Source organism: Tenacibaculum sp. L6 (assembly GCF_028823685.1).
Lineage (GTDB): Bacteria > Bacteroidota > Bacteroidia > Flavobacteriales > Flavobacteriaceae > Polaribacter.
On record NZ_JAPEHZ010000011.1, the window covers coordinates 1 to 52,442 of the forward strand.

The following is a 52,442-nucleotide window of genomic DNA, read 5'->3' on the forward strand; positions in this document are numbered from 1 at the left end:
TTCATATTTAAATTGTTTCTCCTAATTCTTTTAGTTTAGAAGTATTTTCTGCGAGCATTAACTCATCTATTATCTTTTGAATATCTCCATTTACAATATTAGATAAATCGTATAAAGTCAAACCAATTCTGTGATCGGTTACACGTCCTTGCGGGTAGTTATACGTTCTAATTTTAGCAGAACGGTCTCCTGAGGTTACCATCGAACCACGTTTTGCTGCATCTGCTTCTTGCTTCTTCGCCAACTCCATATCATATAAACGAGAACGTAATACCTTAAACGCTTTCTCTTTGTTTTTATGCTGCGATTTTTGATCTTGACATTGTGCCACTAATCCTGTTGGAATGTGCGTTAAACGCACCGCTGAATAGGTAGTGTTTACTGACTGACCTCCTGGTCCTGACGAACAGAAGAAATCGATACGTACGTCTTTTGGATTGATTTCTACATCAAATTCTTCAGCTTCTGGAAACACCATACAAGTTGCTGCCGATGTATGTACACGTCCTTGAGTTTCTGTTTGTGGTACACGTTGTACACGGTGTACACCCGCTTCAAACTTTAACGTTCCGTACACATCTTCTCCTGTAACTTCAAATTGAATTTCTTTAAATCCACCATTGGTACCTTCAGAAAAATCTACTGTAGAAACTTTCCAACCTTTGCTTTCGCAATATTTGGTGTACATTCTAAATAAATCACCTGCAAAAAGACTCGCTTCATCTCCACCAGTACCTGCACGTAATTCCACTACAGCATTTTTAGCATCTTCTGGATCTTTCGGAATTAGTAAAAACTTAATCTCTTCTTCCAATTCTGGAATTCGATTTTTTGCTTCATCCATTTCCATTTTAGCCATTTCTACCATTTCTGCATCCGATCCATCAGCAATAATTTCTTTGGCTTCTTCTATATTATTCAATAAAGTTTCGTACTCGTTTGCCTTTTTAACAACCTTTCCTAAATCTTTATATTCCTTATTTAATTGCACATAACGTTTTTGATCAGAGATAACATCTGGCTGGATGATTAAATCTGACACCTCATCATAACGTTGCTTAACTATCTGTAATTTATCTAGCATAGTATCTTTTCTTGGGCTGCGAATTTACGATTTTTTATCGAATTTTATTCATTATATTTATTCCTATAAGTATTTTATAATGCGTTTTTTACTCTTATTTATTAGCGGATTACTACTTTTTTCTTGTCAAAATACTGTAGAAATCAAAAAACCTACTTGGTTATTCGGAAAATGGAAACGTATAAATAATCAAGCTAACAAGCTTACCTATGAGTTTTGGAGTGAGGATTTTTCTGGAATTGGGTTCACCTTAAAAGAGAAAGACACCTTATTTAAAGAGATATTACATATTATTACCAAGAACGATTCTTTGTTTTTACAGGTAACAGGTGTAAATAAAAATCCAACATTATTTGCTTTTACACAACAAACCGACACTTCTTTTTACTGCGGAAAATAAACAAAATGAATTTCCTAAAACCATACGATATTTGAAGGAGAACAATCAACTAACTGAAGGCCAAAGTTTCTAGTGATGAATTTTCAATTGATTTTGTGTTTGAAAAAATGAAATAAAAAAAACCTCAGATTTCTCTGAGGATTTTAATTTTTATCTTATTATATTAATATTCAAAAGTTCCGTATTTACTTTTGATAGTTAATTGCTTTTTATCAGAAGCTTCTACTCTACCAACAATCTGTGCGTTTACGTTGAATGATTTTGAAATTGCAATAATATCTTCTGCAACTTCAGGAGATACATACAATTCCATTCTGTGTCCACAGTTAAATACTTGATACATTTCTTTCCAATCTGTTTTTGATTGTTCTTGTATCAATTTGAATAATGGTGGAATTGGGAACATATTATCTTTTACAATGTGTAAATTGTCTACAAAATGTAAAATCTTGGTTTGCGCTCCACCAGAACAGTGAATCATTCCATGTACTTCTTCCGAAGAAAATTTCGATAATATTTCTTTAATAATTGGCGCGTAAGTTCTTGTTGGAGACAATACTAATTTACCAGCATCAATTGGCGAATCTGCTACCTCATCTGTTAATTTTGTATTTCCTGAATACACTAAATCAGAAGGTACTGAAGCATCAAAACTTTCTGGATATTTTTCAGCTAAATAATTATGGAACACATCGTGACGTGCAGAAGTTAATCCGTTACTTCCCATACCTCCGTTGTATTCTTTCTCGTAAGTAGCTTGTCCGAAAGATTCTAAACCTACAATTACATCTCCTTCTTTGATGTTCGCATTATCAATCACATCAGCTCTTTTCATACGAGCGGTTACTGTAGAATCTACAATAATGGTACGTACTAAATCCCCAACATCCGCAGTTTCACCTCCTGTTGAATGAATCGTAACTCCAAATTCTTTCAACTCATTAATTAACTCTTCTGTTCCATTAATAATTGCCGATAAAACTTCTCCTGGAATATTATTTTTGTTACGTCCAATAGTAGAAGACAACATGATGTTATCGGTAGCACCCACACACAATAAATCATCAATATTCATGATTAAAGCATCTTGCGCTATACCTTTCCATACAGAAATATCTCCTGTTTCTTTCCAGTACATATATGCTAAAGAGGATTTTGTTCCTGCACCATCTGCATGCATGATTAAACAGTAGTCTTCATCATTCGTTAAGTAATCTGGAACAATTTTACAGAAAGCTTTTGGAAATAATCCTTTATCAATATTTTTGATAGCGTTGTGTACATCTTCTTTAGATGCCGATACTCCGCGTTGTGCGTAGCGTTTAGATACTTCGTTACTCATTTGTTGTGTTGTTGTTGCCTGCAAATTTAGGTTTTATTACGCTTTTATCAAGAAAAAAGCGAACGTTTTTTACACGCTCGCTTTATCAGTAATTGTTCGTTTTCTTTTACTCCCAATCTGGCATTGTCGCATTTTCAAACAATGCTGTTCTAGTTGTAGATCCTTCGCTAAAAGGTACTTTATAAATTGTTTTTGTTGAAATTCCGTCATTGGATGTATTCACAAAGATAATTTCAGCCTCATTAGGTGATAAGCGAGGGTCTAAATCATTTGTTCCATCAGATTTTCCTTCTGATAAATCAGTAACTTCTGCCGTTGCAAATTCATATAAAAACATATGATTGTTTAATTGCCTATAATTACTTGATTCATATCCAGAAATATCTCTAGTGTACAACAGCGAGCTTCCATCTATTGTAAAATTAATTCCCCCTGCAGCTCCTTGCATTCCTGTTAAAACAGTGTCAATAGTATTTCCTGCCATATCAATTGTGTAAATCTGAACATTATATCCACTAGTATTGTTCGTCTTTAAGACTATTGTAGATTCATCATTACTCCAATCACATTCTGTAATGTAATTACCATCGGTAGTTTGGTATATTTGTTGTAGCCCGCTTCCGTCTTTATTAATCAAAAATAATTTATCGTAATGTGGGTATATTATTCGATCACCATTAGACGACCAAGCGAAATCTACTTCATTTAAATCAAACGCAACAACTGGCACATTAGAGGTTACTTTTTTAACATCTGAACCATCTGTTTTCATTGTATAAATATGAGTTTCGTTATTATCTGTTCGTAAGAAGGCTACCAAATTTGCCGCTGAGTTTTTTCTTGGTCTCCAAGAGTTTGTGGTTGGGGAGGTTAACAGAAGTTCATTTATTGGCGCTTCATTAATGTAGTCTCCTGAGTAAATAACATTATTTCCTTCTTCCTGTCTTGTATAAAAGTATCTATTATCAGGTGTTGATGTTACTTTAAATGTACTTACAGTACTTAATACTTCTGCATTAATATTATCTGAAGCAGCTACTTGCCAAAAATATTTTACTCCAAATTTTAAATCAGTTACCGTATACAAAGTGTCTTTTACATTTTCAAAAGATATAACATCATTATTTAAGTCGTTTTTAATTTCTATTCTGTATGTTATTTCATCTTCATCTGGATCAGTTGATTTAAAACTTAATTCTACCGTGTTATTTACATCTTCTATGCCATTAGCTGGAGCTCTTAATTCTGGCGCAGTTGGTGGGTCGTTTAAAGCGGTTTCGATATCTAATTCAAAAACTACATTAATTTCTGTTTCTGCTCCTAAACCTACAGGTTCAAAAGCTGTTAAAAATCCTTCTTTAGTTGCGCTTACAGAGTAGTCTTGTGCTGGTACATCTTCCATTAAAAAGTAACCATCTTCATCTGTAAAAGTTGTATTATTGGTTGGAGACAATGTTATTTTAGCATTAGCTATTGGCTCAAAACTTCTCTTTTTAACTACACGTCCTTTAATAGTACCAAATTCAACAAAATCTACAGTGTCTTCACTACAGTTAAGTAAGGTTATACACATTAAAAGTATTGTTATTTTTATTATATTTTTCATTGCTTTCTTTCTTAAAAATAAACATTTATCCCCGCTCCTATTCTCCAAATAAAATCGTTTCTTTTCCCTCTAACCAACTTATCTAAATTATCTGAACCTAAAAGATAGTTTTCTCCATAAAGAGTTAAACCTATTTTATTTGTTATTAAATATTCTAATCCTAGACCGTACTGAAACTTAAACATTGGATTGTCTAGATTTTTTTCTAAAACCGACCCAACCCCTACATACACATAAGGTGTTAATCTATCATAAGGTAACATATTGTACTCTAAAAATAGGCTTGACGTTAAAAATGTGTTTTTAAAAGATCTTTCATTTTCTAACGAAAACCTCCCTACACTTCCCCCAAAACTAAATCTAGGATCCTTAAAAAAGTATCTATATTTTAAATCGAACCCAAATCTTGCTACTGGATTTGAGTAATCTCCAGAAACTATTGAAGCTCCTCCCATTACACTCATTGAATTGGTAGCTCTTCTTTTCTCTTGTTTTCTATTAAACAATAAAGTGTTATCTGCTTCATTTTTTTCTTTTAAATATTCATTTTTAAAGAGGTTAACAACTGTATCACCTCCTTGGGGTGTCCATAAACCATCAACCACTCCTTCTATAATTAACTGTTCTACTGCTTTATCTATAGCCTCTTTTACAGCTAATTGCATAGGCTCGTTTTTTGTTACTCCTGTTTCTGCCTCTAACAATCTTCTTAATGAAACATACCTGTATAAATTAGCTGAAATACCCTGAGAGAGTATTGTTTTAGATACGTAAATGTTTTTTAAAATTTGCCCGTTTGATGTAGATACCGCTCGTAAATACACTGTTATCCTGTCTTGTCGGTATTGGTTAGACGCTCCTGCACCAAAGTACCGAAGTCCTGAACCTCCTGTAATAATATTTGAATCGTATGAAACAACACCGCCTTCAAGTATAATTCCTGCAAAAAGCAATGGTGGCATTTTTTGAGAATCCCCCCCTTGATACTCCTGCCTAGTAGATCTTATTATTTGTCGTTCATTTAATAGGTTAGCAATATTTTCTCTTTCTATTGGGGTAAACCATTTTGACTCTTCTAAAGACTTTAATAAAATTGATGTTCCTCCTTGGGTAACTGCTGTACTAAATGTAGATCCATTTTCAGTAGGCTTGTACTGTCCTGTTTGATCTCTAAACTTATAAACTCCTACGATTATTTTCTCGACAGGTTGAATTTTTTTAATTAAGTCGTTTTGTAAAGAGGTATTCTCTCCTATTCTAGCATTTGTAGTATCAAATGGTTGGTTTAGATATGCTCCACAACTAGAGAACAAAATAAAACTTAAAGAGAATAATAGTTTAAATAATAGTTTTCTCATAAAACTTAAGTTATAGTTAGTCGTTTGGTTATTAATTATTTGGTATTATAATCTGTGTTTGTTCTCCTGTTTGAGTATTTAAAATATTTACAGACAACCCACCGCTTGTAGGTGTTACTTCTACCACTAAAGACCCAAACACATAGGTTCCTACAGTTAATCCTTGATCCCCAAACTGTTCTTGAAACAGATCTTGCGACAAGGAATTTAATAATTGTCTATTTAAGCTGTTTGTAAAGTTCTCTAAATCTGAAGGCTGCTGAAAAGGGTCTTGTCCTTCCTCTTGAAAGTCATTTTGTGCATTAGCTGATGCTAAAATTTGCTGATATCCGAATGGATTATTTCCTCCGAAAAAAGGATTTATAGGTTTATAAACCAATTCTTGTGAAAAAGAACAGTAGCTTGCTAAAAACAAAGCAATTACCATTATATTGACTTCTGTTTTCATAACTCATTTTGTTTAAATTTTATAACTTAGTAATTTATTTCGTTGTTTTGAGTAGGTACTTAACCTTGCCATAGTTGCTTTTACAGCTTGTTTTAGAAAATCTTCTCCTGGCATAGTCATAAACTCAAAAACTTTATTATCATCAGCCTCTATTATTAAAACTGTAGTCCTTCTTAATCCTGGTTTTTCTTTTATTTTTATAATGAAAGGATACTTTAATCCTGAGAGTAAATATTCTTGATAAAAAAAATCATAAAAATCCTTTCCTACCTTTGTTTTTGCTTCTTCAATAACTAAACCCTTTAATATAAACTCTGATTCATCAATTACTTCCTTTTTTGTTACTCCAACCTTTTGAGGTAAAATAACTAAAGTGTCTTTATCTATTAATTTCTCTCTGTGTTTTATAAATAAATACACTCTTAATTCTTCATATGGGTTTAAACTAAGTCGTATTAAAGATAGTTCTTTTTTTTCATAAGGCTTCAAAGAAAACTGCCCTGATTGTTTATTACTTGAATAACTTTCTTCTTTATTCTTTTTCAACACAACTAAATTGTAGTTAAGCTCATCTTTAAATAACACGCTTTCATTTTCTGCTTGAGCTTTTACATCTAAAAAATTATCTTTCTTAAGAACAACAACTTTAGCATTCACATCTGTTTTTTCTTGAGTAAAGCTTCCCACATAGAATAATAAAAAAACACATCTTATAATATTTTGAAAAAAATGAAAACTAGACATTTGCTTAATAATTTCTTATTGTTATTGCTTTGTAATTAGCCTTCTGAATAATTTTCACATGTTCCATTAAAGAGTTCGTCCCATAAATATGTAATGAATTTGCGTTACCTTCTTGAAGAATATTCATCTTTGTTGGTGAATTATTATAATAATCTATAAAATTATAATAGTTATCTCTACCCTTTTGCCCTATTAACTGTATATCACTAACTCCGTTTTTCACTTCTACAACATTATTAACTCCCAACTGATTTATTGATAAATTATAATTATCTATCGATCTATCAAAATCTTGTAAATTATTTAATGAGTTGATATTTTTTTCTAAAACTAGAAAAGAAGCATCACTTCCTATTTGAGGTACAGACACAAAGTAGGTAGATGTATTTTGTTGTGCCGTAGCTTTTAAACTAAATATTAAAAGTACCATACACAGTATTATTTTCATCCTTCTCATCATTATCTTAGTTCTTTATAAATAAGGAGAAAGAAGAAGAGAATGCAATCCCTTCTCACTCTCCCTTATTTTTGTTGCTTAATTTACTACTAATTAATAAACCCTACAGTCCTGTTTGCTCAACGCAAGCCTTGTTCATGTATCCTGCTTGACCAATAAAACTAGCATTTCCAGAACCTTGTGCATCTTGTATAACAGAAGCATGATTATCTACACCAAACTGACTAATTAAACTTAAGTTAATACCAGTATCAGCCTTTTGATCAACGCAAGCTTCATTACCCCAACCTGTTTGCGCAATACCTGAAATATTTAGACCTCCATTTGACGATTGGTTTGTAGAAGCTACATTTCCGTTACCAAATTGAGCAATACCATCTATATTAAAGCTACCTCTTTGAACTTGCTTAGCTTTATTATGATCACCAATTTGTAAAATACCCGCTACACTTCCTGGTGCACCATTAGTTCCCGTGCTTTGATCTTGATGAGCAAAGTTTCTTCTACCTGATTGTGCCACTATAGCCACGTTATTATCAAAACGTTGTTTTTGAATTGAAGTGTTCTGACGACCTGTTTGATAAGCATATGCTCTGTTATTTTCTGCCCAGCCTACACCCACATCTTGTTGCGCATAATTTTTATACCCAACTTGGTTAACAAACCCTGAGTTATAATCACCATGTTGCTTAATGTCAGTTTCATTCTTTCTTCCTCTTTGATATACTGTAGCCTCATTTCCTAAGCCTCCAGAAAATCCTTGATTTTGACCATCTTGATCAATATTAGATAAGTTCCCCACTCCAGTTTGAACCACACTTGCATCATTCATATGCCCTGTTTGATCTACATAACTCGTGTTAATTGCTGCTCCTCTATCCCAATAAGAAGGTCCTACTTGAGGAACTGAACATCCAATACAATTCGCTTTAGGTGTTGGTAATGGATTGGCAAATTGCGCAAATACTGTTCCTGAAGCTAAAAAAATTGCTGCTAATAAAAAATTTTTCATAATTGATAATTTTAAAATACGTTGGTTAATTTTTAGTATAATCTATCTACAACAAGCTTAGAAATATTAAAATACTTGTAATACAGAAGAGAATACTAAATAATAAGGGTAAAATAAAATTACGGGGTAAAATGTACTGTAGTTTTTATAACCACAACTACATCCATCAGTTTAAAATAAAAACTGTAAAAAAACTATATATAGTTTGCGTGTTTAAACATAGCTAATGTACGATTTTTTTAGTTTCAAAAAACACGTTTAAAATCTCCCCCTACCAAAAAAAAAAAAAAAAGCCGAAAAACACAGTATTAGTAATGTCTCGGCTTTAATAAGTCAAAAAAAAAAAAATACTATTAAAAGGGAAAAAAACCCTTTTTCTTAAACAGATTTCCTTTTACATAAATAAGGATTTACCTCGTAAATAACAATTCTCTATACTTTGTTAAAGGCCAAAGATTATCGTCAACCATTAATTCTAATTTATCGCAGTGGTAACGAATTTCATCAAAATACGGTTTTACCTTATTGCAATACGCATCTGCATTTTTTTGTCCTTCTAGCTTATTCGCTTTTTTACGCTCTTCAATCATTTGTTCTACTTTAGAATTGATTTCAGCTATGTGAAGCGATATTTTTTGAATTAAATCGATTTGCTCATTGGCATACTTTTCAAAGTTGTTTCCAAAAATCTCTTTTAATCCTCTTACATTTTCTATCAATGTATTTTGATATTGAATCGCAGTTGGTATAATGTGATTTCTTGCAATATCTCCCAATACTCTACTTTCAATTTGAATCTTTTTTGAATATTCTTCTAACTCAATTTCATGACGAGCTTCTACTTCAACCTTATTCATTACTCCCATTTCTTCAAAAAGTGAAATGGCTTTTTTAGAAATACGTGCTTTTAATGCTTCCGGAGTAGTTTTATTGTTTGATAAACCTCGTTTTTTCGCTTCTTTCTCCCAAGCATCTCCATATCCATCTCCTTCAAATCGAATGTTTTTCGAAGCTTTAATATACTCTCTTAATACATTAAATATTGCTTCATCTTTTTTAAGCTTCTTAGTATCAATTAATTTATCAACCTCTTCTTTAAACTCGTTTAACTGTCTTGCCATAATGGTATTTAACACCGTCATAGGACCCGCGCAGTTAGACCACGATCCTACAGCACGTAATTCAAATTTATTTCCTGTAAAAGCAAAAGGTGACGTTCTGTTTCTATCTGTATTATCTAATAAGATTTCAGGAATCTTACCTACGATATTTAATTTTAAATCCGTTTTCTCCTCTGGTGATAATTTTCCTTTAGTTACATTTTCTAACTCATCTAACACCTCAGATAATTGTGTTCCGATGAATACTGAAATAATCGCAGGCGGTGCTTCATTAGCTCCTAAACGATGATCATTACTTGCACTTGCGATAGATGCTCTAATCAATTCTTCGTAATCATGAACTGCCTTAATTGAGTTCACAAAAAAGGTTAGGAACTGTAAGTTTTTCATCGGAGTTTTACCCGGACTCAATAAATTAACTCCTGTATTGGTAGATAAACTCCAGTTGTTATGTTTTCCTGAACCATTGATTCCTGCAAATGGCTTTTCGTGAAATAGCACTTTGAATTTATGGCGTTGCGATACTTTTTCCATCACATCCATTAATAATGAATTGTGATCTACCGCTAAATTCGCTTCTTCAAAAATTGGTGCTAACTCAAACTGATTCGGTGCCACCTCATTATGACGTGTTTTTACTGGTATTCCTAACAACATACATTCATGCTCTAAATCGCGCATAAAATTCAACACACGTGTTGGTATTGACCCAAAATAATGATCATCTAATTGTTGTCCTTTTGCTGGAGCGTGCCCTAACAACGCTCTACCCGTCATCATAATATCAGGACGCGCTGCTGCCAAAGCCGTATCAATTAAAAAATATTCTTGCTCCCAACCTAAGGTTGCATTTACTTTTGTTACATTCTTATCAAAATACTTACAAACTGATGTTGCTGCAGTATCTACTGCTTGTAGCGCTCTTAATAGCGGTGCTTTGTTATCTAAAGCTTCCCCTGTATACGCAACAAAAACTGTAGGAATACACAAAGTCGTACCATAAATAAACGCTGGAGATGTTGGATCCCAAGCTGTGTATCCACGAGCTTCAAATGTATTTCGGATTCCTCCATTAGGAAAACTAGAAGCATCTGGTTCTTGTTGTACTAACTGACCACCATCAAACTTTTCCATTGCACCACCATCAATAGTTTCAAAAAAGGCATCGTGCTTTTCAGCAGTTGATCCTGTTAAAGGCTGAAACCAATGTGTGTAATGCGTTGCTCCTTTAGATAAAGCCCAATCTTTCATACTCACAGCAATTTGATCTGCAGTTGCTCTATCTATCTTCGTTCCAAATTCAATTGCATCCATCACACTTTGGTATGCTTCTTTTGTCATATGTTGACGCATCGCCTGCTCGTTAAAAACGTTTTTGCCAAACAATTCCGAACGGCGTTCTTTTTCTTCTACAACGATAGGTTTTCTGTGTAAAACCTCTTGTAATGCATTGAATCTTAAAACTGACATATATAATAAGGTATAAAAGTTAAACATTTCAAAAGTACATAATTTTCACTTCAAAAAGAAATACCCCTAAAAAAATAGGGGTTAAATTAACTTAAAGTTAATTTTTAAATAAAAATACCCCATAAAATTTTGACAAAAAACAAAAAAACCTCACTTTTGTACCGATTTTAATTCCATAACAACACAAAAACAAAAATCATGAGTAAATCAAAATTAGAATACATTTGGTTAGATGGTCATGAACCAACTCAAAACATGCGTAGTAAAACTAAAATTGAAGAAAATTTTAGTGGGAAATTAGAAGACTGTTCAATGTGGTCTTTTGACGGAAGCTCTACTGAGCAAGCATCTGGCGGTGCCTCTGATTGTTTATTAAAACCTGTTGCTATTTATCCAGATCCTGCTAGAGAAAATGGATACTTAGTAATGTCTGAAGTTTTAAATGCAGACGGTACTCCGCACGAATCAAATGCTCGTGCTGCTATTGACGATGACAATAATGATTTTTGGTTCGGATTTGAACAAGAGTATTTCTTAATGGATACTAAAACTGATTTACCTTTAGGTTTCCCTCGTGGTGGGTTTCCTGGACCTCAAGGAAAATATTACTGTTCTGTAGGTGGTCGTTACACTTGGGGAAGAGATTTTGTTGAAGAGCATGCTGATTTATGTATTAAAGCTGGATTAAACTTCGAAGGAATTAATCAAGAGGTTGCTCCAGGTCAATGGGAATTCCAATTATTCGCAAAAGGAGCTAAGAAAGCTGGTGACGAAATTTGGGTAGCTCGTTATTTATTAGATCGTCTAACTGAAAAATACGGTTACTACATCGAATACCACCCTAAACCAATTAAAGGAGACTGGAATGGTTCTGGTATGCACGCTAACTTCTCTAACACTACTTTAAGAACTTGTGGTTCTAAAGAAACTTTTGAAGCTATTTGTGAAGCATTCAGACCTGTTACCGAAAAACACATTGATGTTTATGGAGCTTATAATGATGAGCGTTTAACAGGATTGCACGAAACTGCTCACGTATCTGACTTTAGTTATGGTGTATCAGATAGAGGAGCTTCAATCCGTATTCCTATCATCGCTGTTGAAAAAGGATGGAAAGGTTGGTTAGAAGACCGTCGTCCTGCTTCAAACGCTGATCCATACAAAGTAGCTGGAAGAATTATCAAGACCGTAAAAGGCGCTAAGCTATAATTAACACACACCAACAACACAACTAACTAAAAAAAGCCGCTTTTAAGCGGCTCGGGCTTTTTTATACATTTCTTTATTTCTAAGAGATTGTTAAGTATACAAAAACAGCGTAAGACGCTAGCAATAAAACTCCATCTCTCCATCCTAAACGCAATCCTTTAGGAATAAACACTAAAGGTAATATTGCAAACGAAATACCTAACATCCAATAAATATCATTGTTAATTAAACTATAAGCATCTGGCTTTACTTCTACTGGAGTAATCATTGCGGTGATCCCTAATACAGCTAAAATATTAAACACATTAGATCCTACTAAGTTACCCAACGATATCGCTTTCTCCTTCTTTAATACTGCAATAATTGATGCTGCCAACTCAGGAACACTTGTTCCTACAGAAACAACTGTAACTCCAATAATCGCATCACTCACTCCAAAATGTTGTGCCATAGCTACCGAACCATTAATCAACAATTCTGAACCACCCCATAAACCTAAACCTCCAATAGCTAAAAACAATGCTATTTTATACAATGGTAACTCCTCATCATCCTCTGGCATTTCATCAACAACTGCTTGTTTTTGAAAACGTAAAAGGTAAATTAAAAAAGCAATAAGCGTTGTAAATAAAATTACTCCTTCATAAAATTGAATTGTTTTATCATTTACAATAAAAAAATACAACATAGCCGAAGCAATCATCATTACTGGCCAATCTGTTTTATAAAAACTCTTTTCTACATCAATAGATGATAATATTACCGTAATTGCCAATACCAAACCTAAGTTTGCAATATTTGATCCAATTACATTTCCTACGGCCAACCCAGTAGCACCATCTAAAGCTGATTTTACACTTACTATTAATTCAGGTGCTGAAGTAGCAAATGAAACTATCGTCATACCTATTACAATTTTTGGTATATGCAGTTTAAGTGACAATCCTACAGCTGCTTTTAACAGCCAATTCCCTCCTAAAACCAACAATGTTAAACCAATAATAATGTATAAAATGCTCATAAAATATTTTTTGGGCGAAGATAAGATTTTTAGCAAGCAAATATGAAAACAAATTCAGCGACTACCTCTAAGAAAAATGTTAATTAACAGTCTTTCTTAATCGTTTAGTTTTTGAACTATAAACCTTAAATCCTGTAATTAATAAAACTAAAGGGACTAAACCTGATATAAACACGAGAATTCTACCTAATACTCCTGCTATTTCCCCTATATGAATTGGATAAAATTGAGCTGCTATCCGATTATTATTTGGATCAAAATCAAAACTTGACAGTGTTCGTAATTCACCATGTTGATTTAGCTCCATTTCTTTTGTTCTTCTAAATCCTGCTTTGATAAATCGATCTTTTATATACCTAAGTTTATAAACTCCTAAACTATCTTTTGGATAATAAATAGCTCTTAAAGCATATTCTCCATCAGTTTGTAGCATTGCCTCTTCTAATAAAAAAATCTTTTCTTTCTTGTTTTGCTTTTTCATTCAAGGCTATTTTATCAGAAGTATTGAAAATAGACAAAGCTGACTTATAGGTTTTATGAAACGTGAAGTAACCTCCTGTAAATGCAATTATCATTAATGGCAACAAAAAATAAATTCCGAATACTTTATGTAAATTGAAATGAAAGCGTTTCTTTCTAGGCTTCCACTTCATCGTGAACCCTTTTGACAGGTTATTTTTATATGCTTTCCACCACATATAAAACCCTGTTGTTAACAAGAAGAAACAGAACAACAAAGCACTTGCACCTATAATATACTTACCTATTGTAGGTATTCCTAATGTACGATGTAACTTCAGAAGTGTTTCAAAAAACTGTATTGACACCGATTTTTCACCTAAAAAAACTCTAGTTTTAGGGTGATAATACAATGTTTTTCCGTTTTTATAATTTATTGAAATTGTTTGCTGCTCTCTATAAGGCAAAAAAACTTTACTTACTTCTCCCTCATTCTGAGTAGCTAAAAAATATGCAGAGTTTAAAATTGTTTTTTCTTTTATTTTAGAAAAATTTTCAACCTTTAATAATTTCGGATTCAGCATTGAAGTTATTTCAGGTTGCCAGACATACAATGTCCCTGTTAAACCTGAAAACGATGCAATAATCCCGCAGCTAAGACCTAGCCATAAGTGTATTTTCCAAATTATTTTATGTATTTGCTGCAATTGATATCTTTTATTTTTAAAACCCAGAGCCTAAAATAAAATAGACACTGGGTTTATAATTTTGCAAATGTAAGATGTTATTAACTCTCTTAGAAGTTGTACAACACACTTAATTTAGCGTTTGTTCCTTCACCAGTACCTGTAAAAGTTCTTAAGGGTGCTGCCCATTGTGATCTTGCTGGTAAATAATATTCGTTTAACAAGTTATTTACCGCTAATGAAACTGATATATTTTCCTGTAATTTATAGTTCATAGACCAATTAAGTAAAGTGTATCCTTCTACCGGAAATTGTGTATGTCTAAAAGTATAATTATCGTTTGCATCTAAATACGGATTAAAACGACTTCTATCTCCTAAATTAGTCATACGCAAAGAAGTACTAATTTTGTTTGTCGGTAACCATGTTACATAAGCCGTTAACTTAGGTGCTGAAATAACATCTCCTCCTAAATAAGTTAAGTTGTTTTCATCCCCCACATTATGAGTAACACCTTCAACGTAAGAATACGATGTTCCTACTTGTAATCTATTATCAAAAGCAGTATAATCTATGGCTATTTCTCCTCCATAAATATTTTGCGGTTTTTTAGAAGGTACAAAAGAATTAATATTTTCATCAAAAGTAACTCCTGTTCCTAAATTAGAAACACTGTAATATCCCACAGCTTCTAATCTGAAGTTATTGAACTTTGATAAAAATCCGAACTCATAGTTTTTAGTTACTGCTGGTTCTAATTGAATATCTTCAATATTATCTGCAGTTGCAGAACGTAAAACAGAACCTAAATCAGCAATTGAAAAACCTTGAGAATAGCTTACATAAGGAATAAACTCTTGATGCTTAATATACCTAACACCAGCATTGAAAGCTAAATTATCAAACCCTATTTCTCCTCCTGTTACTGCTACTGAAGGATTAAAATTACCATCTCCTAAAGGTGAATACGGTAAGGTGTTATAATCATCTATTGTAAGATTCATATTATCATACCTTAAGCCTGCTTTTAAAACCCATTCGTCATTAAGTTTTACTGTAGATTGTATGTATTGTGCCCAACTAAACATATCGATATTTGGCACCCATAACCTACCACCTAACAACCCTTGATTGGTTTTATCTTTTAATAAATCTAAACCATAGGTTAATGAAACTTCTGTTGATTCATTTGGAGTAAGTGTCGTATTAAAATTTGGTCTTAAACCATATTTTTCTGCATTAATAACAGACTGACCTCCATTTTCAAATTTATCTGAATAAAAGAAAATATTTTTTGTTTTTTGATAATACACATCAGCTGTAAAATCTGTTGTTCCATCAAAAATATTATTTAAATCATATTTCAAGTTACCATTATACAATTTAGATCCGGTAGGCTCTTCTCCTTCAATAGCCCCTTCAATACCATAACCAGGTGTTAAAGTATAATCTCCATTCTCATTGTATACTTCAAAAGATCCAGGAACAGGTATAAATGGCGTATCTTGTAATGAATTGTATAAATTTCCTCCAATACTTATTTTTTGTCTATCAGATATTTCATACTCAAATTTAGCTAAAGCAGTATAAATTCTAGTATTATCTAACCCGTAAGTTGGAAGTATAACTTTACCATCTGCATCGTACTTGTTGCCTGTTTCCTCATAACTACCACTCACATAATAATTGAACTTATCTATTTTTCCTCGTAGTGATTGATAAGCCCCAAACCCAAGAGCATTTTTCGTTTTTGCTAAGTTAGAAGTTCCCCAAATATTAGTTGTTCCTTCAATTTTCTCACTACTATTTGGCTTTTTGGTAATGTAATTTATAAAACCTCCATTTCCTCCATTTCCAAAAATAGATGTTGCTCCTTTTATAACCTCAACTCTGCTAATATCGTTAGGACTTACAGATTTTATCCCTAATTGACCATTACGCAACGGAGTAGATTGCGGAACACCATCAATCATCACCAACAAAGAACGACCACGTAATGTTTGACCCCAGTTAGAAAAAGTTCCTGTAGACACAGCTAAACCTGGAACTGTAAATTCTAATATTTCATTAATATTGGTTGTTGAGTTTGATAAATCTACTAACTGCTTTTGATTTACCACAGTTATTGATGCTGGTATCTCTGAAAGATATTCTGAAAACAACTACTTCTTTTAAACTTTCTTCATTCTCTTTTAATACTTGTACTATTTCAACTGTACTATTTTGAGCAAATGTTATTTCTTTTGTTACAGTTTGAAATCCCACCATACTAAATGTTACCTTCCAAACTCCTTCTTTAATATCTGTTAACAATAAATTACCGTTAGAATCGGAAGTTGTTCCTTTTTGAAGATCTGATATAAATACATTTGCTCCATAAATTGGCTGACCTTGCTCATCTTTTATCTGTCCTTTTAAACTAGATTGCGCAAACAGCCCAGAGGTTAATAATAACGTAGTTATCAATACGTAAATTCTCATTAGTTTTTATTTAGATTTAATTTAAATTGCAAATATATCTTCTCTAAATTTATTAGCAAACATTAATTAAAAAAACTTCCTTCTTAACTAAAACAAAAAAATCAAACCTCTAAAAATGAGGCAAAAAAAGACTTAATTCCCTTTGCTTTTTAAAAAGCCGCAAAAAACAGCCTTTAAAACATTGCAAATTAAAACAATAAGTGTAATTTTTAATTACAATTAAAAACAAAAATAAAGAATCAATAATTACATATTAAAACTATACTAACTTTTTCAACTTCAATTGTATATTCAAATTAATTAAATCTTATCTGAAAATTTGGTAAGCATCTTCTCCTTGCTATATATTCATAAAACAATTCCGGAATTGATAAAGAATTATCAACTAAAAAACATTAAAATTCAAATGATTACAATTGCATTAAAACTAATTCTCTTAACCATTAAAATTGCTGAATTACTATTAGACTTGATTTTTTAATCTTTCTTATTATTTACAAAACGATGTCATTTTGAGCGAAGTAAAGTGAGCTTCACTCATCATAACTCATTATTTTTCGTTATTTTTGATATAGAATCAACAACTAATGAAAAAAAGCATTTTTAAATTATTAGCTAAGCTAAACAAAGCGCTACTACCCTCTTTTACCAAAAAAGAGTTGGATGTTACTAAAGCTTCAAAATTTCAATTAGCAATTATTGGATGGCGAGCTTATGTTACTATAAATTCTTTGGACTAAAACTTATATATTATGAACAAGCATGTAAAAGTTTTTTCGGGAACTCAAATCTTTGTTGGCCGATTAAGTCAACTACTTGATGAAATTAATGTTCCATATTTAATTAAAGATAATAAAGAATCTGGGAGATTGGCTGGTTTCGGTACTTTAGGTAATTCTGTTGATGTATTTATCTATGAATCAGACGTTGAAAAATCTCAGAGCACTATTGATAGTTTTAAAGAAGAAATAGCAGAAGACAAATAAATTAAAAAAGGTGAAAAAAATTATTTTTTTGCTTTACAATTTAAAAAACATTCTTATATTTGCACCCGCAAAACGGCCTCGTAGCATAACTGAATAGTGCACTTGATTACGGCTCAAGAGGTTGCAGGTTTGAATCCTGCCGAGGTCACAAAAAACCAGTAATTCGATAATTGAATTACTGGTTTTTATCTTTTATAAACTTTATAAAACAAAAAAAGTGTAACGATTTTAAAATTTCGTTACACTTTTTTTTAGAATTAGTGATTAGACGTTTCGTCTGCTTTTACCTCACCTTTTAAGCTCATTTCCATACCGTGATCGTATTGACAACATCCTGGTAAGTTTCCATAAGCTTCTTCATTTCCTGCCACTTTATCAGTATCATATCCTGAAGCCGCAATAGCATTATGAATAGCATCTACATTTGTTTTTGAACCATCAAACGATACATTAACTTGCTTTCTTAACTTATCCCATTCTGCCGATGCTACTCCATCTACACCATTAACAGCTTTTTCGATAGTACTTTTGCACATTCCGCAGTTACCTCTTACTCCAAAAGTTGTAGTAGTCATCGCTACTTCTTGAGTTGTTGTTTGCTCTGTTTGTACTTCTTTTGTTTCTGTTTCTTTTTTAGCTTCGTTTTTACAACTTACTAAACCGATTGTAGCTAACATAGCCACTCCTAAGATTACTTTTCTCATTTTAATTGATATTTAATTATTATTTATTGTTTCTTTTACCTCACCACATTTCAGCATCATATCGCCAAAATACGGATTTAATACTTGTTTTTCTTTACTTAACCAATAGGCTCCTTTATCACTATCTGCCATAGGACAATATTGCTTATAGGTCACTTCATTAATTCCGAAAGACTGAACTGCCTTAATAAAATGTTCTGACACTGTTTTAAAAGACTTTCTCTGCGCATCTATGTCTGTTGTTTTAGCCATATCTGCACTTCCTTCTTTTAATAAAGGAACTAATTGCATCCATTGTTTATGTGCTGCTTCATTGGTTAACAACTTCATATCTATTAGCTCAATACTTTTATTCAACTCTGCAGCGCTTTCTTTTGCTTTATTCGTATCGGTTTTCACCAAAGCATCTTTTAATTTTATATAATCTTCATACGCTTTTTGCAATTGCTCTTTAAAGGCTTTAGGAGTGCTAAAAGACTCTATAATCTCTTTGGTATGATTCATCATTGATTTCTTTCCTTGTAATTGAGCAGAGGCATCTATTGTAAACACACCATTCGTTACAATTTCTTCTCCTGGATTCAATCCTTTTTCTACTTGATAATTCTCACCTACTCTTCCACCTAATACTACTTCGCGCATTTCAAAAACAGGCTTATCTGCTTCTGGCTTCACATATACAACTGAACGTTTTCCTGTCCATAAAACTGATGTAGCTGGAATACTTAATTGCTGCTCAGAATTTTTTTCTGTAGCTTGTACCTTCCCCGTAACAAACATTGCTGGTTTAAACTTTCCTTTATTGTTATTTAACACAGCTCGCATGGTTATAGTTCTAGTTTCTGGATTCATAACAGGATCTATAAATGAAACTTTAGCATTAAAAACTTCATTCGGATATGCATTCGTAGTAATCGATATATTTTGACCTACTTTAAAATTACTTATTTGATTTTCGTAGGCATCAAAATTTGCCCATACGGTACTCAAATTAGCAAGTTTTAACAACGCTTGTCCCTGACTTATATAATCACCTTGTTCAACTAGCTTCTCAGATACTGTACCTGTTACCGTTGCATACACAGGAAAGTTTTCCTTTACAACTCCTGTTTTCTCTATCTGATTGATTTGATTTTCTGACAGCTTCCATAATTTCAACTTATTTCTAACTGCCTTATACAATTCAGGTTGACTTTCTTTTAAAGAAGCTGCTGTTAGTAACTCTTGTTGTGCTTTTACTAATTCTGGAGAATAGATTGTTGCAAGTAATTGTCCTTTATTTATTTTCTCTCCAGTAAAATTCACATTCAAACGCTCAATTCTTCCTGCAAAATAACTCACTTGTACTGCATTCGACTTTTCGTTTTCTGCTATTTTTCCTGATAACGTAATTGTATTACCTACACTCATAGCATTACCTATTACAGTAGTTTGAACGTTTGCTAAGGCTAATGCATTTTTAGTCAACTTAAACTGATTTGCAGCTAATCCTTCTGCTCCAGCTTCCGCAGGAATTAAATCCATCCCACAAATAGGACAATCTCCTGGTTCAGGTTGCATAATTTGTGGATGCATAGAACAAGTCCACATTTTATTTCCTTCAGCAGTTTCACCTGCATGATCATGACTTCCTCCTTCAGAAGAACCTCCAAAGAGCAACCACCCTAAGGTTACCCCTACAATTAAAATTACTATATAAACTATATATTTTTTCATCTGTTTATTTTATTAAATAATTAATAATGGTACTTTGAGTATAATAATTTACTTCTGATGTAATCATGTTTGTTTGAAACTTTAATTGTAACTCCTGAATATCTAACACATCATTAAAGTCGATTGTACCTGTCTCGTAACTTTTTACCAAAATTTGTTCAGCATTTTTTGCTTGCTCTAAATTTTTGAGTTGTGTTTTATGACTTATCATCGCTGCATTTCTATCTGATACAGCTCTATACAATACAGTTTCTAACGTATTGTATCGTTGTTGTTTTTGGGAAAGAATTTCTTCTTGCTGCAACTTGTTTTGTTTAGTTACAGATGTATTCTTCTTATTGAAAATAGGTATTGATAATGATATCATTGGCATTACAATATCTTTTCCATTCTCAGCCATATCCATATCTGTACGTTTAGCCACATTTACATAATCAAGACCGAAACCAATCATTGGTTGTTTTTCTTTTTGATTCAATAATTCTGATTTTTCTACAGAAGTATACATTTTATCAAACTTCACCAACTCAGGGTGCAATTGTAAATTACTCGGCTGTATTTTAGCGGCTTCTGCTGGAATAGGTAAACTATCTACAACACTAATAGAAGTCATAATATCTTGGTTTAATAATTTATTAAATGCTTTTTCTATACCTGAAAAAGTCTCCACCAATACTTCTTTTTGCTGATTCAACTCATTCTGTCTTATCTGTAATCTTAACACATCTACCGCTGATGCCTTACCCACTCCTACCGAAGTTAACGCTAACTTTTCATACGTTTTAAGCAATTCTATATTTTCACCCAATACGTTTTGCTTTGCTTTAAGTTCGTAGAGTTTATAATACAATTGCGCTACGGACGTCATTAACTTACGTTTTACAACCATCATATCTTGATAGCTAGCATCAGCTAATGATGACACATAATTTTCTCTTGCTGATATAGTTCCAAAAAAAGGAATCATTTGTTTTACAGAAAGCTTAAACTTTTGCGGACCTGTACGTGTTTCTGGTTCACTCACAAAATACCCTGCTCCAAACTCTGTATTAGGCAAAGTATTTACTTCTTCCTTTTTTTCTGAAATACGTCTGTATTGCGCATCAAACTGTTGTACTTCTGGACTATTTTCTAAAGCTATATTTATGTATTCTTGTAAATCTTGCGCATTTGAAAAATGAAAAACTAAAAGTGAAAAACTAAAAGTCAACATTCTTTTTAAATGAAAAGTGAAAAACGAAAAATGAAAAACGAAAACTACCCAGTTTTTTATTTCACTAAATATGAAAGCTATAAATTGTTTCATGATATTGACTTTTTTGATGTTTTTATTGAACTTACCAACATTGCCACAAGCTCTTTACAAACCGAATGTAACGACTGATATTTATCTTCAACTAAATAGCTAGTATCCTTTAAAAGGTCTAGCCAATACAAAGTTTCATTGGCTTCTTTTAAAGCAATGCTCATTTTATGAATGAAATCTTTCTTGCTTTGCGCAAATTCTGCTTCTCTTATTAAAGCTCCCACAGCTGTACCACTTCTCAAAAGTTGCTTACTTAAAACATACTCCTTTTTATCAGCAACTAAATACTGTGAAAGCCTCACTACCTCAAGTGCAAACCCATAACTTTTATCTTTTAAAATACTCATAATTAAAAATTTTACACTTTACACTATTCATTTTTAACTTTCCTTTTTAATAAAAACTCTTCACGCCAGCTGTATAATACAGGCACTATAAAGTATGAAGTTACATCTATAATCATTCCTCCAAAAGCTGGTATTGCCATCGGAATCATAATATCACTACCTCTTCCTGTTGAAGTTAACACTGGCAACAAAGCTAAAATGGTTGTTGCTGTTGTCATTACACATGCTCTAATACGTTTATTTCCTCCGTGTAATGCCGATGCACGAATGGCTTCAATTGTTTGGGGTTTATCTTTATCAAATGTTTGTTTTAAGTACGTTGCCATTACCACACCATCATCGGTTGCAATTCCGAACAACGCAATAAACCCTACCCAGACAGCGACACTCAAGTTAATTGGATGCATTTGAAATAGCTCTCGCAAGTTTTCTCCAAAAACGCTAAAATTCAAGAACCAATCTTGTCCATATAACCACATCATAATAAACCCACCAGCAAAAGCTATTGTGATTGCCGTAAACACCATTAACGAAGTGACTAATGAACGGAACTGAAAATACAAGATTAAAAAGATAATCATCAAGGCTAAAGGAACCACTATTGATAACGTTTTTTCCGCTCTTAACTGATTTTCATAAGTCCCTGTAAATTGATAAGATATTCCTTTCGGAACAACTAATTCTCCTGAATCTATTTTTTGCTGAATGGCTTTTTGGGCATCCTCTACGACGTTTACTTCAGCAAAACCATCTAACTTATCAAACAACACATACCCAATTAAAAAAGTATCTTCACTTTTAATCATTTGTGGTCCTTGTTCATAACGAATCGTCGCCAATTCACTTAACGGAATTGGAGCACCTTTAGCAACCGGCACATAGATATTTTCTAAATCGGTTGGATTAGAACGTAACTCTCTAGGATAACGAACACGAATACCGTAACGTTCTCTTCCTTCTACTGTTTGTGATAGCTGCATACCTCCTACTGCTACTTTCAACACATCTTGTACGGTTTGAATAGCAATTCCGTAGCGTGCTAATTTTTCTCTATCAATATCAATTAACAAATAAGGTTTTCCTACAATTCTATCAGCAAAAACAGCTTCTTTTTTAACTCCCTCTACCTCCTTTAAAACGCCTTCAAGCTCTACTCCAAAAGCTTCAATTTGTTTTAAGTCTTGTCCTTTTACTTTAATTCCCATCGGTGCACGCATTCCTGTTTGCAACATCACTAATCGAGTTTCAATAGGTTGTAATTTAGGTGCGGAAGTCACCCCTGGAAGCTTGGTTACTTTTACGATTTCATTCCAAATATCATTCGGCGATTTGATATGCGGACGCCAATTACGATAGAACTCACCGTCTTCATCTTCTATTAATTCATTTGAAGAAACTTCTGAAAAGATAACTTCCGAGGTTTTATCTGTCTTATTTGGATTCGCTACCGTTTTACCGTTTTTCAACAAAAACAAACCTTCTTCATTCACTCGGTAACGTTGACGCTCTCCGTCAGAATTTAACGCATATTCCGGCTTGTAGTTAATCACATTTTCATACATCGATAAAGGTGCTGGATCTAAGGCTGAATCCGTTCTTCCTGCTTTACCTACTACTGTTGAAGTCTCTGGAATATTAGCAACTGCCATATCTAACTGTTGTAATACGCGTTTGTTTTCTTCCACTCCCGAATGCGGCATAGAAGTTGGCATTAATAAAAATGATCCTTCATTTAACGAAGGCATGAACTCTTTTCCTGTGTTTTTAAAAATAAGGAATCCACAGATTAATACCGTTAATGGAATGATTAAGAACAATAATTTATTGTTCAACGCCCATTGTAATATCTGGTTGTAATATTTCTGAAGTAAACTGAAAAAACCTAGTAACCCAAAACAAATAAGCGCTACAAATAAAAGGTTAGTAACGATACTTTTGTCTACTCCTAAAGGTCTCCAATATTCTGCCAATAAACCAACAATTACTAATGCTGATATGACAATATTAATCGTGTTTACTGAAAATGAAAAGTGAAAAGTGGAGAATGAAAAACTAATCTCTGATTTTCCAGAGTAATTACTCCAAAGTCCTACAGCTCCATAAGCCACTAAAGCGATACCTAACCAATACCCATAAAAAATAGCAGTGATACCTAACACTAATAAAACACCATTCAAAACATACTTAAAGTTTTTTGTTAGATCTCTTTTTCTGAATAGAACTGCTGCAAATGGAGGTATTAAAAACAATGCAACTATAATAGCAGCAATTAACGCAAAGGTTTTGGTAAACGCCAATGGACGGAATAATTTACCTTCTGCTCCAATCATAGTAAATACTGGTAAAAAACTGATGATAGTTGTCATTACCGCAGTTACAATTGCTCCTGAAACTTCAGCGGTTGCATTGTAAACTATTTGGTTAATAGATAGAGATTCCTCGTCGCTCGTACCTCGTTCTGTCGGAATGACACTGTTATCTCTTCTCTCGCTTCTCTTCTCTCGTTTCTCTAAATGACTGATAATATTTTCGGAGAGTATGACCCCAACATCTACCATGGTACCAATAGCAATCGCAATTCCTGAGAGTGCTACAATATTTGCATCTACTCCGAAAGCTTTCATTGCAATAAAAACCATTAATACTGCCACTGGTAATAATCCAGATATTAACACTGAAGCTCGTAAATTGAATACCATTATCACAATTACCAGAATTGTAATTAGTATTTCCAACGTAAGCGCTTCATTTAATGTATCTAACGTTTCATGAATCAACTCCGTACGATCGTAAAAAGGAACAATCGTTAATTGAGAGGTTCTACCATCTTTCAACTCTTTACTTGGCAATCCTGCGCTTAACTCTTTAATTTTAGCTTTAACATTAGTAATTACTTCTAAAGGATTCGCTCCGTAACGAGACACAACCACTCCTCCAACGACTTCTGCTCCTTCTTTATCTAAAATTCCTCTACGCGGTGCCGCTCCTAGTTTTACATTAGCAACATCTTTTACTCGAATAGATGTATAATCCTCTGCTTTTACAACTGCATTTTCAATATCAGCAATTGATTTTATATAGCCTAAACCACGAACTAAATATTCTGCTTGATTTATTTCTATCGTTTGTGCTCCAATATCTTGATTACTTTGTTTAACCGCAGCTACAATTTGCTGTAAACTGATGTTGTACTGACGCATCAACTCTGGATTTACATCTATTTGATATTCCTGTACATAACCTCCAATAGAACTTACTTCAGAAACACCATTTGCAGATGAAAGAGCATATTTTACATAGTAATCTTGTACACTACGCAATTCATTCAAATCCCAACCGCCAGTAACATTTCCTTCTTCATCACGTCCTTCAAGCGTATACCAAAAAATTTGACCTAACCCTGTTGCATCGGGTCCTAATGAAGGGCTTACGCCTTCTGGTAATAAATTACTTGGCAGTGAGTTTAGTTTTTCTAGAATTCTTGAGCGACTCCAATAAAATTCGACATCTTCGTCGAAAATAACATAAATACTAGATAAACCAAACATAGAAGAACTTCGGATGGTTTTTACTCCTGAAATACCCAACAACGAAGTAGTTAAAGGATAGGTTATTTGGTCTTCTATATCTTGCGGAGACTGTCCGTCCCACTTTGTAAAAACAATCTGTTGATTTTCTCCAATGTCAGGTATGGCATCAACAGCTACAGGATCATTTGGTAAAAAACCTGTATCTATATTAAATGGTGCATTTACAGTTCCCCATCCTACAAATAAAACGAGTAATATAACTGCTACCAGCTTGTTTTCTATTAAAAATTTGATGCTTTTATTCAGCATAAAAAATGATTTTAAACAATTAAACATTGATGTTTTAAAAAACATCGAATACGACAAATCATCCTAATGAATCTTTCAAAAGGACAACTAGTTATTGTTTAAAAATCAGATTAAATATACCTCATCAAGTACATGAATATCCTTGACGACGAGTGGAGGCGAGTAATTTTTAAAAGGAATTACTTTATCGTGAATTCCTTCAAACAAATTAATATAACTATAGTAAAATGAAGCTATAAATACTTGCTGATCGAAAGACAATTGATCAAAAGATGTAATTTTTAATGTATCTTGTCCTTCAACTACCGATGCCACATCTTGACAACAGTTTTTCTTTATAACTGAGCATTCATCAGGTTTTTTTTCTTGCTGCATATCCATACCACAAGATTCAGCCTTCACAAAATAACTTGTATCCACTAACATATCACCACAAAAGTGACTGTTAATAGTAAATGACATTGTAGATAACAACACTACAAAAGCCATTAAAATAGATGTTATTTTATGAAATACTTTTTTCATCTCACTAAGTGAGTTTATTAAAATTAGACTTAATGATTATTTATTTCTTTTTGCTTATTTTCCTGAAACTTGAAATTATAACCAAAATCATTTTATGACACAAAAGTACAAAAAATTAATTTTCAAAAACTTAAACAATCCTTAAAACCATTTCTTGTGCTTAAAATAACCCAACATTGTTAAAACGATTAACAGAATAACGCCTAACATGGTAAAATATCCATAGCGATATTTTAGCTCTGGAATGTATTCAAAATTAGTTCCGTAAATACCCGCTACAAATGTTATTGGTATAAAAATAACCGAAAAAATAGTGAGTATTTTCATTATATCATTTAAACGGTTATTCACATTGGTTGAATACACTGTAAGCTGTTCGCTTAGCATATTTTTGTAATTTTCAACCAAATCATAACTTCGTTGAATTAAATCTTGTAAATCATTAAAAAAAGGCTGTTCTTTTTTTGAGATTAGATCCGTTTTAAAGTCTTTGAAATTACTTATTGCTTCACGAGCTGGTCGTATTGCTTTTCTAAAATAGTTAAGTTCTATCTTGTTTTTGTTAATCTCTGCTAAGATATCTTTATTAGGTTCTAGTAAAATTTTATCTTCTAAATCTTCTACTTTTTCACCAAAAGTTTCCATTAAAAAATTGTAATTGTCTACTATCAAATCCAATAAACAATATTTTAAATAAGTAATATTATAATTACGAACTCTTCCTTTTTTATTACGTAACCTTTCTCTTATTGGTTCAAAAATATCTCCTTGCTTTTCCTGAAATGTAATTAATATATTTTTTGTTAAGTACATGGAAATTTGCTCTGCTTCTAGTCGATGTATTTTTTCATCTAAAAACATCATTTTAATACTCGTAAAAATGTAATCTTCACCAATATCTACCTTTGGTCTTTGGCCTGTATTTGCAATATCTTCAAGAACAAGGGTATGAATGGTAAAAAGCTTCCCTACTTCTCCAAGCAACTTAACATCATGCAACCCATCAATATTAATCCATATTTTTTCATACTTGTTTAAATAACCTGAAAGTTCGCTTACAGTTTGTAATTCCACTTCGACTATTGTATTTGTATCATAACCTATTAATCGTATCCGTGTATTTTCTTCCTTTTGATTTCCAACAAAAATTGGGTTTCCAGGAATTACGTGCTTTGTGTGTTTTTGTTTGGTTATAAATCGCGTCATCCTCTTTTTTTAAGCAAGTTTAAATAGCTTATATAATTTAGCAAGAATAATAAGCTCTGATTTATTTTTACCTGCTGTAGAGTTAGAAATTTCGTGTGCAGCCACCAATAAATTGTGAATTACATCTTTAGAAAACTCTTCTTGGTGTGATAAATAGTAGTTTTTGAAACTCTCATAGGCTTCCTCTGAACTTAACTTATCTTTTACAAGGCTTCTTAAAGTTTCATAAACCTGTTCGCTACCAGAGTTATCGGAATTAGACCAGTTCTTTTCAACTCGTTTAACAATACTCTTTTTTTCTTCTACGGTCATGTTTTTATCTGCCATTGAAACGGCATAAAAAAAATTGGCTAAACCTTCGTAAAATTCTTCTGTAAAATTCATAATTAAACTATTTCTGGTAATATTAGTATCGGTATTTTACTGTGAAATGCCGATTTTTTAATTACGTTTTCTTCTAATAAACGATTAAAAAAATTGTGTTTATGATTTAACAATACCAGCAATTCGCTTTGGGTTTCATCTATATGTTTTTCTATAGTTTGCGTTTCTGAACCTTCCCAATCTATCTTTTTATAGGTAACGTTTAAATCTTGCAATAACTCTCGTAGTTTTACTTTATTTTTTTGCTGATTTTCTGTTAAAAAAGTTTCCTCAGATAAATTCACAACTTCTAATCCACACTCTTTTATAAGACTTAAGTTAATTAAAAACTGTAATTCATTTTTTGCATATTGTCTTTTATAATTTGTTGAAAAAACTATCTGATGTACTGGTTTGTATTTATAGTTCATTGGAACTACAATTAAAGGACAATTAACAGCATTAATCATTTTCATTGTGTTGGTTCCAATAAAAGTTTCTGCTAAACTCTTCGCTCCTTTAGTTCCTGTTACAACTACATCAATATTCTTTTCCTCTATTGTTTTAGTTACCGCTTTAGTTAATGAATTTGATGTAACTAAACTTTTGTAAGTAAATGAACCCTCTTCTCTATTTAAAACTTCCAATAAATATTTTAACTCATCTTCAATTTCATCATCCATTTCATTAAACCATTTATCGTTTTTTTCATCACTTAACAGTTCTGAAGGTTGACTTATATACACATCTAACAAATAAATAGTTGCTTCAACTCCTTTAAACAACTGCTTTGTGTAATTCAGTGCATTGATAGCTGCTTCTGAAAAATTATATGGAATTAAGATGTTTTTCATAATGAAATAGAATTATGATTACCTATCAAATATAATTTTTTATTTCGACATTATATTTACGAAACCAGAAGTATATTTGTATTTAAAAAAACTTAATCATGAAAAATCGTTTTTTAGAATTGTCTTTCTACAACCCTTTTATACAATTCTTGCTTTTAGTAGCAACACTATTTTTTTTGATTTATATTACTAAAAAACTGACTAGGTCTTATATCGTAAAAAATGCTATTGAACCTCACAGAAGAAAGTTAATATTAAACCTAAGCTATTTTTTATATTACACCTTAGCACTCTTTATTTCATTAATTATTTTTGGAATTAACTTTAAAGAAGTAATTGTATTCGCCTCTTCTGTACTTGCGGTACTTGGCGTTGGTTTCTTTGCTCAGTGGTCTATTTTATCAAACCTAACAGCTAGTATTATCTTATTTTTTTACCACCCAATGCGTATTGGCGACACCATAAAAATTATTGATAAAGACTTCGATTTACAAGGTGTGGTAAAAAATATTACAGGCTTTTACGTTCTTTTATACATGCCAGAAGAAAAAAGAGAAATAACTGTACCTAATACTATTATTTTATACAAAGGAATTGAGCTAATAAAGAAACAAAATAACAGCTAATTCACTGTAAATTAATTTTTTAAAAAAAATAAAAAAAAGTTTGTTGTATTAAAAAATAGTTTACATTTACGACATCTTATTATATAAGTCGAATGTTACGTTTTACTTATTTCGGTAATAACTTTTACGGGAAGATTAAGAGTTATTTAGTGTTTTGGAAACACAACGAAAAAATTAAGGATTCTTCCACTCCTCAATATTCTCTACCACTGAATTTTTACAAACAGTGCGGTGATTGTTTAGCTTTAAGAGTCTAATTATTCATGTTATTTTAGTCTAACAATCTTGTTATAAAAACAATGATGCTTGTTATACAATTTATTTAAAAAAGTTTTAGCGCATGCTTTACATGCTTTAACTATTTTTGAATTATCTTTCTGTACTCAAAAAACAGATACAACTAAAAATAATAATGAATACTAAATATAAAGACTTAATAGAACAAACGTTTGATTTTCCTCAAGAGGAGTTTCACACAGAAAACAACAATTTATTTTTTCACGACATTGATTTAATGCAATTAGTGAAGCAATACGGTGCACCTTTAAAGTTCACGTATTTGCCAAAAATATCTGAAAATATAAATAAAGCTAAGAACTGGTTTCATAATGCTATTGAAAAGCACAATTACAAAGGAAACTACAATTACAGCTACTGTACTAAAAGCTCTCACTTTAAATATGTGTTAGATGAAGCTTTAAAAAACGATATTCACATCGAAACATCATCAGCTTTTGATATTGACATTGTAAAGTCATTAAAAAAAGAAGGAAAATTAAGTGATGATGCTTTTGTATTGTGTAATGGTTTTAAACGCGATCAATACATTGCTAATATTGTTAGTTTAATTGACGGAGGACACACAAACTGTATTCCGATTATAGATAATTATGAGGAACTTGATTTAATTTTAGAAGAAACTAAAAGTAAATTTAAGGTAGGAATTCGTATAGCTTCGGAAGAAGAGCCTAAGTTTGAATTTTACACTAGTCGCTTAGGAATTGGATACAAAAACATCGTATCTTTTTACGAGCGTGAAATCGCTAACAACCCTCAAGTTGAATTAAAGATGTTACACTTCTTTATCAATACAGGAATTAGAGACAATGCTTACTATTGGAACGAATTAATGAAATGTTTAAGTGTATATATCAAACTTAAAAAAGTTTGTCCAACCTTAGATAGTTTAAATATCGGCGGAGGTTTCCCTATTAAAAACTCATTAGCTTTTGATTTTGACTATGAGTACATGGTAGATGAAATTATCAACCAAATTAATGAAGCATGTAAACAAGCAGATGTAGACGTTCCAAACATTTTTACAGAATTTGGAAGCTTTACTGTAGGAGAAGCTGGAGGTGCTATTTACGAAGTTTTATATCAAAAAAGACAAAACGATCGTGAAAAATGGAACATGATTAACTCATCTTTCATTACCACTTTACCAGACTCTTGGGCTATTAACAAGCGTTTCATCATGCTTCCTGTTAACAAATGGAACCATAGATACGAACGTGTATTATTAGGTGGATTAACTTGTGATAGCGATGATTATTACAACTCAGAGCAACACGTAAATGCAATATATTTACCTGTGTACGAAAAAGAATTTCCACTATATGTAGGGTTTTTTAACACAGGTGCTTATCAAGAAACCATTGGTGGTTTTGGCGGATTACAACACTGTTTAATACCAACACCAAAACACGTGTTAATTGATAAAAACGAAAACGGTGATCTCACCACTAAACTATTTAAAGAACAACAAAAAAGCGAAGAACTATTATCAATCCTAGGGTACTAGTTTAATATTAATAAAAATGGAAAAAAGAAATTACGCAGGTATTCCTGATCAATACGCAAAGTTAGAAACTGCTAAAGTAGTATTAATCCCTGTTCCTTATGATGGAACTAGCACTTGGCAAAAAGGAGCTGATAAAGGTCCAGAGGCGTTTTTAAATGCTTCTGAGAACATGGAATTATATGATATAGAAACTGATAGCGAAGTGTACAAAGAAGGTGTTTATTTAGCTCCTGCTGTTACTGAAAACACTTCTCCAGAAGCTATGGTTGATGCAGTACATGAAACAACTAAAAAGTACATCAATAAAAATAAGTTTGTTACTCTTTTTGGTGGTGAGCATTCAATTTCTATCGGAACAATTCGTGCATTTAACGAGTGTTTTAACAACTTAACCGTATTACACATCGATGCGCATGCTGATTTACGTAAAGAATACGAAGGCACAAAGTGTAACCATGCTTGTGCTGTATACGAAGCAAGCCAAACTACCAACTTAGTACAAGTAGGAATTCGTAGTATGGATGTTACAGAAAAGTCATCAATGAATATGGAAAAAGTTTTCTTTGCTCATGACATGGCTGTAAACGAATATTGGATGGATGATGTAATCGATCAATTAACAGGAAATGTTTTTATTACGTTCGATTTAGATGCGATTGATCCTTCTTTATTACCAAGTACAGGAACACCAGAACCAGGAGGATTATTCTATTACGAAACACTAGAGTTCTTAAAGAAAGTATTTACTGAAAGAAACGTAGTCGGTTTTGATATCGTAGAATTATGCCCTAACGAAAGTGAAAAGTCTTCAGACTTTTTAGCAGCAAAATTATATTATAAAATGTTGAGTTATAAATTCACTTCTAATATGGAAGATGAAGAAGATTATAGCGATGATGATAGCTCACCATTTAATAAATTATCAAAGTTTAAAAGTAACGACGACGATTATTAAAATGCGCTTAGAAACAATTGCGTATCATTTAGAAAAGCGGATTTTACTCAGTACAGTCCGTAAACAATTTAAATCGTTCAACTTAGTAAAAAGAGAGCATTCCTTTTTGCTATATAAAACTGAAAACAACTCGTATATTTATGTAAAAGACTACGGAAGTGTTGTTTTCATTAATTGTGAAGACGTTATAATAAATGAAGTTGTTAATTTTTTAGCAGGAAAAGAAATAGTAACGCTCAATCAATTACCATCAGAAAAATATAGCATTTCTTTTTCTGATACGATTGAAGTTGATTTTGGAAGTATCCAAATTAAAGAATTAAACGACGATGTTGCACATACTATCATGCTCAATTTAGCACAATCGGTAGCATTGATGAATTATGTAAACAAAACATCTGATTTGCACGATAAAACATTAGTGTACTCGAAGCAATTAGAAAGAACAGGAAATTTTAAACTTTCTAAAGTTCAAATGAGAAAATTTATTGGTAAAACCTTAAATTTAAAAAATAACATTGCCGAGAACCTGTTTGTTTTTGACTCGCCAGATGTAGCGTGGAACAACAAAGATTTATCTGATTTAGATTACAAATTAAAAGACGAATTAGATATTATAAAACGTCATCAAGGAATAGAAAATAGTTTAAACGTAATTAAAGAAAATTTAGATTTATTCAACGATATACTACAACACAGATATAGCAGTATGCTAGAATGGATTATCATTATTTTAATCCTTTTTGAAGTGGTGCAAGTAATTATTGAAAAACTAATTTAAAAACACAAGAGTTTATGAAGTCATACCTTCTAACATAACAGAAGCAATTTCATAAACTCACAAAAAATAATAAAATGGACAAACCTATAACCAATTTTATAGAAAAATACTTCTTACACTTTAACGCTGCTGCATTAGTAGATGCCGCTAAAGGGTACGAAGCACAATTAGAGCAAGGATCTAAAATGTTAGTATCTCTAGCAGGAGCTATGAGTACTGCAGAATTAGGAAAGATTTTTGCAGAAATGATTCGTCAAGGGAAAGTTGATATCATTTCTTGTACAGGTGCAAACCTTGAAGAAGATATCATGAATTTAGTAGCTCACTCTCACTACAAAAGAGTACCTAACTATCGTGATTTAACTCCGCAAGACGAATGGGATTTATTATTAAAAGGATTAAACCGTGTTACGGATACTTGTATTCCTGAAGAAGAAGCTTTCCGTCGCTTACAAAAGCATATTTTCAAAATTTGGAAAGATGCAGAAGAAGCTGGTGAGCGTTATTTTCCTCATGAATACATGTACAAGTTATTATTATCTGGAGTTTTAGAAGAGTATTACGAAATCGATTTAAAAGACTCTTGGATGTACGCTGCTGCAGAAAAAAACTTACCTATCGTAGTTCCAGGATGGGAAGATAGTACAATGGGTAACATCTTTGCTTCGTATGTAGTAAAAGGAGAGTTAAAAGCATCAACTATGAAGTCTGGAATTGAATACATGACTTTCTTAGCTGATTGGTACACTGACAACTCAGAAAAAGGAATCGGATTCTTCCAAATTGGTGGTGGAATTGCAGGAGATTTCCCTATTTGTGTAGTGCCGATGTTATACCAAGATTTAGAAAGAGAAGACACTCCTTTCTGGAGCTATTTCTGTCAAATCTCTGATTCGACAACTAGTTATGGTTCATATTCCGGTGCAGTACCTAACGAGAAGATTACTTGGGGTAAATTAGACATTGATACTCCAAAATATATTATAGAAAGTGATGCAACTATTGTTGCTCCGTTAATTTTTGCGTACCTTTTAAATATGTAAAGCATGAAGCGAGTTATTGTAGACTATTCAAAGTTAACTACCGATATCTTGGATTTATTGGTAGAAAAGTATCCTGACGGATACGATCATTCAGACATTATCTCTTTTAAAAACAGTAAAGGAGAAACCGTAAAAGCTGTAGAAGTTCGTACTGATGATACCTTGTTTTTGGTAAAAATCAGTTCTCAATTACAGCAAACTATGGAAGATTATGATTCGGATGATGATGATGACGATGATAGAGATGATGAGTTTGATGAAATTGAAGTGTCTGATAATTTCGACAATGATTAATTAACCAGTTATGAACCCAACATTTCACATGTCACTTCCTTGTTTAAGTATTGAGGAAACGGTAAAATTTTACACTGACGAATTAGGTTTTAGTGTTGGGAGAGCAACAAATGAATGGGTAGATATTAATCTTTTTAATAATCAACTAACTTTTGTATTAGTTGATCAATTTAAATTTGATTATCCTGACTACCAGTTTGAAAACCATGCGCTACCTACTTTTCATTTTGGTGTAATTGTAAATAGTGATGTATGGGAAGAAATGTACGACAGAGTTAATTATTGGTTATCAGATCACAGCGTAAAAAAAACGTTTTTAAAAGATAAACACGGAGAACATGTATCCTTCTTTATAAAAGACCCTAACGGATATACTTTAGAACTTAAAACCTTTATAGAAGACGACGAAATGTTTATGATGTAAACGCTAATAGTAATGGCATATTACAACTCACAACAAACAGTTACCTTAGTCGGCGTGTATCAAGGATATACAAACGGCTATTACGTTTTTGAATTGGAAAATGGTGATATTATCGATTTTGAACAAATTAATAAAAAGAATCTTGAGCATTTTGATTTAAAATCATCAGCCTTTAAAAACAAAAAGTTTGAAATAACTTATAAAGAAATTTTTGATGATGTAGATGATGAAGATTTAGTTATTTTTAAATTACACGATCTACAATTACTTTAAAAACAAATCCCATTCTTTTTAGAATGGGATTTTTAGTTTCTTATAAAATTTTTAGTATCGATTTATACTGATCAAGATCTATTTTACCACTAAATATCTTAGTAGTTTTGAAAATGATTTCTTCAGCAGTTTCTTGTGAAAAACCTAACTGAATAGCGTACTTTAACACTAATTTTAACTCAGGCTCATCTATTTCGTGATCTGAATAAATTATTTTAAACAAATCTAGTAATCGCTCAAGCCTATCGTCTGTTTTTGCTTGTGGTTGTACTGGATATTTCTTAGAGTTTTCTACTATATCCTTATATTCTGTTTCTGTAATATCTAATTTCCTTGCAAAACGATTCACTAACTTTTCTTCGTCTTCATTTAAATCACCATCTACCATAGCTAAATTAACTATCGCGCTAAAATGTGCTACATTGTTTCTGTGCTTGCTTGATTCGTATAAATCTACTATACTCATAAATTATTCTATTAATTTTATTGTTTGTAATACAGGAACTTCAATTTCATCATCACTATCTGTAATTTGATAATCGTAGGTAATCTCAAACTCCTGATCTATAAATTTGTTATCGTTTAAATTACAAGCACTTAATATCTTTTCTGATACGGTTTCAAAAGTAATTGCTTCCTCATAATCATCTTCATTCAAAAAAGAAAAGGTATACCCATTTTCATCGTACCCGTTAAAAGTAGCCACTACCTTTTTTGGCTCTGTTAAGTGCTTTTTGTTTATTGTTAATGCTAAGTTTACACCTATGAATAATATAAAAACTGCTTTTAATATTCCTTGTTTCATTTTCTTTATAAATTATAATTGATACTTTTTAAATTAACTTGGTTATTAACCACAACAAGCCCAAGTTGCTTTTAGCATAAAACCTCTATGGTTATGCTCGTGGATATAAAGAAAATGATGTTACATAGGCTTTTATTTTAGCTTACTAAAGATACGTTATTTTTCATTGATTTAATAGATCTCTTTAACCTTTTTAGAAAAAATAACGTTTAATTAAAAAAGACCAAGAACTAGTGTTCAAGGCCTTTTTCGTCTAACCAAACTTAGTATAAAAACTAACTACTACTATTTTTAAAGTCTTTTACTTTTTCTATTCATGTGCTTACATTATATATGACACTCTTTTTCTTATCTCGTCACATAAAGCGCATAAAAAAACTCAAAAAAAGTTTTTTGAGTTTTTCTACTATACATTTAATACAAATATTTTCTTAACACTATTCTATGTTCGGGAATAGATTTGTCGTAATTGTCAACCAACAACTCAAGTATTTCTGGTGGCTTTTGCCCTATTTCTTTTTTTGAATTGAATTTAGACACGTATAAATTATAAGTTAACTCAGTATCTTTAGTTTGTTTTTCAAAAATTAAAAAATGCTGCTCATTTAATTCTGAAAAACAAATATCATTTTCTTGAAATGTTCCAGAATTATCTATAAAAAAATCTGAAAATTCGTAATACCTAAAAACGTTCTCCATTCTTACACTATCTCTGCTGATAAGCCTAATTCTAATAATTTAGAACATCTTGGTTCTAAATCTTTGTATTCTCCTGTTTTAACAGCACATTTACCTTTGTAATGCACTAAAATAGTACACTGCTCTGCTTGTTCTAATGTATGATCACACACGGTGACCAAACTATCAATTACAAAATCAAAAGTATTTACATCATCATTGTACAAAACAATTTCATGCTCTGTTGTTCCTTGCAATAAGACATCAAGCTCTTCTTGAATTTTTTCTATCGTACTCATTGGTTTTATTTTTGATACTGCAAAGCTACCCAATTATTTCTTTTTATGGTATTTTTTAATGTTAAACCATACTTAGAAACCTCATTATCAATCACTGGGATATCTTCACTGTAAAATCCGCTTAATAATAAAACTCCTTCTTCATTTAAACAATCAGTATAGGTTTTCATGTCATTTAATAAAATATTACGATTAATATTTGCAATAATTACATCGTAATTTCTACCTTCTAACAACGAAGCTTCTCCTTCATATACTGAAATATGTTTACAATTATTTCTTTCTACATTCTCTAACGAATTTTCGTAGCACCAAGGATCTATATCAATAGCATCAATAGGTTGTGCTCCTTTCATTTCGGCAAAAATTGCTAAAATCCCCGTTCCACAGCCCATGTCTAACACTTTTTTACCTTCAACATCTAAATTAATCAAATGTTGTACCATCATGTGTGTAGTTTCATGATGCCCTGTACCAAAACTCATTTTTGGCTCGATAACAATATCGTATGGCAAATTCGGGTTTTCATGAAATGGCGCTCTAATACTTACCAAATCATCTACCTGAATAGGATTGAAATTCTTTTCCCATTCTTCATTCCAATTGGTTTGTTCTATTTCTTTGAAATCATATTGAATAGAAAACTCTTCAGAATTTAAAACAAATACGTTATCTAAAACCTCTGAATTCCATTCTTCTTTTTGAATATACGCTATAACTCCATTATCATTTTCAACAAAACTCTCAAATCCAAGTTCTCCTAACTCAGCTATTAAAATTTCAGTAGCTGGTTCTTTTGGCGTTACTTCAAAAGTATATTCTATATAAATATTATCCATTAAATTGATTTAATTATTGAAACAAAATCTTCAGCTTTCAAAGCAGCTCCGCCAATTAGACCACCGTCTACATCTGGTTTAGAGAAGATCTCTTCTGCATTTGATGGTTTTACACTACCACCATATAAAATTGAAATAGCATCAGCTGTTTTATTTCCGTATTCTTTTACAAAAAGCTCTCTTACAAAAGCATGTATTTCCTGCGCTTGCTCTGGGGTAGCAGTTTCTCCTGTACCAATAGCCCAAACTGGTTCATACGCTAAGACGATATTTTTAAAAGCCTCTTCTTTTAAGTGAAACAAAGCCTTTTTTACTTGGCTTTCAACCACAGTAAAATGATTTCCTGATTTTCTATCTTCTAACAATTCACCAAAACAAAAAATCACTTCTAATCCGTTTGCTAAAGCTGCATCTACTTTTTCTGCTAATAATTCGTCGGTTTCACCAAAATATTCTCTACGTTCAGAATGTCCAAGAATTACAATATTTACACCAATATTCGTTAACATATCAACAGATACCTCACCTGTAAAAGCACCGCTTGTTGCTTGGTGCATATTTTGAGCAGCAACTTCGATAGACGATTTTTTTGTCTTTTTAGCTGCATAGTGCAGGTTTACAAAACTAGGAGCTATTACAACTCTCTTGTTTTCTCTCAAACCATCTTTCAATTCTTTCTTAAGCTCCTTGATTAATACTTTAGCTTCATCAAGGTTTTTATTCATCTTCCAGTTACCTGCAACTATTTTTTGTCTCACGTTTATTCTTTTTTTCTGGTTATTGATTTTCTGTTTGCAAAATTACATTATTTCTAGGCTTTAACGAATTAATTTATCCGACACCTTCGATGACTTAAATACCTTGATATTTCTATCTTCATCAATTACTAAAAATCTCGGAATCGTTTTTAATTTTAAAAATTTCCCAAGCTCTCCTTTTCCTTTCTCTTGAATATAGTAATGCTGCCCTTTAACAGGAATGCTTTCTAAACCTCTCTTCCAATCATGGTATGAATGGTCTACTGATAAAAAAACATACTCAAATTCTGGATTTTGCTTCTGAAATAAAAGCACATCTTTAAAGCTACGTTGACTGTAAGGACAATAAGTAGCAAAGATTTGTACAAAGAGTTTCTTTCCTTGATTTTGGTCTAAAATCTCTTGAAAAGAAATTGACTCACGTTCTAAGGTCAATAATTCTTCTTTTAAGGCTTCGGTTGTAAAATGTTTTGGTTGAAAAGCAGCACAACTTGATAAAAAAATTATGCTAATTAATAAATAGAATATTCTCATTTTATTGCAATCTTATTCTTGGATCTAACCAGCTATATAAAATATCTACTAAAACATTTATGATAATAAATAACGTAGCTACTACTAAAACAGCTCCCATAATTACAGGTAAGTCTAGTGTGTTTAGCGAGTTTACTATCTCTTTTCCTAATCCATTCCAGTTAAAAATATACTCTACAAAAACCGCTCCAGCCAACATAGAAGCAAACCAACCTGAAATCGCTGTAATTACCGGATTTAACGAATTTTTCAACGCATGCTTTTTAATTACTTGATACATGGTTAAGCCTTTTGCTTTTGCGGTTCGTATGTAATCTTGACTTAAGGTTTCTAACAATGAATTTCGCATCAACTGAATTACTACTGCTAACGGACGAATACCTAATACTATTGCGGGCAATATTAAATTCTTCCACTGAATATGCATTCCTTCACCAAAATCATCAACTTCATACAAACTTCCTGTCATTTCTAAACTTGTGTACTTATGTAATACAAAACCAAAAAACCAAGCAAATAAAATTGCCGAAAAAAATGAGGGAACACTCATTCCTAAAGTACTTATGATTGCTATGAATCTATCAAAAAAAGTATCTTTAAATAAAGCGGAAAAAACTCCTAAAATAATTCCTAAAAACAGTGCGATAGTTATGGCTACCACCGCTAAAATTGCTGTATTCGGTAAGGTTTCTTTAATCACTTCGGAAACATTTTTTCCATTTTTTTGAAATGATTGACGTAAATAGGGTGTTTTTATAACCACCTCTGTATTTCCAACAGAAAACAACGATGTAGCATTGTATTTACCCTCTGATAAGAAAGTATAATTATCAGCATTTTTACTGTGAAACGACAACGGAGACACATCATTCAAATAATACAAATACTGCGTAAATACAGGTTTATCGAATCCGTATTTTTTTCGAATATTTTGTAATTGTTCTGTATCTTCTCTCTGATCTAACATCATACGAGCTGGATCTCCAGGTAAGATGTTAAACAGTAAAAAAATTACCGTAACCACCCCGAACAGTGTTAGTAATCCGTAAAAAATTTTGTTAACTATATATTGAAACATATATAACAAAGATAACAGAAACTGCTAAATTTATGTACTTTTGCCTAACTTTTACTACAACACATGACAACACAACAACTTGTATCTGAAATTAAAAAAAAGAAATCGTTTTTATGTATTGGACTGGATGTTGATTTAGACAAAATTCCAGCTCATTTGCTTCAAGAAGAAGATCCTATTTTTGCCTTTAACAAAGCTATTATTGATACTACTCACCATCTTTGTGTAGCTTACAAACCGAATACTGCTTTTTACGAAGCTTATGGAATTAAAGGGTGGAAATCTCTTGAAAGAACGATTAATTACTTAAACGAAAAATATCCTGAAATTTTTACCATTGCTGATGCTAAGCGTGGTGATATTGGTAATACTTCAACTATGTATGCCAAAGCTTTTTTTGAAGATTTAGCTTTTGACTCAGTAACAGTTGCGCCATATATGGGAAAAGATTCTGTTGAGCCTTTTTTAGCTTTTAAAGATAAACACACCATTATGTTGGCTTTAACTTCTAACCAAGGTGCATTTGATTTTCAGACTCTAAACGTCAATAATAAAGAACTTTACAAAGAAGTTCTTGAAGTCTCAAAATCTTGGAAAAACTCACAAAACTTGATGTATGTGGTTGGCGCTACCAAAGCTGAATATTTAGCGGATATCAGAAAAATTATTCCTGAGAGCTTTTTATTAGTTCCTGGAGTTGGTGCACAAGGCGGAAGCTTAGAAGAGGTTTGTAAATACGGAATGACTGACACTGTAGGCCTGCTAATTAATTCCTCTCGTGGAATTATTTATGCTTCTAATAAAAGTGATTTTGCTGAAGCTGCTGCTGCTAAAGCTAAAGAGCTACAACAACAAATGGAAAATATTCTAAAATAAAAACAAAGCCAAGGTTAATGACTCCTTGGCTTTATAACTAATTCAAATAATTACATCAATGAAAACAAAGTTTGATGTAAAGTGGTGCAAAAGTATTAAGCTTAATACTCCATACTTACAACTTTGATTTGAATGACTTGATTTTTGATTTAAGAAAGCTATATTTTAAAAATAAAGAAGGCTGAGAATTAATTCTCAGCCTTCTTTTCTGTTTAAGGGAAGATCTATTTTACTTATTATTGAAGTAATGGGTTAGAATCAACCGCTCTAGTTGGGTAAGGTAAAACATAAGAAGCCTTTCCTTCTAATTTCAAATCTTGCCACCTTGTCCACTCAAAAGACATTTCTAAACGTCTTTCTTCAGCTAATGTTAACGAAGACTTTCTTACTGTTTGTAATTCTGTTAATCTTGCAGTATTACCTGCTTCTGCAGAAATTAAATACATTTCAGCAATTCTTGATACTAATAAATCTGAGTCATCTGCTCTTTTATATTTATTTGAGTAAATATAACCTCCATTATCATCTTTACCAGCAAAGTCAAATAAGATTTCACGAGTATCTTCTCCTTTTACTAATGCTGTTAAATCATCAGCTGCTGCAAAACAGTTCCAATCTTTTGCCATAGGACTCATAATCCAACCCCAAGAACCAACTTCTTCTGCTTTATTACCTTTAAACATAAAGATAACTTCTGAATCTCTCTCTAAAGGGTTTGCTGCTAAAGAGAACTTACCTGATGTAATTAACTCTTCTGCTTCTGCTCCTGCAGCTGAAATATTACCTTGCACTCTGTAAACTCTTGCTAAAAGAGCTGATGCTGCTTCTTTTGTAGGAGTTTTTTGACTTTCTAACAAACTAAGTCCATTAAAACTTACACAGTTTTCTTTTGCGTATTTTAAATCTTCAACAATAAAGTTTAACACATCCTCTTTTGAAGAAGGTGCAATAGGTGTTCTATCATAACTTTCATCTACTAAAGGAACTCTTTCAAACATATCATAAAGTCTTAAGTAACTTAAAGCTCTGTTATAACGTGCTGCTCCTTTTTGAGCTTCATTTGCAGAAGGTACTTTTAATATAGTATTAGCTCTATCGATACCTGCATAATAATCTGCATAAAAATAACTTAATAAAATATCACTTGCAGGAACTTTATTTTCGTAAAAGTTCTGTACTTGAAACCATTGAAATTTAACTGGCTTATAGTTATCTCCCATAATTTCAGTATTCATTATCGCGAAATAACCATACTGATTAGGGTGTCTCATCTTTTTATATAACCCTGTTAATAATTTATCTACATCTTCTGTTGCTAAGCTTGAATTTGCGTCTAGAGATGCTTCAGAAGGTATATCTAACTGATCGCTACAAGATGTTGTTAACGCCGCAAATAACCCTATGAAAAGTATTTTTGAAATTTTTTTAATCATCGTATTTTATTATTAAAATTTAACGTTTAATCCTACCAAGAATGATTTCACGTTTGGAATACCTCCTAAATCAACTCCAGCTCCAATTTTACTTCCGTCTGTTCTATCTTGGCTACCTTGTGCTGCTTGATCTACATAACTTACTTCTGGATCTGCTCCTGAATATTTAGTAAATGTAAATGGGTTTCTTACTTGAGCATAAAGTCTTAAACTTTTAATGAATTTAACATCTGAATCTTTTAAGAAGTCAAAATTATATCCTAAAGTAATATCTGAAATTCTTAAATAATCAGCATCTTCTAAGTATCTTGTAGATCTTTGAGTGTTCCATGCAGAAATTTCAGAAGATAAATGTGGTCTTGGGTTAGAAGCATTCGTATTTGTTGGCGTCCAATAATCTAACATTTCCGTTAACATGTTTTCAGAATAAGATGGTGCTCCAACTGCTCCTCCGTTCAATCCGTCTTCCTTGAAAAGTGCATATACTTTTTTACCTAAAGAGTATTGACCACTAATTGATAAATCAAAACCTTTGTATTCAACAGAAGTGTTAAAACCTCCGTAGATTGGAGCAATACCTCCTTCAAATACTTTTTTATCAGCATCAGTAATTTGTCCATCACCATTGTGATCTACATAAATCATATCTCCAGCTGCCACTGTTTGACCATCTGTACCATCAGCTTTCTTATAAGTATAAGCTTCTGAAGCTACGCCTGCTGATTCTAAGATAAAGAATGAACCTAAAGAGCTTCCTTCTTTAACAATAGAGGCAAATCCTGTTGTGTATTGTCCTGATTCAGCTCCTACCTTTAATACTTTATTATCATTGTATGAAAAGTTAGCACCGAAGTTCCATTTAAAATCTTCTTTTTCAATAATTCTAGCATTAACATTAGCTTCAAAACCTTTATTTGAAATATTACCAACGTTAGCTAACATAGTTCTAAATCCACTTTCTTGCGGTACATTAACTCTACTTAAAAGATCTTGAGTTTCTTTTTCATAGTAATCTAAGTTAACATCAATTCTATTAAATAAGGTAATGTCTAAACCTAAGTTTAAAGCTTCTCCTTTTTCCCATTTTAAGTCAGGGTTAAAAATATTGGTTGCCGCTAAACCTGGAGCTTGATCATAATTTTCACCAGAACCAATTAAACTTTGTCCAGAAGCATAAGAAATACCTGTTTGGTTACCAGTATATCCAAAAGAAGCTCTTGCTTTTAACTCAGTAATTGCAGGTACATTAAAGAATTTCTCATTAGAAATAGTCCATCCTAAAGATGCCGCTGGGAAACTACCCCATCTGTTTTCTTTTGTAAACTTTGAAGACCCATCATATCTTGTAGACACCATAAAGTGGTACTTAGAATCCCAAGACATTTGTAATCTTGTAAAATACGACTCTAACGCCATAGATCTAAAAAAACTTTCTCCTTGATTAATTTCCCCTGCAGAAACTAACCAATTTAAATCACTTGACGGGAAATTTTCACCTGCCACAAAAGCACTTTCGTAATCCCATTGTTGGAACGAATGACCTGCTAATAAAGTTAACTTTAACTTGTCATTTGCATACTTGTCAGTATAAGTTACAGTGTTTTCAATTAAGTAATCTCTATTGTTTTCTGTACTATACAAACCATATCCTGTAGGTACTCCATCTCCATTCAACCCTCTTCTTGTGTTAGGAGCATCATATCTGTTATATCTATTACTTCTAATATTACCACTAAAAGCAGAGTGCCATACAACACTTTCTATTGGTGTTACATCAAAGAATAATGTTCCTCCTAAGTTTTGCCACTTATCCGTTACTTGTCTTTCAAAAGCAAACAATGGGTTAACAAAGTTGTGAACAGCAATTTTTCCATCTGCATCATAAGGAGAAACATCTGGTCTTGCTCCTAGTGCTCTTGAATATGGTTGATATGTACTATTATCATCAGCAAATGGAGTTGCTTCAGAATAAGAGAAGAAAGAATTAACTCCATACTTTATGTAGTCATTCATTTTTTGCTCTACATTTAATTTTACACGTCCGATTTTGTAAGTATCTTCTTTTATGATACCTTCTTGGTCGTATAAAGAAGCTGATAAATATGCTCTAGTGTTTTCTCCTCCTCCTGAAATACTAAATTGGTGTCTTTTAACAGCTGCGTTTTCTCTTAACACTAACTTTAACCAATCTGTGTTATAAGGACTATTAGGTAATGGAGTTAAAATTGTAGGATCTTTTGGTGCGTCTAAAGCTCCAGAAGCAATATCATCCATATAATTTACTCTTGCAGCATCTAATACTTGCTTATACCCTTGAGCATCTAACAAACTTGGTCTTTTTATAATATTTTGGAAACCATAAGAAGTGTTAAAAGAAACTGAAACATCTTGTTGATACCCTCCTCTGTTTGTTTGAATTAAAACAACACCATTTGAAGCTCTAGAACCATAAATAGCAGTAGAAGCAGCATCCTTTAAAATACTTATACTTTTAATATCTTCAGGAGAAATTCCAGACATGTCTTCTTGCGGAACACCATCAATAATATATAATGCATTGTTTGATGCACTTAAAGAACCGTTACCTCTAATACTAATTTGAGTAGCATCACCTGCTCTACCTCCTGTACTTACAATTTGTAACCCTGAAGTTTTACCTTGTAAAGCCTGAGTCACATTAGCTACTGGCTTATCTTGTAATTGTTCTACTCCAATTGTTGCTACAGATCCTGTTAAATCTTTTTTAGAGCTAGTTCCATACCCAACAATAACAATCTCTTCTAATAAATTAGAATCTTCTTGCATTAAAACATTAAGTTCAGAACCTGATCCAACAGTTTTTTCTGCGGCTTTCATTCCAACAAAAGTAAACACTAAAACATCTCCTTGTTTAGCGTTTATAGAATACATACCATCAAAATCTGTCTCAGTACCTATGGTTGTACCCTTTAAAATTACATTTACACCTGGTAAAGGACCTGAACTATCAGATACTACACCGGTGATTTTCTTTTCCTGTGCACTCACATTCAGTATAAAACTGAAAAAGAATAATGCACAGATCACATTTCTTAAATGTAGATTCATAAATTATTAAATTTTTATTAATTAACATTTGTAAAACTAAAGGCTATAAGTTTCTGTCTGCACCTATTTGAAGTAGACATCTTTTTATTTGATGTGAAAAAACATTTTTAAGAAGTAAGCAGTAAAAACCACTTAAACACCACTTGTTAATTATTGTTAATTTTTTCAAAATCTCTTTATTTATCAACCTCTGAAGAGGTTCTCTACATTGTTTTATTGAATAAATTCTCCTAAATAATCAATAAATAAGGTACCCCCTCAAGCATTTTTAACAATTAACATCTTGACTTTTAACAAACAACTCTGGCTTTAATAAAATTTTAACTATAATCAACGGTATTTAAGTTAGGGAACTCCTTGATTTGATTGTTATAGTATCTCAGAAAACAGAATGTAATGAAGATATCGATTTTAATCGTTGATGATGAAAAGACCGCTAGAGCTAGATTTAAAAAATTAGTAAGTGAGTATAGTTTTATAAAAATTATTGGGGAATGTTCTAATGGTGTAGATGCTATAGAAAAAATCAACACCTTATCACCTGATGTAATTTATCTTGACACAAAAATCAATGATATGACTGGTTTTGATATTATTGAAAAAATCACTTTGCCTCAAAAGCCTATATTTATTTTTACAGCTTCATCAAACGAATATGCTGTAAAAGCTTTCGATTATTTTGCTTTCGACTATCTTTTAAAACCATTAGAAGAAGATCGTTTCTATGCTTCTATTAAAAAGGTAATTAATTATAAAAAAATAGTTGAATTATCTAACTTTAATAATAACCTCGACAATATAATAGGACTTGTAAAAGAAAGTACTCCTATTGAAACACCTGTAAAAGGAACCAAGATTAATATTAAATCTGGTAATAAAATAATCTTTTTAGAACGTAATTCAATCAAGTACATATCTGCTTCAGGTTATTATGTAGAAATTTTTACTACCGACAATAAAAAATACCTACTAAGAGAATCTTTATCAAGTATTATTAAAAGACTAAACTCTAATCTTTTTGTTAGAATTCATAGATCTACCATAATCAACTCTAATTTTATTGACGAAATTATCACTTCAAACTACGGTGAAACCGACGTAAAAATCAACGATAACAAAACCTTTAGAGTTAGCAAAAGCTACAAAAAAGATTTTCAAGAGTTAATGGGAGTTAAATAGTAGCTTCGAATCATTACTTTTGTGTAATGAACAATCCAAAAAAATATACTCGAATTATTTCTTTAGTCCCTAGTCAAACAGAACTTTTGGTTGATTTAGGACTGGAGGAACATATCGTTGGTATTACAAAGTTTTGTATCCACCCTAATCACTTAACGAAAACAAAAACCATTGTTGGCGGTACAAAAAACATCAAGATTGAAAAAATAAAAGAACTTCAGCCTGATATTATTTTATGTAATAAGGAAGAAAATACCAAAGAAATAGTTGAGGCTTGCCAACAAATAGCATACACTCACGTTTCTGATATCTTTACACTTGCTGACGCTATTGATATTATTTCTTTATATGGAAGCTTTTTTGACAAACAAAAAGAAGCTGATAAAATGGTTCATGAATTAGAATCAAAAGTAATCGATTTTAAAAATTTTATTCACGATAGGAAAAGCAGAAAAGTAGCTTATTTTATTTGGAAAAATCCTTGGATGGTTGCCGCAAATAACACGTTTATAAATCACTTATTAGAACTCAACAAGTTTGAAAATATTTACAGTGATTTAGAACGCTATCCTGAAGTTACTCTCGAAACCACAAAACAAAGAAAAGCAGAACTCGTTTTACTTTCTTCAGAACCTTTTCCTTTTAAAGAAAAACATACTGCTGAAATAAAAGAGCACGCAAGCAACAGCACACCTATTTTGGTCGATGGCGAGTACTTTTCTTGGTACGGTAGTAGGTTATTAAAGGCTTTTGATTATTTTAAACAATTACACGACAGTATTTGACGGCATATCTTCATCTAAATATTTAATTCTATTTAGTTTTTCCAATATTTTCATTGCTTTAAATGCTGATCGATCGCTTTTACACTCATCAACATATTTATAATCATTAGCCGTCTCAACCAACCTGCTATATCTTTCTTCCAAGTGCTTTCGATATCTTCGTAATTGATTAATTCTTGACATTATATTAAAATTTAAGCGGATTATAAATATACACAAATATTTGATTTACAGAAATATAAAAACTAATCAAGATTTAAAATGGGGAAAATTCCTATTTTAATTATTACCAACAACAAAAAAGCTCTTGATTTCTCAAGAGCTTTCTAATTTTATTTTTTATCCTGCAACGCAAATACCTGACGTAGCAAAGGAGTATCACGTAATCCTACTTTTTCACGAATTCCTTTTTCTTCAACAGCAATCATGGTAAAAACACCTTCTAAAGCTTCCGTAGTTACATAATCTGTTAAGTCTGGATTCACTTTTTTAACAAACGGAATACTATTGTATTTCGTTATTAAGTTTGACCAAATTTTATCAGCACCTACTTTAGAAAATGAGTTTTTAATCACTGGATTAAACTCAGCATATAATGCAGACGTTGTTTTTCCTTCTAAATAAGAAGTTGCAGCATTATCTGCTCCTAATAATATATTCTTTGCGTCATTAAATGTAATTTCCTTCACCGCATTTACAAAAATTGGAGTCGCTGTTTTTACAGCATCTTCAGCAGTTCTATTAATTGCTTTTAAACCTTCATCAGCTAAATTACCCAAACCAATACTGCGTAATCCCTTATCAACCGCTTGTAATTCTTCTGGCAACAAGATTTTTACCAAGTCATTCTTATAAAAACCATCAGTAGCTGTTAATTTACTTACCTGATGTTGAATACCATTATCTAAAGCTTGACGTAAACCGTTACCTATCTGCTCTTGTGTTAACACTCCTCCTTGTGGTAATTGATTTACTACTTTTTGTAACTCTGCACATCCCATAAAAGTTAGTGCAATAAAGAATACTGTAATTTTTTTCATGTTTACTTGTTTGATTTTTTCTATTAGAAACAATAAACTAATTATTGTCACATTTATTTGAAGCTGTCGGTATTTTTATCATATCCATACGGACAGTGCTTACATCCACTTTTACAACAATATCCGCGTCGTAAATGGTACGCTTCTTTAAAAACTCTATACCCCTGTTCGTTTGTATAATACTCATCAGGAGTAGGTTTTAATATCTCTTTTCTCATACTACAAATATCATAAAAAAAATACGTTAAACAGGTTTTACATTCCTGCTTAACGTATTTATATATACCTTAAAATAAAATTTTACTTCTTAACATTTGGAGGATATTCCGCCATTATCTCTGCTACAAATTCTTTAATACGAGCTTCTTTACGTTCAACACTACTTGTACTTAAAGCTCCCGTTCCTATTCCTTGCCATACTAACTCTTTTTTGTTAGCGTCTAACAAATCAATAAACAACGTTCCTTCTGTATATTGAGAAACTGTTACAGGACTTGGTCCATAATACCAAGGATAATAAAATCCTCCATAATAATTATCGTTTACATTGATACGCTCACGAGATTTTGTAAACAAACTCACTAAAACATCTGGTGACGCAGATTTGGTCATTCCTTTTGCCATCAATTCTGCTTCAATAGCACGCATAATACGTTTCTTATCTAAATCAGAAATTGAAGCTTTGTCTATTCCTGTTTTATAAAACGCAAATGTTTTGTACTGATTAAAATCAGTTTGTGTATCATAATCAGTTGTTACTCTTACTGAGCTACATGAAGTTACCAATAATGCGATAATTGGTAATACTAGTAATTTTATTTTTTTCATTTTCTTCGGATTTACATATTCTCTAACAATGCATCATCCACTATGTTAGGAAGCGTAACTTTTAGTTTTTTTTCAACTTCCATTGCTCGTTTAATAGCAAAAACAGCTTCTTCATTTCTTGCCCAACTACGTCTTGCAATTCCGTTATTCACATCCCAGAAAAGCATTGATTTTAAGCGTCTTGATGCATCTTTAGAACCATCAAGAAGCATGCCAAATCCACCGTTAATTACTTCTCCCCAGCCTACTCCACCTCCATTGTGGATAGAAACCCAAGTAGCTCCTCTAAAACTATCTCCAATTACATTATGAATTGCCATATCTGCAGTAAAACGAGATCCGTCGTAAATATTTGAAGTTTCACGGTAAGGTGAATCTGTTCCTGAAACATCATGGTGGTCACGACCTAAGACTACTGGACCTATTTTTCCTTTCTTAATTGCTTTATTGAAAGCTTCCGCTATTTTCATACGTCCTTCAGCATCTGCATATAAAATACGTGCCTGTGAACCTACAACTAACTTATTTTCTTGCGCTCCTTTAATCCATTGAATGTTATCTGCCATTTGCTGTTGGATTTCTTCAGGAGATTTTTTCATAATCTTTTCCAATACCTTACAAGCAATCGCATCTGTTTTTGCTAAATCTTCTGGATTTCCTGAAGTACATACCCAACGGAAAGGACCAAAACCATAATCAAAACACATAGGTCCCATAATATCTTGTACATAACTAGGATACTTAAACTCTCTCCCTAATGTCGGATTCGGATTCATTACATCCGCACCTGCTCTACTTGCTTCTAACAAAAAGGCATTTCCGTAATCAAAGAAATACGTTCCTTTTTCTGTGTGCTTATTAATCGCTTTTGCGTGACGACGTAAGGTTTCTTGTACTTTTTCTTTGAATAACTCCGGATTATTCGCCATCATTTCGTTTGATTCTTCAAACGACACATCCACAGGATAATAACCTCCTGCCCAAGGATTGTGTAACGATGTTTGATCTGAACCTAAATCGATATACACATCTTCTTCAGCAAACTTCTCCCAAACATCCACCACATTTCCTAAGTAAGCCAACGAAACTACTTCTTTGTTTTCTTTTGCTTTACGAACACGTGCTACTAATTCATCTAAATCGGTGATTTTTTCATCAATCCAACCTTGATCTAAACGAACCTGCGTTATTTTCGGATTCACCTCAGCACAAACTGTGATACAACCTGCAATGTTTCCTGCTTTTGGTTGCGCACCACTCATTCCTCCTAAACCAGCAGTAACAAATAAGTTTCCTTTTGGCGATTTTCCTATTTTTCTAAACCCGTTTAACACAGTAATAGTGGTACCATGTACAATTCCTTGTGGACCTATATACATGTAACTTCCCGCCGTCATTTGACCATATTGTGTTACTCCTAAGGCGTTGAATTTTTCCCAATCATCTGGCTTTGAATAATTCGGGATCATCATACCATTTGTAACTACCACTCTTGGAGCATCTTTATGTGATGGAAATAATCCCATTGGGTGTCCTGAATACATTACCAAGGTTTGTTTATCTGTCATTTCTGATAAGTACTTCATGGTTAATAAGTATTGCGCCCAGTTAGAAAACACCGCGCCGTTACCCCCGTAGGTAATTAATTCATGTGGATGTTGCGCTACTGCATAATCCAAATTATTTTGAATCATTACCATAATAGCTTTTGCCTGCTCTGATTTCCCTGGATATTCATCAATAGGACGCGCGTACATTTTATAATCTGGACGGAAACGATACATATAAATTCGTCCGTACTTTTCTAATTCTTCAGCAAACTCAGGTAATAATGCTGAGTGATGTTCTTTATCGAAATAACGCAATGCATTACGTAAAGCCAATTTCTTCTCTTCGTCAGTTAAAATTTCTTTACGTTTTGGCGCGTGATTAATGGTAGTATCATACTCCTGCTTTGGAGGTAATGTTGTTGGAATCCCTTGTTTTATTTGTTCTTTAAAAGTCATTTTATACGTTTTTGAGTTTTCAATAAAAACTGAAAACTTGTTAATTATAAGTTGTTGATAAGCGTAAAAAAATGAAAAAACTATGGATAACGAATATCTGCTCTGTGGTACTGAGCTTCAATCCTCTTCTTATATTTTAGTGTTAAAATATCCATCTTCTTTGAAGTTTGCACAAATATAAGTTTATACAGTTAAAAAAATGAGTTTTAAAAAGCATAAATTTTTCAGTCCTCATTTTATTTACTCTTGTATCCTAACAATAAATTGTACCTTTGACTAGTTATTGCATAAACAGATTTATGATTTTTATATCAAAACATATAATACCAAAAGGATTTTCTGGAATGACATTATATCCTTTTATCTTTTTAAAACGAGAAGATTTAAAAGGGAATCCTGTTTTGATAAATCATGAGAAAATTCACTTAAAACAACAGCGAGAACTCTTAATTGTATTTTTTTATATTCTTTATTTTTTAGAGTGGTTTATTCGATTATTGATGTATCGAAAAACATCTTTAGCATATAAAAACCTAAGTTTTGAGCGAGAAGCTTATCAAAACGAACATAATTTAGATTATATATCTACTCGAAAAAGATGGGCTTTTCTTAATTATTTATAGTTTTCAAAACATCCTGCTATTTTTTTATAATTCCGTAAATTGCGTACCCGAAAATTAAGACAATTTACGAATGGAACAAATAACTCCCTATAAACCTAAACACAAAGTACGAATTGTAACCGCAGCTTCTCTATTTGATGGGCACGATGCCGCTATTAATATTATGCGTCGAATTATTCAATCTACAGGGGTTGAAGTAATTCACTTAGGGCATGATAGAAGCGTTGAAGAAGTAGTAAACTGTGCTATTCAAGAAGACGCAAATGCAATTGCTATGACTTCGTACCAAGGTGGACACAACGAGTACTTTAAGTACATGTACGATTTATTGCAAGAAAAAGGAGCTGGACATATTAAAATATTTGGTGGTGGTGGTGGAGTAATTCTACCAGAGGAAATCAAGGAATTGATGGACTACGGAATTACTCGTATTTACTCTCCTGATGATGGTCGTGAATTGGGATTACAAGGAATGATTAACGATTTAGTTCAACAATCAGACACAAGCCCATCCCTAACCCTTCCCGAAGGGAAGGAAATTAATGATGAACTCAAAGAAAAAAACATTAATACAATTGCACGGTTAATTACCATTGCCGAAAACGAACCTCAAAAGTTCACTAAACTTCAACAAAATAATACTAAAAGCT

At 32.2% G+C, this 52,442-nt stretch carries 54 protein-coding genes and 1 tRNA gene; 18 read left to right on the forward strand and 37 right to left on the reverse strand.

Translation table 11 applies throughout. From position 1 onward, the window contains the following. Positions 1–7: 7 nt before the first annotated feature. Positions 8–1,084, reverse strand: coding sequence for a peptide chain release factor 1 (prfA, locus tag OU788_RS03645; protein WP_274633898.1), 1,077 nt, complete (start codon positions 1,082–1,084; stop codon positions 8–10). A 79-nt stretch (positions 1,085–1,163) separates the two neighbouring features. Here prfA and OU788_RS03650 point away from each other — a divergent pair, with 79 nt between their 5' ends. Beyond that, positions 1,164–1,484, forward strand: a complete 321-nt coding sequence (locus tag OU788_RS03650) for a hypothetical protein (protein WP_274633899.1) — start codon at positions 1,164–1,166, stop codon at positions 1,482–1,484. A gap of 163 nt (positions 1,485–1,647) precedes the next feature. Here OU788_RS03650 and OU788_RS03655 read toward each other — a convergent pair whose 3' ends face one another. The 8 genes from OU788_RS03655 to OU788_RS03690 form a co-directional block, all read right to left on the reverse strand. Beyond that, positions 1,648–2,826, reverse strand: a complete 1,179-nt coding sequence (locus tag OU788_RS03655; RefSeq protein ID WP_274633900.1) for an AIR synthase related protein — start codon at positions 2,824–2,826, stop codon at positions 1,648–1,650. A gap of 106 nt (positions 2,827–2,932) precedes the next feature. Next, the gene (locus OU788_RS03660; RefSeq protein ID WP_274633901.1) at positions 2,933–4,432 is read right to left on the reverse strand and encodes a carboxypeptidase regulatory-like domain-containing protein; all 1,500 of its coding nucleotides are present in this window, start codon (positions 4,430–4,432) and stop codon (positions 2,933–2,935) included. A gap of 11 nt (positions 4,433–4,443) precedes the next feature. Then, on the reverse strand, positions 4,444–5,790 hold the full coding sequence (locus tag OU788_RS03665) for a CsgG/HfaB family protein (protein WP_274633902.1): 1,347 nt from the start codon (positions 5,788–5,790) through the stop codon (positions 4,444–4,446). 31 nt (positions 5,791–5,821) lie between these two features. Then, positions 5,822–6,238 (reverse strand): curli assembly protein CsgF, encoded by a 417-nt coding sequence (locus OU788_RS03670; protein ID WP_274633903.1) that lies wholly within the window; start codon positions 6,236–6,238, stop codon positions 5,822–5,824. Positions 6,239–6,250: 12 nt separating this feature from the next. After that, on the reverse strand, positions 6,251–6,895 hold the full coding sequence (locus OU788_RS03675; protein WP_274633904.1) for a CsgE family curli-type amyloid fiber assembly protein: 645 nt from the start codon (positions 6,893–6,895) through the stop codon (positions 6,251–6,253). A gap of 91 nt (positions 6,896–6,986) precedes the next feature. After that, entirely contained in the window at positions 6,987–7,412 is a 426-nt protein-coding gene (locus OU788_RS03680; protein ID WP_274633905.1) for a hypothetical protein, read from the reverse strand. 130 nt (positions 7,413–7,542) lie between these two features. Continuing rightward, positions 7,543–8,451 carry a hypothetical protein gene (locus tag OU788_RS03685; RefSeq protein WP_274633906.1) on the reverse strand — a complete coding sequence of 303 codons (909 nt, stop codon included), beginning with the start codon at positions 8,449–8,451 and terminating at the stop codon, positions 7,543–7,545. A 410-nt stretch (positions 8,452–8,861) separates the two neighbouring features. Next, positions 8,862–11,042 carry a glutamine synthetase III family protein gene (locus tag OU788_RS03690; protein ID WP_274633907.1) on the reverse strand — a complete coding sequence of 727 codons (2,181 nt, stop codon included), beginning with the start codon at positions 11,040–11,042 and terminating at the stop codon, positions 8,862–8,864. 198 nt (positions 11,043–11,240) lie between these two features. Here OU788_RS03690 and OU788_RS03695 point away from each other — a divergent pair, with 198 nt between their 5' ends. Continuing rightward, the gene (locus tag OU788_RS03695; RefSeq protein WP_274633908.1) at positions 11,241–12,251 is read left to right on the forward strand and encodes a glutamine synthetase beta-grasp domain-containing protein; all 1,011 of its coding nucleotides are present in this window, start codon (positions 11,241–11,243) and stop codon (positions 12,249–12,251) included. 79 nt (positions 12,252–12,330) lie between these two features. Here the strand turns inward: OU788_RS03695 and OU788_RS03700 are convergent, their stop codons facing one another. The 5 genes from OU788_RS03700 to OU788_RS03720 all read right to left on the reverse strand — a co-directional run bounded on the left by OU788_RS03700 (position 12,331) and on the right by OU788_RS03720 (position 16,898). After that, positions 12,331–13,272, reverse strand: coding sequence for a calcium/sodium antiporter (locus OU788_RS03700; protein ID WP_274633909.1), 942 nt, complete (start codon positions 13,270–13,272; stop codon positions 12,331–12,333). A 79-nt stretch (positions 13,273–13,351) separates the two neighbouring features. After that, positions 13,352–13,753 (reverse strand): PepSY-associated TM helix domain-containing protein, encoded by a 402-nt coding sequence (locus OU788_RS03705; protein ID WP_274633910.1) that lies wholly within the window; start codon positions 13,751–13,753, stop codon positions 13,352–13,354. Continuing rightward, positions 13,692–14,438, reverse strand: a complete 747-nt coding sequence (locus tag OU788_RS03710) for a PepSY-associated TM helix domain-containing protein (protein WP_274633911.1) — start codon at positions 14,436–14,438, stop codon at positions 13,692–13,694. Before OU788_RS03710 ends, OU788_RS03705 begins: the two co-directional genes overlap by 62 nt. A gap of 89 nt (positions 14,439–14,527) precedes the next feature. Beyond that, positions 14,528–16,579 (reverse strand): TonB-dependent receptor, encoded by a 2,052-nt coding sequence (locus OU788_RS03715; protein ID WP_274633912.1) that lies wholly within the window; start codon positions 16,577–16,579, stop codon positions 14,528–14,530. Beyond that, positions 16,485–16,898, reverse strand: a complete 414-nt coding sequence (locus OU788_RS03720) for a carboxypeptidase-like regulatory domain-containing protein (RefSeq protein WP_274633913.1) — start codon at positions 16,896–16,898, stop codon at positions 16,485–16,487. The genes OU788_RS03715 and OU788_RS03720 overlap by 95 nt, the downstream gene beginning before the upstream one ends. Before the next feature lie 587 nt (positions 16,899–17,485). Here OU788_RS03720 and OU788_RS03725 point away from each other — a divergent pair. The 3 genes from OU788_RS03725 (at position 17,486) to OU788_RS03735 (ending at position 18,032) form a co-directional block, all read left to right on the forward strand. After that, a complete protein-coding gene (locus tag OU788_RS03725) occupies positions 17,486–17,638 on the forward strand; it encodes an SsrA-binding protein (RefSeq protein WP_274633914.1) in 153 nt (50 codons plus the stop codon). Between the two features lie 12 nt (positions 17,639–17,650). Continuing rightward, positions 17,651–17,884: a putative signal transducing protein gene (locus OU788_RS03730; RefSeq protein WP_274633915.1), complete on the forward strand. Its 234-nt coding sequence runs from the start codon at positions 17,651–17,653 to the stop codon at positions 17,882–17,884. Positions 17,885–17,958: 74 nt separating this feature from the next. Then, positions 17,959–18,032, forward strand: a tRNA-Arg gene (locus OU788_RS03735). A gap of 109 nt (positions 18,033–18,141) precedes the next feature. On the opposite strand, the gene OU788_RS03740 is transcribed toward OU788_RS03735, so the two are convergent. The 9 genes from OU788_RS03740 to OU788_RS03780 all read right to left on the reverse strand — a co-directional run bounded on the left by OU788_RS03740 (position 18,142) and on the right by OU788_RS03780 (position 28,744). Then, complete coding sequence (locus OU788_RS03740) at positions 18,142–18,588, reverse strand: heavy-metal-associated domain-containing protein (protein WP_274633916.1); 447 nt, start codon at positions 18,586–18,588, stop codon at positions 18,142–18,144. A 12-nt stretch (positions 18,589–18,600) separates the two neighbouring features. Next, positions 18,601–20,304: an efflux RND transporter periplasmic adaptor subunit gene (locus OU788_RS03745; RefSeq protein ID WP_274633917.1), complete on the reverse strand. Its 1,704-nt coding sequence runs from the start codon at positions 20,302–20,304 to the stop codon at positions 18,601–18,603. A gap of 4 nt (positions 20,305–20,308) precedes the next feature. Further along, positions 20,309–21,517: a TolC family protein gene (locus OU788_RS03750; protein ID WP_274633949.1), complete on the reverse strand. Its 1,209-nt coding sequence runs from the start codon at positions 21,515–21,517 to the stop codon at positions 20,309–20,311. An 89-nt stretch (positions 21,518–21,606) separates the two neighbouring features. After that, the gene (locus OU788_RS03755) at positions 21,607–21,957 is read right to left on the reverse strand and encodes a four helix bundle protein (protein ID WP_274633918.1); all 351 of its coding nucleotides are present in this window, start codon (positions 21,955–21,957) and stop codon (positions 21,607–21,609) included. A 23-nt stretch (positions 21,958–21,980) separates the two neighbouring features. Further along, positions 21,981–25,796 (reverse strand): efflux RND transporter permease subunit, encoded by a 3,816-nt coding sequence (locus tag OU788_RS03760; RefSeq protein ID WP_274633919.1) that lies wholly within the window; start codon positions 25,794–25,796, stop codon positions 21,981–21,983. A gap of 105 nt (positions 25,797–25,901) precedes the next feature. Next, a complete protein-coding gene (locus tag OU788_RS03765) occupies positions 25,902–26,321 on the reverse strand; it encodes an HYC_CC_PP family protein (protein ID WP_274633920.1) in 420 nt (139 codons plus the stop codon). 141 nt (positions 26,322–26,462) lie between these two features. Then, positions 26,463–27,527, reverse strand: coding sequence for a magnesium/cobalt transporter CorA (corA, locus tag OU788_RS03770; RefSeq protein ID WP_274633921.1), 1,065 nt, complete (start codon positions 27,525–27,527; stop codon positions 26,463–26,465). 9 nt (positions 27,528–27,536) lie between these two features. Beyond that, positions 27,537–27,911: a hypothetical protein gene (locus OU788_RS03775; RefSeq protein WP_274633922.1), complete on the reverse strand. Its 375-nt coding sequence runs from the start codon at positions 27,909–27,911 to the stop codon at positions 27,537–27,539. A gap of 2 nt (positions 27,912–27,913) precedes the next feature. Next, the gene (locus OU788_RS03780; protein WP_274633923.1) at positions 27,914–28,744 is read right to left on the reverse strand and encodes a universal stress protein; all 831 of its coding nucleotides are present in this window, start codon (positions 28,742–28,744) and stop codon (positions 27,914–27,916) included. Between the two features lie 98 nt (positions 28,745–28,842). Here OU788_RS03780 and OU788_RS03785 point away from each other — a divergent pair, with 98 nt between their 5' ends. The 8 genes from OU788_RS03785 to OU788_RS03820 all read left to right on the forward strand — a co-directional run bounded on the left by OU788_RS03785 (position 28,843) and on the right by OU788_RS03820 (position 34,944). Next, complete coding sequence (locus OU788_RS03785; RefSeq protein ID WP_274633924.1) at positions 28,843–29,370, forward strand: mechanosensitive ion channel domain-containing protein; 528 nt, start codon at positions 28,843–28,845, stop codon at positions 29,368–29,370. A gap of 412 nt (positions 29,371–29,782) precedes the next feature. Beyond that, on the forward strand, positions 29,783–31,174 hold the full coding sequence (locus OU788_RS03790) for an arginine decarboxylase (protein WP_274633925.1): 1,392 nt from the start codon (positions 29,783–29,785) through the stop codon (positions 31,172–31,174). A gap of 16 nt (positions 31,175–31,190) precedes the next feature. Next, positions 31,191–32,129 (forward strand): agmatinase, encoded by a 939-nt coding sequence (gene speB, locus OU788_RS03795; RefSeq protein WP_274633926.1) that lies wholly within the window; start codon positions 31,191–31,193, stop codon positions 32,127–32,129. Further along, positions 32,050–32,910, forward strand: a complete 861-nt coding sequence (locus OU788_RS03800; RefSeq protein ID WP_274633927.1) for an RMD1 family protein — start codon at positions 32,050–32,052, stop codon at positions 32,908–32,910. The genes speB and OU788_RS03800 overlap by 80 nt, the downstream gene beginning before the upstream one ends. A gap of 74 nt (positions 32,911–32,984) precedes the next feature. Then, the gene (locus OU788_RS03805) at positions 32,985–33,953 is read left to right on the forward strand and encodes a deoxyhypusine synthase family protein (protein WP_274633928.1); all 969 of its coding nucleotides are present in this window, start codon (positions 32,985–32,987) and stop codon (positions 33,951–33,953) included. 3 nt (positions 33,954–33,956) lie between these two features. After that, entirely contained in the window at positions 33,957–34,247 is a 291-nt protein-coding gene (locus OU788_RS03810) for a hypothetical protein (protein ID WP_274633929.1), read from the forward strand. 10 nt (positions 34,248–34,257) lie between these two features. Further along, positions 34,258–34,671, forward strand: coding sequence for a VOC family protein (locus OU788_RS03815; RefSeq protein WP_274633930.1), 414 nt, complete (start codon positions 34,258–34,260; stop codon positions 34,669–34,671). Between the two features lie 12 nt (positions 34,672–34,683). Continuing rightward, complete coding sequence (locus OU788_RS03820) at positions 34,684–34,944, forward strand: hypothetical protein (protein WP_028890625.1); 261 nt, start codon at positions 34,684–34,686, stop codon at positions 34,942–34,944. Between the two features lie 40 nt (positions 34,945–34,984). Here OU788_RS03820 and OU788_RS03825 read toward each other — a convergent pair whose 3' ends face one another. The 8 genes from OU788_RS03825 to OU788_RS03860 all read right to left on the reverse strand — a co-directional run bounded on the left by OU788_RS03825 (position 34,985) and on the right by OU788_RS03860 (position 39,935). Beyond that, positions 34,985–35,410: a tellurite resistance TerB family protein gene (locus OU788_RS03825; protein ID WP_274633931.1), complete on the reverse strand. Its 426-nt coding sequence runs from the start codon at positions 35,408–35,410 to the stop codon at positions 34,985–34,987. 3 nt (positions 35,411–35,413) lie between these two features. Further along, positions 35,414–35,749 carry a hypothetical protein gene (locus OU788_RS03830; RefSeq protein WP_274633932.1) on the reverse strand — a complete coding sequence of 112 codons (336 nt, stop codon included), beginning with the start codon at positions 35,747–35,749 and terminating at the stop codon, positions 35,414–35,416. A gap of 414 nt (positions 35,750–36,163) precedes the next feature. After that, positions 36,164–36,448: a hypothetical protein gene (locus tag OU788_RS03835; protein WP_274633933.1), complete on the reverse strand. Its 285-nt coding sequence runs from the start codon at positions 36,446–36,448 to the stop codon at positions 36,164–36,166. A 2-nt stretch (positions 36,449–36,450) separates the two neighbouring features. After that, complete coding sequence (locus OU788_RS03840; RefSeq protein WP_120186442.1) at positions 36,451–36,726, reverse strand: ATP-dependent Clp protease adaptor ClpS; 276 nt, start codon at positions 36,724–36,726, stop codon at positions 36,451–36,453. 5 nt (positions 36,727–36,731) lie between these two features. Further along, entirely contained in the window at positions 36,732–37,565 is an 834-nt protein-coding gene (gene prmA / locus OU788_RS03845) for a 50S ribosomal protein L11 methyltransferase (RefSeq protein WP_274633934.1), read from the reverse strand. Beyond that, the gene (tpiA, locus tag OU788_RS03850) at positions 37,565–38,323 is read right to left on the reverse strand and encodes a triose-phosphate isomerase (RefSeq protein ID WP_274633935.1); all 759 of its coding nucleotides are present in this window, start codon (positions 38,321–38,323) and stop codon (positions 37,565–37,567) included. The genes prmA and tpiA overlap by 1 nt, the downstream gene beginning before the upstream one ends. Before the next feature lie 60 nt (positions 38,324–38,383). Beyond that, positions 38,384–38,857 (reverse strand): TlpA family protein disulfide reductase, encoded by a 474-nt coding sequence (locus tag OU788_RS03855; RefSeq protein WP_274633936.1) that lies wholly within the window; start codon positions 38,855–38,857, stop codon positions 38,384–38,386. Position 38,858: 1 nt separating this feature from the next. After that, complete coding sequence (locus OU788_RS03860) at positions 38,859–39,935, reverse strand: ABC transporter permease (RefSeq protein WP_274633937.1); 1,077 nt, start codon at positions 39,933–39,935, stop codon at positions 38,859–38,861. Positions 39,936–39,998: 63 nt separating this feature from the next. On the opposite strand from OU788_RS03860, the gene pyrF reads away from it, so the two are divergent. Continuing rightward, a complete protein-coding gene (gene pyrF, locus OU788_RS03865) occupies positions 39,999–40,811 on the forward strand; it encodes an orotidine-5'-phosphate decarboxylase (RefSeq protein ID WP_274633938.1) in 813 nt (270 codons plus the stop codon). Positions 40,812–41,047: 236 nt separating this feature from the next. Here pyrF and OU788_RS03870 read toward each other — a convergent pair whose 3' ends face one another. Both OU788_RS03870 and OU788_RS03875 read right to left on the reverse strand, forming a co-directional pair. Further along, positions 41,048–42,244, reverse strand: a complete 1,197-nt coding sequence (locus OU788_RS03870) for a RagB/SusD family nutrient uptake outer membrane protein (RefSeq protein WP_274633939.1) — start codon at positions 42,242–42,244, stop codon at positions 41,048–41,050. Positions 42,245–42,256: 12 nt separating this feature from the next. Further along, positions 42,257–45,331, reverse strand: a complete 3,075-nt coding sequence (locus OU788_RS03875) for a SusC/RagA family TonB-linked outer membrane protein (protein WP_274633940.1) — start codon at positions 45,329–45,331, stop codon at positions 42,257–42,259. A gap of 396 nt (positions 45,332–45,727) precedes the next feature. Here OU788_RS03875 and OU788_RS03880 point away from each other — a divergent pair, with 396 nt between their 5' ends. Beyond that, positions 45,728–46,510 (forward strand): LytR/AlgR family response regulator transcription factor, encoded by a 783-nt coding sequence (locus tag OU788_RS03880; RefSeq protein ID WP_274633941.1) that lies wholly within the window; start codon positions 45,728–45,730, stop codon positions 46,508–46,510. 26 nt (positions 46,511–46,536) lie between these two features. Continuing rightward, positions 46,537–47,295 carry an ABC transporter substrate-binding protein gene (locus tag OU788_RS03885; RefSeq protein ID WP_274633942.1) on the forward strand — a complete coding sequence of 253 codons (759 nt, stop codon included), beginning with the start codon at positions 46,537–46,539 and terminating at the stop codon, positions 47,293–47,295. 332 nt (positions 47,296–47,627) lie between these two features. Here the strand turns inward: OU788_RS03885 and OU788_RS03890 are convergent, their stop codons facing one another. From OU788_RS03890 to OU788_RS03905, 4 genes are all read right to left on the reverse strand, one after another. Then, on the reverse strand, positions 47,628–48,335 hold the full coding sequence (locus OU788_RS03890; RefSeq protein WP_274633943.1) for a DUF4197 domain-containing protein: 708 nt from the start codon (positions 48,333–48,335) through the stop codon (positions 47,628–47,630). A gap of 53 nt (positions 48,336–48,388) precedes the next feature. Further along, positions 48,389–48,553: a DUF5522 domain-containing protein gene (locus tag OU788_RS03895; RefSeq protein ID WP_274633944.1), complete on the reverse strand. Its 165-nt coding sequence runs from the start codon at positions 48,551–48,553 to the stop codon at positions 48,389–48,391. A gap of 82 nt (positions 48,554–48,635) precedes the next feature. Further along, entirely contained in the window at positions 48,636–49,163 is a 528-nt protein-coding gene (locus OU788_RS03900; RefSeq protein ID WP_274633945.1) for a DUF4136 domain-containing protein, read from the reverse strand. 11 nt (positions 49,164–49,174) lie between these two features. Then, positions 49,175–51,169: a urocanate hydratase gene (locus tag OU788_RS03905; protein WP_274633946.1), complete on the reverse strand. Its 1,995-nt coding sequence runs from the start codon at positions 51,167–51,169 to the stop codon at positions 49,175–49,177. A gap of 299 nt (positions 51,170–51,468) precedes the next feature. Here OU788_RS03905 and OU788_RS03910 point away from each other — a divergent pair, with 299 nt between their 5' ends. Then, the gene (locus OU788_RS03910) at positions 51,469–51,792 is read left to right on the forward strand and encodes a hypothetical protein (RefSeq protein WP_274633947.1); all 324 of its coding nucleotides are present in this window, start codon (positions 51,469–51,471) and stop codon (positions 51,790–51,792) included. Between the two features lie 70 nt (positions 51,793–51,862). After that, on the forward strand, positions 51,863–52,442 hold a 580-nt coding region (locus OU788_RS03915; RefSeq protein ID WP_274633948.1), incomplete at its 3' end, for a cobalamin B12-binding domain-containing protein.

Excerpts from the sequence above, each read along its gene's own strand:
- prfA (WP_274633898.1), bottom strand. The coding sequence starts at position 1,084 with ATGCTAGATAAATTACAGATAGTTAAGCAACGTTATGATGAGGTGTCA.
- OU788_RS03650 (WP_274633899.1), top strand. The coding sequence starts at position 1,164 with ATGCGTTTTTTACTCTTATTTATTAGCGGATTACTACTTTTTTCTTGT.
- OU788_RS03655 (WP_274633900.1), bottom strand. The coding sequence starts at position 2,826 with ATGAGTAACGAAGTATCTAAACGCTACGCACAACGCGGAGTATCGGCA.
- OU788_RS03660 (WP_274633901.1), bottom strand. The coding sequence starts at position 4,432 with ATGAAAAATATAATAAAAATAACAATACTTTTAATGTGTATAACCTTA.
- OU788_RS03665 (WP_274633902.1), bottom strand. The coding sequence starts at position 5,790 with ATGAGAAAACTATTATTTAAACTATTATTCTCTTTAAGTTTTATTTTG.
- OU788_RS03670 (WP_274633903.1), bottom strand. The coding sequence starts at position 6,238 with ATGAAAACAGAAGTCAATATAATGGTAATTGCTTTGTTTTTAGCAAGC.
- OU788_RS03680 (WP_274633905.1), bottom strand. The coding sequence starts at position 7,412 with ATGGTACTTTTAATATTTAGTTTAAAAGCTACGGCACAACAAAATACA.
- OU788_RS03685 (WP_274633906.1), bottom strand. The coding sequence starts at position 8,451 with ATGAAAAATTTTTTATTAGCAGCAATTTTTTTAGCTTCAGGAACAGTA.
- OU788_RS03690 (WP_274633907.1), bottom strand. The coding sequence starts at position 11,042 with ATGTCAGTTTTAAGATTCAATGCATTACAAGAGGTTTTACACAGAAAA.
- OU788_RS03695 (WP_274633908.1), top strand. The coding sequence starts at position 11,241 with ATGAGTAAATCAAAATTAGAATACATTTGGTTAGATGGTCATGAACCA.
- OU788_RS03700 (WP_274633909.1), bottom strand. The coding sequence starts at position 13,272 with ATGAGCATTTTATACATTATTATTGGTTTAACATTGTTGGTTTTAGGA.
- OU788_RS03705 (WP_274633910.1), bottom strand. The coding sequence starts at position 13,753 with ATGAAAAAGCAAAACAAGAAAGAAAAGATTTTTTTATTAGAAGAGGCA.
- OU788_RS03720 (WP_274633913.1), bottom strand. The coding sequence starts at position 16,898 with ATGAGAATTTACGTATTGATAACTACGTTATTATTAACCTCTGGGCTG.
- OU788_RS03725 (WP_274633914.1), top strand. The coding sequence starts at position 17,486 with ATGAAAAAAAGCATTTTTAAATTATTAGCTAAGCTAAACAAAGCGCTA.
- OU788_RS03730 (WP_274633915.1), top strand. The coding sequence starts at position 17,651 with ATGAACAAGCATGTAAAAGTTTTTTCGGGAACTCAAATCTTTGTTGGC.
- OU788_RS03740 (WP_274633916.1), bottom strand. The coding sequence starts at position 18,588 with ATGAGAAAAGTAATCTTAGGAGTGGCTATGTTAGCTACAATCGGTTTA.
- OU788_RS03745 (WP_274633917.1), bottom strand. The coding sequence starts at position 20,304 with ATGAAAAAATATATAGTTTATATAGTAATTTTAATTGTAGGGGTAACC.
- OU788_RS03750 (WP_274633949.1), bottom strand. The coding sequence starts at position 21,517 with ATGTTGACTTTTAGTTTTTCACTTTTAGTTTTTCATTTTTCAAATGCG.
- OU788_RS03755 (WP_274633918.1), bottom strand. The coding sequence starts at position 21,957 with ATGAGTATTTTAAAAGATAAAAGTTATGGGTTTGCACTTGAGGTAGTG.
- OU788_RS03760 (WP_274633919.1), bottom strand. The coding sequence starts at position 25,796 with ATGCTGAATAAAAGCATCAAATTTTTAATAGAAAACAAGCTGGTAGCA.
- OU788_RS03765 (WP_274633920.1), bottom strand. The coding sequence starts at position 26,321 with ATGAAAAAAGTATTTCATAAAATAACATCTATTTTAATGGCTTTTGTA.
- corA (WP_274633921.1), bottom strand. The coding sequence starts at position 27,527 with ATGACGCGATTTATAACCAAACAAAAACACACAAAGCACGTAATTCCT.
- OU788_RS03775 (WP_274633922.1), bottom strand. The coding sequence starts at position 27,911 with ATGAATTTTACAGAAGAATTTTACGAAGGTTTAGCCAATTTTTTTTAT.
- OU788_RS03780 (WP_274633923.1), bottom strand. The coding sequence starts at position 28,744 with ATGAAAAACATCTTAATTCCATATAATTTTTCAGAAGCAGCTATCAAT.
- OU788_RS03785 (WP_274633924.1), top strand. The coding sequence starts at position 28,843 with ATGAAAAATCGTTTTTTAGAATTGTCTTTCTACAACCCTTTTATACAA.
- OU788_RS03790 (WP_274633925.1), top strand. The coding sequence starts at position 29,783 with ATGAATACTAAATATAAAGACTTAATAGAACAAACGTTTGATTTTCCT.
- speB (WP_274633926.1), top strand. The coding sequence starts at position 31,191 with ATGGAAAAAAGAAATTACGCAGGTATTCCTGATCAATACGCAAAGTTA.
- OU788_RS03800 (WP_274633927.1), top strand. The coding sequence starts at position 32,050 with ATGAAGAAGATTATAGCGATGATGATAGCTCACCATTTAATAAATTAT.
- OU788_RS03805 (WP_274633928.1), top strand. The coding sequence starts at position 32,985 with ATGGACAAACCTATAACCAATTTTATAGAAAAATACTTCTTACACTTT.
- OU788_RS03810 (WP_274633929.1), top strand. The coding sequence starts at position 33,957 with ATGAAGCGAGTTATTGTAGACTATTCAAAGTTAACTACCGATATCTTG.
- OU788_RS03815 (WP_274633930.1), top strand. The coding sequence starts at position 34,258 with ATGAACCCAACATTTCACATGTCACTTCCTTGTTTAAGTATTGAGGAA.
- OU788_RS03820 (WP_028890625.1), top strand. The coding sequence starts at position 34,684 with ATGGCATATTACAACTCACAACAAACAGTTACCTTAGTCGGCGTGTAT.
- OU788_RS03825 (WP_274633931.1), bottom strand. The coding sequence starts at position 35,410 with ATGAGTATAGTAGATTTATACGAATCAAGCAAGCACAGAAACAATGTA.
- OU788_RS03830 (WP_274633932.1), bottom strand. The coding sequence starts at position 35,749 with ATGAAACAAGGAATATTAAAAGCAGTTTTTATATTATTCATAGGTGTA.
- OU788_RS03835 (WP_274633933.1), bottom strand. The coding sequence starts at position 36,448 with ATGGAGAACGTTTTTAGGTATTACGAATTTTCAGATTTTTTTATAGAT.
- OU788_RS03840 (WP_120186442.1), bottom strand. The coding sequence starts at position 36,726 with ATGAGTACGATAGAAAAAATTCAAGAAGAGCTTGATGTCTTATTGCAA.
- prmA (WP_274633934.1), bottom strand. The coding sequence starts at position 37,565 with ATGGATAATATTTATATAGAATATACTTTTGAAGTAACGCCAAAAGAA.
- OU788_RS03855 (WP_274633936.1), bottom strand. The coding sequence starts at position 38,857 with ATGAGAATATTCTATTTATTAATTAGCATAATTTTTTTATCAAGTTGT.
- OU788_RS03860 (WP_274633937.1), bottom strand. The coding sequence starts at position 39,935 with ATGTTTCAATATATAGTTAACAAAATTTTTTACGGATTACTAACACTG.
- pyrF (WP_274633938.1), top strand. The coding sequence starts at position 39,999 with ATGACAACACAACAACTTGTATCTGAAATTAAAAAAAAGAAATCGTTT.
- OU788_RS03870 (WP_274633939.1), bottom strand. The coding sequence starts at position 42,244 with ATGATTAAAAAAATTTCAAAAATACTTTTCATAGGGTTATTTGCGGCG.
- OU788_RS03875 (WP_274633940.1), bottom strand. The coding sequence starts at position 45,331 with ATGAATCTACATTTAAGAAATGTGATCTGTGCATTATTCTTTTTCAGT.
- OU788_RS03880 (WP_274633941.1), top strand. The coding sequence starts at position 45,728 with ATGAAGATATCGATTTTAATCGTTGATGATGAAAAGACCGCTAGAGCT.
- OU788_RS03885 (WP_274633942.1), top strand. The coding sequence starts at position 46,537 with ATGAACAATCCAAAAAAATATACTCGAATTATTTCTTTAGTCCCTAGT.
- OU788_RS03890 (WP_274633943.1), bottom strand. The coding sequence starts at position 48,335 with ATGAAAAAAATTACAGTATTCTTTATTGCACTAACTTTTATGGGATGT.
- OU788_RS03895 (WP_274633944.1), bottom strand. The coding sequence starts at position 48,553 with ATGAGAAAAGAGATATTAAAACCTACTCCTGATGAGTATTATACAAAC.
- OU788_RS03900 (WP_274633945.1), bottom strand. The coding sequence starts at position 49,163 with ATGAAAAAAATAAAATTACTAGTATTACCAATTATCGCATTATTGGTA.
- OU788_RS03905 (WP_274633946.1), bottom strand. The coding sequence starts at position 51,169 with ATGACTTTTAAAGAACAAATAAAACAAGGGATTCCAACAACATTACCT.
- OU788_RS03910 (WP_274633947.1), top strand. The coding sequence starts at position 51,469 with ATGATTTTTATATCAAAACATATAATACCAAAAGGATTTTCTGGAATG.